The sequence below is a fragment of the Achromobacter sp. 1011811831 genome (assembly GCF_059760905.1).
Genome location: NZ_JCBANG010000031.1, coordinates 1 through 53,939 on the forward strand (window position 1 = coordinate 1; position 53,939 = coordinate 53,939).

Sequence of the window (53,939 nt, forward strand, 5' to 3'; positions counted from 1 at the left end):
GCCCCGGAATGACGGATAATTCCGCCTGTGCGCCGCCGCCCGCCGGGCGGCGGCTTTTCGCGGGCCTGTCGCCCGCGCCCGTAATCCGGAGTCAGCTATGCATCGCGGCATCGAGGCGATCGAACATTTCATGGAATCCATCGGCCTCGTCTGGCGGCCCGGCGCCACCGCAAGCGCGGAGCTGCGCGCCAGCTACCGCATCGGCAACACGCGCCCGCTGGGGATTGACTGCACGCTGGTGGAATTCCACTGCGACGCCAAGCGGCCGAAGATCTGGGTACCCGAGTTCTCGCGCACCAGTTTCCACCAGTGGTTCGAAGTGCCCTACCAGGATTTCGAGTTCACGCCCGGCGGCTCGATGCTGAAGATCAAGGCCGCCGCGCGCGGCAACGCGCCCCCGTACAGCGTGGGCCTCAAGCCGCTGGCCTGACGCCCGCGCGAGGGCGGCTACCGCCTACAGCTGCTTGTACATGATGGTGGTGCCGTCCAGCCGGTCCACGTCATGTGAATCGCGGCTGAATCCCGGGATGACGCCCACCGTCACATACCCCAGCGAAGCGTACAAGGGCTCGGCGCGGTCGCCGGTGCGCGTGTCCAGCGTGATCAGGCTGCGCCCGGCCGCCACGGCCAGCGCCTCGACCTTTCCCATCAAGGCCCGCGCGATGCCCTGGCGCCGGAAATCCGGATGCACCAGCAGCTTGCGCACCTCGGCGCGGTGCGGTTGATTGGGCGGGGTGTCGCAATCGAGCTGCACCGCGCCGGCCAGCCTGCCGTCCTGCCAGGCGGCCGCCAACAGCAGGCCGCCCCCGGCCACGCCGGGCAGCACCTTGTCGCGCCAGAACGCCAGCGCGTCCTCCGGGCTGTACGGCAGGACGAAGCTGACGCTGGCGCCCGCGTGCACGCTGGCGTGCAGCAGCTCCGCCAGTTCCGGCAGCAGGGTTTCGGTCTCGGCGGCCGAGAGCGTGGCCAGGCGCAGGGGGGCAAGATGGTCGGGCATGTAACACCTGTGGATGTTGCGGTTCAGACGATGAAAAGCAGGTAGCGCGCGCCGCTGTCCGGCGGCGTCTCGAAAAGGCTGGCTCCGGCCAGCTGGTAGCGCAGGCAGTCGCCCGGACGCAGCGCATGGCGGCGGCCGTCCACGGTGATGTGCAGCGCGCCCTCCAGCATCAGCAGATGGTGTTCCAGATTCGGGCGCGGCGGCTGCGGGTATTCGATGCGGGCGCCGGCGTCCAGCTCGCAAGCCAGCACTTCCCCGGCCAGCGCGGCCGCCGGCGGCGACACCGAGCGGCGCCGGAAGCCCGCGCTCGCGTCGACCCAGACCGGCTGCGCGCTTTCGGGCACCAGCGGCGCGAAATCGTCTTCCACCATCAACATCAGCCGCGACATGGTCAGCCCGTAGGCGGCGCACAGCCGCCCCAGCACGCTGGCCGTGGGGCTGACCTCGGCGTTTTCCAGGCGCGACAGCGTGGCGCGGCTGACGCCGGCCCGGCCGGCCAGCTCGTCCAGGGACCAGCCGCGTTCCTGGCGCAGGCCTTTCAGGCGCGAAGCGATGCGCATGTCCAGGCCTTGATCGAATTCGGGAGCATTTTCCATATTTGGGATTTTTTCTCAAATCAGAAATTCCGTCAAGCAGGCCGGCGTCCGCTCCCCGCGTCGGCCCCGACCCGTCGAATTGGGCACAATAGGGCCCATGTTCCTGGCTCGACACCTGATCATGCCGATTCTCTGCCTGGGCCTGCTGGCCGGCTGCGCCCTGCCCTCGCAGGAACAGCGCAGCCAGTCGCAGGCGCTCGATCCCGACGCGGCCGCCGCCACGCCGCTGGGCCGCGCCATCGCGCCCGCCGCCGCCAGCCACGCCGGCCTGTCCGGCATCCACCCGCTGGCCGATGCCCACGACGCCTTCGCCGCGCGCATGATGCTGGCCCGCGCCGCCGCGCGCAGCCTGGACGTGCAGTACTACATCTGGCGCGGCGACATGACGGGCGTGATGCTGCTCGAAGCGCTGCACGAGGCCGCAGACCGCGGCGTGCGCGTGCGCCTGCTGCTGGACGACAACGGCACCTCGGGCCTGGACCGCGAACTGGCCGCGCTGGACGGACATCCCAACATCGAAGTGCGGCTGTACAACCCCTTCGCGCTGCGCTGGCCCAAGACGCTGGGCTACCTGACCGACTTCAGCCGGCTCAACCGGCGCATGCACAACAAGTCCTTCACCGCCGACAACCAGGCCACCATCATCGGCGGCCGCAACGTCGGCGACGAGTACTTCGGCGCCGCCAACGGCGTGCTGTTCACCGACCTGGACGTGCTGGCCATCGGCGCGGCGGTGCAGGACGTGTCCGCCGATTTCGACCGCTATTGGGCCAGCGACTCGGCCTATCCGGTGGCGCGCCTGGTCAAGCCGGCCGAGGCGGGCGCGCTGGACGTGCTCAAGCGACGCGCCGACGACATGGAACGCTCGTCCGACGCCGCCGCCTATGCCGAGGCCATGCGCGCCCTGCCCTTCATCCGCCAGTTGCTCAAGGGCGAGCTGGAACTGGAATGGGCGCCCACGCGCATGGTCAGCGACGATCCGCGCAAGACCCTGGGCACCGCGCCGCCCGAGGCCATGCTGCCGCATCAGCTGCACGAGATCATCGGCAAGCCCGCCCAGTCGCTGGACCTGGTGTCGCCCTACTTCGTGCCCGGCGAATCCGGCACGCGCGCCTTCACCGACATGGCCCGCGCCGGCGTGCGGGTGCGGGTGCTGACCAACTCGCTGGAAGCCACCGACGTGGCGGCCGTGCACTCCGGCTACGCCAGGCGCCGCGCCGACCTGCTGGCGGGCGGGGTGGAACTGTTCGAGATGAAGCGCGCCGCCGGCGGCGGGCGCAACCGGAACCTGGGCCCGCTGGGCAGCTCCGGCTCCAGCCTGCACGCCAAGACCTTCGCGGTGGACGGCCAGCGCATCTTCGTCGGCTCGTTCAATTTCGATCCGCGCTCGGCCAGGCTCAACACCGAACTCGGCTTCATCATCGACAGTCCCAGGCTGGCCGGCCAGATATCGACGGCTTTCGCGCGCGACGTGCCCGCCACGGCCTATCGCGCGCTGCTGGACGAGTGCGGCAAGGTCTACTGGCTGGAACTGCGCGAGGACGGCCAGACCGTGCGCTACGACAGCGAACCCGGCGCCAGCGTCTGGCAGCGCCTGTCGGTCTGGTTCATCTCGCTGCTGCCGGTGGAGTCCTTGCTGTAGCCGCGCCACGGCGCGACGCAACAAGCGGAGCGCGGCCCCGCCCGCGCGGCGGCATACTGAGCATCATGAGCATGAACCTGGACCTTTTCGACGACGCCGCCCCCCAGCCCGCGCGCAGCGAATCCATCGGCCCGCGATCCGTGGTGCTGCGCGGCTACGCCCTGCCCGCCGCCGACGCCCTGCTCCAGTCCCTGGACGAAGTGATCCGGCAGTCGCCGTTCCGGCGCATGGAAACCCCGGGCGGCCATCTGATGTCCGTCGCGCTGAGCAATTGCGGCCGGCTGGGCTGGACCACGGACCGCGACGGCTACCGCTACACACCGGCCGACCCGCTGTCAGGCCAGCCCTGGCCCGACATGCCGCCGGCCTTCGCCGCCCTGGGGCGCGAGGCCGCCGCCGCGGCCGGCTTTGCCGGCTTCGAACCGGACGCCTGCCTGCTCAACCGCTACGAGCCCGGCACGCGCATGTCCTTGCACCAGGACCGCAACGAGCGCGATTTCAGCGCACCCATCGTGTCGGTGTCGCTGGGCATGCCGGCCATGTTCCTTTTCGGCGGCCTGGCGCGCTCGGACCCCGCCGCCCGCGTGCCGCTGTTTCACGGCGACGTGGTGGTCTGGGGCGGCGCGGACCGGCTGCGCTTCCACGGCGTGCTGCCGTTGAAAGACCGGCCGCATCCGCGCCTGGGCAGCCTGCGCCTGAACCTCACGCTGCGCAAGGCGGGTTGAGACGGCAGGCCCGATCCGGCCTGCCGGAACAAGGCGGGCGGAACCGGTTAGCATAGGCGCACGCTTTCCCTACACCCTCAAGAGAACAACGATATGCACGCGCTGGGCCGACTCGTCATCCTGGTCAACGACTACGACACCGCGATCGCCTTCTACCAGGACAAGCTGGGCATGGAGGTCTTCGTCGACACGGCGGTGGGCACGCAACGCTACGTGCATCTGCGCCTGCACGAACAACCCTCCGTGGGCGTGTGGCTGCTGCAGGCGCAAACGCAGGCCCAGCGCGACCGCGTCGGCGACCAGACGGGCGGACAGCCCGTGGGGGTGTTCTACACCAGCGACACGCGCCGCGACCACGCGCGCTTCGCCGCGCAGGGCGTGCGTTTCACGCGCGAGCCCGTCGAGGACGCCGTCGCGGTGTACGCGCATTTCATCGATCTGTACGGCAACGAATTCGTACTCGTGCAACTGAAGTGAGCCGCGCGGCTCACGCGAAGGAATCCGCCATGGACCTGCAGCTTGAAGGCAAACGCGTGCTCATCACAGGCGCATCCAAGGGCATCGGCCTGGCGGCGGCGCTGGCATTCGCCCGCGAGGGCGCCAGCCCCACGCTGGTCGGCCGCGACCCGGTCACGCTGCGCGCGGCCGCCGACGCCGTCTCCGCCCAGACCGGCATGCCCGCCGCCTGCGTGGCGCTGGACCTGGGACATGCCGACGCGCCCCGTGAACTGCTGAGCCAGGCCGGCCCCGTCGACATCCTGGTCAACAATGCCGGCGCCGTGCCCGGCGGCGCATTGGATCAGGTGGACGACGAACGCTGGCTCGCGGGCTGGGAGCTGAAGGTGCACGGCTATATCCGGCTGGCGCGCCTGTACTACCCGCTGATGCGCGAGGCCGGCGCCGGCGTGATCGCCAACGTGATCGGCATGGCCGGCTCGGCGCCGCGCGCCGACTATATCTGCGGCGCCGCGGCCAATGCCTCGCTGATCGCCTTCACCCGCGCGCTGGGTGGCGAGGCTCCGCGCCACGGCGTGCGCGTCTTCGGCCTGAATCCCTCGCGCACGCGCACCGACCGCGTGCTCACGCTGGCGCGCCAGCGCGCCCAGGCACGCTGGGGCGACGAATCGCGCTGGCAGGAAACGCTGTCGGGCCTGCCGTTCGGCCGCCTGATGGAACCCGGCGAAGTGGCCGACATGCTGGCGTTCTGCGCCTCGCCGCGCGCCGGCTACCTGAGCGGCACGGTCATCGACCTGGACGGCGGCGAGCAATACGCCGGTTGAACCCGGCGCGGCCCGGCCGCGACGGATCCGGGCTCAGCCCAGATGGTGGCCGGTCCAGTCAGCCAGCAGGCCGGGCAGGTCGCGCATGTCGGTGAAGACGCGCGCCACGCCCACCGAGCGCAGCGCGTCGGCGCCGCTGTGGCCCAGGCCGCCCGGACTGTAGCCGAACACCGTGGCGCCCGCCGCCACGCCGGCGGTGGCGCCGGTGACGGTGTCCTCGACCACCGCGCAGCGGCGCGGATCCGCGCCCAGCGACTCGGCCGCTGCCAGGTACACATCCGGGAAGGGCTTGCTGCGCGGCATTTCGTGACCGCTGAACACGCGGCCGTCGAAGCAGTCGGCGATGCCGACCTTTGCCAGCTGGAATTCGACCTTGCGGCGGTCGGCGCCGGACGCCACTGCGATGCGCCCGTCCAGGAGGCCGTGCAACGCGCGCACCGCGTCGGGCGCGCCGGGAATCTCGACCAGGTCGCGGTCCAGCGCCTGGTTGCGGCGCTCGCGGAATTCGGCCAGCCATTCTTCGCTGAGGCGCGCCCCGGTGCGCTCCTCGATCAGCGCCACTTCATCGCGAACCGCCTTTCCGGTAAAAATGCGCATGGTCTCTTCGGTGCTGATGGTCCAGCCCAGCTCGGTCAGCATGCCCGCCAGCACGCGGCTGGTGATGGGTTCGGAATCGACCAGCACGCCGTCGCAGTCGAACAGCACGGCGTCAAAAGGGAAGTCTGTCATTGCTTCGCGAAGGATACGGATGAACAAGGTGTCAAGCATACTGCACGACCACCCGCGCACTTATTTCCACGACCTGCTCGCTCCCGACGAACTGTCCGCCCTGCTGGAACGCGGCGACTCCTTCCATCTGGAACAAGTCGCCGATCCGGACGCCGTGGCGCTACGCATCCAGGAATACCTGCTGCGCCTGGGGCGCTCCAGCCGGGTGGAAGACCAACGCACATCTCTGATCGACGACCTTGCCAGCCTGCTGCCGTTCGGTCTGGGCATGCTGTTGCTGCTGCCCTTGCTGGGCAGGCAAGCCGACGCCATGCTGTCGCCGCGCACGGACGTGGTGATCGCCATCACCCGGCAGGCCCTGGCCGTGCGCTGCCGGCAGGCCACCGGGGATGCGTCCGCCTAGACCGCTTGCGGCGCGGTTTCGAAAGCGGCGCGCAGCGCGCCGCCCGCCAGCTCGAACAGATGCCGCGCCGCCGGCGTCAAGCCCAGCATGTGGATGCACGCATGGACCATGCCCGGCAGGCGATGGTCGCGCGCATCGACGCCGGCCTCGCGCAGTCGGCGCGCATAGGCTTCCCCCTCGTCGCGCAGCGGGTCGTACTCGCATACCAGCACGGTCGCTGGCGGCAGGCCCGTCAGATCCGACGCGCGCAACGGCGATGCATAAGGCGAGGCGCCGTCCTGCTCGTTGAGCAGGTAGGTGAACCAGCAGTAGCGCATCGTCTCTTCCGTCAGGAAGAAGTTTTGCCCATAGGCGCGGTACGAATCGGTGCTGAAGGAATAGTCCAGCACGGGATAGCACAGCAGCTGGTGCGCGATCCTGGGGCCGCCACGGTCGCGCGCCATGATGGCGGCCGCCGCCGCCAGGTTGCCGCCGGCGCTGTCGCCGCCCACCGCGATGCGCGCCGGGTCCACGCCCAGCATGCTGGCCTGCTCGCTGACCCAGCGCAGCGCGCAATAGAAGTCCTCGACCGGCACCGGGAACTTGTGTTCCGGCGCCAGCCGGTAGTCCACGGACAGCACCATGCAACCGGTGGCATTGGCCAGCGCGCGGCAGGGGTTGTCATAGAGCTCCAGCGAGCACAGGAACCAGCCGCCGCCATGCGCATATACCAGCGCCGGCAGCACGGCGCCGGGCGGCGCGCCCGCCGGCGTGTAGGCGCGCACGCGCAGGGGCGCGCCGTCGTGGCCCGACGCCAGGTAGGTGCGCACGTCCGCCACGTCTTCCAGCGGGCCGTGCAGCGCGCCCAGGCTGGTCTCGGTGGCCGCGCGCATTTCCGCCAGGGACATGGGCGTGGCTGCCGAGGACAGCCGCGCCAGATAGGCATCGATCTTCGGATCCAGCGCCATGCTCAGCCCTCCCGCGACAGAAACGGCAACAGCTGCGCCAGGAACTCGTCCGGGCATTCTTCCGTGACGAAGTGGCCGCAGTCGGGAATGATGGCGCCGCGCACATCCACCGCGTTCTCGCGCATGGTGATCAGCGGCGCGTCGCGGGTGGCATGCTCGGCGCCGATGGCCAGCACCGGCATGGCCAGCTTGCGCCGGGCGCGCTCGACGTTCTGCCGCACCGTTTCCGGAATCGCCCGGTAGTACGAGAAGCCCGCGCGCAGTCCGCCCGGCGCCGCGTAGGCGTCGATATAGACCTGCGCCGCCACGCGGTCGCGGCGGTGCGACCACTTGTCGAACATATAGGTCAGATAGGCTTGCTCGCGGCCGGCGATCAGCGCTTCCGGCAGGTCGGGCAGCCGGTTGAACATGAAGTGCCACAGGAAAATGTTCTGGTCCGGCGGCGCGAAGATCGTGGGTTCGGGCGCCAGGCCCGGGATCACCGCCTCGGTCAGCGCCAGCCGCGAGACGGCGTCCGGAAAGTCGCTGGCCAGCGCATAGGCCACCCACATGCCGATATCGTGGCCCACGACCTGATAGCGCGCATGGCCCAGCTGCCGCATCAGCTGATGCAGCGTGGCCGCCACGGCGCCCGTGTCATAGCCGGCGGCAGGACGGTCCGAATCGCCCGTGCCCGGCGGGTCCACGGCGATGGCCATGTAGCCCTGCTCCGCCAGCGCGCGCATGACGTGGCGCCAGGTGAACCACGTTTGCGGCCAGCCGGGCAACAGCAGCACCGGCGCGCCGTCGCCGGCGATGGCGCAATGCAGCCGCGCGCCGTTCACCATCACGTAGCGATGGGCGAACTCCGCGCCGGCGGAGGGGATGTCTTGATGGAGTTTCGTCATGGTCTGTGTTCCTGTCCGCTCAGGCGATGCCCAGCAGCGCGTTGATCTGGGCCTGGCTGATGGCGGCGCCGGCGAAATCGTCGAACACCTTGTCCGTGACCGGAATGATGTGTTGCTTGATGAACGCCGCGCCTTCACGCGCGCCGGCCTCCTGGTCCTTCAGGCAGCATTCCCACTCCAGCGCGGCCCAGCCTCGATAGCCGTGCTGCGCGAGCTTGGAGAAGATGGCCTTGAAATCCACCTGGCCGTCGCCCAGCGAGCGGAAGCGGCCGGCGCGGTCGACCCAGGATTGATAGCCGCCATAGATGCCCTGGCGTCCGGTGGGATTGAACTCGGCGTCCTTCACATGGAACATGCGGATGTGGTCCTTGTAGATGTCCAGGTAGTCCAGGTAGTTGAGCTGCTGCAGCACGAAATGGCTGGGATCGAACAGGATGCCGCAGCGCGCGTGCCCGGCCACGCGCTCGTGGAACATCTCGAAGCTGATGCCGTCGTGCAGGTCTTCGCTGGGATGGATTTCGAAGCACAGATTCACGTCCTGCTCGTCGCAGGCATCCAGCACCGGCAGCCAGCGCCGCGCCAGTTCGTCGAACGCGGTCTCGATCAATCCCTCCGGCCGCTGCGGGAATGGGAACAGGTAGGGCCAGGCGAAGGAGCCCGAGAACGTGCCCATCTCGGTCAGGCCCAGCCGGCGCGACGCGCGCGCCGCCAGCAACAGGTTGCGCCTGGCCCATTCGGTGCGCGCCGCCGGATTGCCGCGGACCTGGGCCGGCGCGAAGTTGTCGAACATCGCGTCGTAGGCCGGATGCACGGCCAGCAGCTGGCCGAAGATATGCGTGGTCAGTTCGCTGATGACCAGGCCGTGGCCGGCCAGCATGCCGGTGATCTCGTCGCAATAGTCCTGGCTGGACGCGGCCAGTTCCACGTCGAAAAAGCGCTGGTCCCAGGCCGGCACCTGCAGGGCCTTGAAGCCCAGGCCCGCCGCCCATTCGGCGACGGCGGGCAGGCTGTTGAACGGCGCGTCGGCGCCGCTGAATTGCGCGAGATGGATGCTGGGGCCTTTGAGAGCTTGCATGATGAATCTACCTTTGGCTCGCCGTCACCCGGCTCGCCCTAATTGTTTGTCGAACGACAAAGAATAGACGAAAATTGATCCGCGACGCAAGCGCGCCGAAATCGGCCATGCCGCCGGACGCGGCGGTACACTGCGTGGAATTTCAATCAGGACGAAAGCGCGATGGCAGGCAGACCCAGGGAATTCGACCGCGATCTCGCGCTGCAGCAGGCGATGCTCGCCTTCTGGCAGCACGGCTATGAAGGCACTTCCATGGCCGACCTGGTCGCGGCCACCGGGCTCGCGTCGGCGCGGCTGTACGCGGCGTTCGGATCCAAGGAAGACCTGTTCCGCGAAGCCGTGGCGCGCTATGAGGAAGGCGATGGCGCCTTTGCCGAAAAGGCGCTGCAGGCAGGCGACGTGCGCAGCGCGGTCGAGCACATGCTGCGCGATGCCGTGCTGACCTATACGCGGCGCGGCCGTCCCCAGGGTTGCATGGTGGTGTCCGCCGCGACCAACTACGCGGCGGCCAACGAGCCGGTGATGAGCTGGCTGGCAACGCATCGCAAGGCGCGCACGCAGTCCATCGTCGACCGCATCGCCGCCGCCGCGCAGGACGGCGAGCTCGCTCCCGGGACGGACATACAGGCCCTGGGCGATTACTACGCCGCCGTGTTGCACGGCCTGTCGGTGCAAGCGCGCGATGGCGTGGGCAAGGCCAGGCTGCTCGCCCTGATCGGGCCCGCCCTCGCGCCGCTGGACGCCGTATTGCGCTAGCAGCAGTGTTGCCGCGCCGTCATGGCTGGGCGCTCCGGCCCCGGCCTGGGCGTCATGCCCACCGGCGCCCCGACCGACGGGCGCGACCGGCGCGGCTCTCGGACCCGTCCTAGTCATCCATCGGCATGTGCGCCTGTGCGGTACGCAATTCCTGCAGGTGCCGCTCGGCCTCTTCCTTCTCGGCCCCCGGCGGCAGCGGCCGCCAGCCGACCATGTTCCCCGGCGTGCGGGTCGGCAGCCAGCCCAGCACGCTGTACAACGTCACGGCGACCAGCCCCGTGTCATACCGCGCTTCGTAGTATCCCTGTCGTTCCGGCGCGGTATCGCCTGACATCCAATTGCCTTGAGACATCCGTGTCTCCTCCCGCTTCAAGCCTATCGTGCCTGCGCCGCGGCCCGCGAGCCGCGGCGGGGCATGGTCCGATGGTATCGCTCGGTCCAGGCCCCGCCACTGCAAGATGCGCCTGCTTTGCAATTCTTGACAGAGGGGAATCCCCTAGTGCCTACATTTTCGGGCCGGATTGCTAAAGCCCGACCGCAGGCGCTAGGATTCGACAAGGATTCTTACAAAGCGCGGGGAGGCTCTGCCCCAAAGACCTTGGGCAATCTGGGCATACCGACAATGCTGAAAGCAATCCTCTCGCTCTACCAGAAAGATCGACTGGCCTTGCTCGCGAGCGCCAACGCCCTGCGCGCCATCCGCGAAGGGCTGCTGTGGACCCTGCCCTGCCTGCTCGTGTCGGCGCTGTTCCTGGTCCTGTCCGTGCTGGCGCGCCAGGCCGGCCTGCCCGAACCCGCCACCGAACTGCTGACCTCGGTCCACCAGAAGCTCACCGGCATCATGCCCATGCTGGTGGCCGCGGCCATCGGCTACATGCTGTCGATCCGGCATCGCGTGCCGCACCTGCCCACCGCCTTCCTGTGCCTGTCCTACGTAGCCGTGGCCGAAACGCTGCTGGCCGCCCATCCGCTGGCGGCCTCCACGCTGACGCTGTTCGTGGCCATCATCTTGCCGCTTGCCGCGGTGCCGCTGCTGTCCTGGCTGCACCGGTTCCGCTGGACGCGGCTCGCGCCCGATGGCCTCACCGGCGAGAATGTGCGCGAGACGCTGAACATGGTCGTGCCCGGCATCCTCACCGCGGCAGTACTCATCGGCGCGCTGTCCGCCCTGCTCAGCATTCCGGGCGTGGCGCAGTTCAGCATTCCCGTCAGCCTGACCTCGCTGCAGAACCCCTATGCCACCGGCGCGCTGATCTCGGCGCTGAACTCGCTGCTCTGGTTCTTTGGCATACACGGCTACCACGCGCTGGCGCCGATCATGGACGTGCTGGACGAGGCTGCCTACCTGAACGCCGCCATCAACGCCGCCGGCTACGAAGGCGTGTACGCGCTGAACAGCAGCCTGATGGGCGCGTTCACCTTCATCGGCGGCGCCGGCGCGACGCTGTCGCTGGCCGTTTCCATCCTGTTTTTCTCGCGCACGGAATCGCTGCGCATGCTGGCCGTCGCCAGTATCCCGGCCTCGCTCCTGAACGTGAACGAGATCCTGCTGTTCGGCCTGCCCCTGATCCTCAACCCCCGGCTGCTGATCCCCTTCATGCTGGCGCCGGTCTGCAATACGCTGATCGCGCTGGCGGTGGTGCAGATGGACTGGCTGCCGCCCGCCGCCGTGACCTTGCCGCTGACCTCTCCCGTGCTGGTCAATGCCTACCTGAGCACCGGCGGCCACCTGGGCGGCATCGTGCTGCAACTGGGACTGCTGGCGCTGGGCGTATGCCTGTACACGCCCTTCGTGCTGGCGCTGGAGCGCCGGCAGCTGGCCGACGCCACCGTGTATTTCAAATCGCTGGACACCACCTTCCCGCGCCTGCAGGACGAATCGCTGCTCTACGTGCATGATCCGCTGATCAACACGTACGCGGACCGCGCGCGCCGCAGCGCCGAGATCACCCGTATCCGCGCCATCAGCGAATATGACTTCTATCTGGAATACCAGCCCCAGGTCTCGCTGCGCAGCGGACGCTGCACCGGCTGCGAAGCGCTGTTGCGCGCCACCGGCCCCGAAGGCCGGCAACAGGCGCCGCTGGAGTTCCTGCGCGGCCTGGCCCAGGCCGGCCTGATGCGCGACGTCGACCTCTGGGTGGCCCGGCAGGCGGTGGTACAGTGCCAGAGCTGGCGCGCGCAGGGCTTCGCGCTGCCCATGACGATCAACGTCACCAGCGGCACGCTGACGTCCGCCATCCATCTGGAAAAGCTGATCGGCGTCCTGGCGCAAGCCGACGGGCAGGTATCGGTGGAATTGACCGAGGATGCGCTGGTCGAGGATGCCGCGGCGCTGCATGTCGCCTTCGACCGCCTGCGCGACATCGGCTCGCGCATCTACATCGATGATTTCGGCACCGGCTACTCGGCCCTCAGCTACCTGCACCAGTTCCGCATCGACGCGGTCAAGATCGACCGCAGCTTCGTGCAGGCGCAGAGCAGCGAGCGCGGCGCGCTGGTCATGAGCGGCCTGCTGCGATTCTGCGAGGCGCTGAACCTGCAGATCGTGGTGGAGGGCGTGGAGACTGACAAGGAAATTTCGGCGCTCGAATCGAGCGCCGAAATCATTGTGCAAGGCTGGTACTTCAGCAAGGCGCTGCCCGGCCCCGGGCTGATGGACTACGCGCGGCGGCGCGAGGCCGCCAACAGCGCGCTTACTTGATGCCGATGAAGGGCAGCGCCGCGCCCGGCACCTGCGTGGTGGGCAACACGCCATCCCATTTCTCGACGGCGTTCAGGCTGACCAGATTGGTGTTGGCGGCCAGGGCCTCGGCCTTGGCGCGGATCGCCGCGGCCTCGGCCTCGCCGCGCAGGCGGATGCCGTCGGCCTCGGCGGTGAATTGCTGGCGCCGCGCGTCGGCCTCGGCCTTGGCCTTGACCACCTGGATCTCGGCGTTGATGACGGCCGTTTCCTTCTGCTGGCGCGTGGTTTCGATCTGCACCTGGGCCAGCATGCGCTGCTCGATCGAATGCTCGTAGGCCTTGGAGAAGCCGACTTCCTCGATCTGCACGCCCACCACCTGCACCGGCGCGCCGTCCATGGCGTCCACCACGGCGGTGTTCACGTCCAGGCCCAGCTTCTGGCGTTCCTGGATGGCGCGCACGGCGGTGAAGCGACCGAACACGTTCTTGACCGCGTCGGGCGTCTTGCGCTCCAGCACGCGTCCCTGCAGATTGTTGATGGTGCCGTACTCGGAATAGAGTTCCGCCACGCGCTCGGCAGGCACGCGGTACGTGACCGACACGCGCAGCGTCGCGGGCTGCTGGTCGTAGCTGTAGGCTTCCAGGTTCTCGAACACGAAGGTATGGTCGCGCACCGACACCACCGACACGTTGTCGATGAAGGGCGTCTTGAAATCCAGGCCGGGCTCGGCCACGCGCACCAGCTTGCCGTTGCGCAGCACCACGCCGCGCTCGCCCTGGTCCACCTGGAACCATGAGCCGAAGGCCAGGAACAGGATCAGCACGAACAACAGTCCGGTGCCGATGGCCACTGCCAGGCTGCGCGGCTTGGCCGCCTTGACGATCTGCAGATCCGCAGGCTTCATTTCAATCCCTCTCTTTCTTGGAACGTTTGCGGTCGGAAAGGACCGCGGCGATGCCCCGCGCGAGCAGGTAGGCGACTACGGCGGCCCCTACCAGGATCAGGAAATACCTCATCGTGCGTCCTCCCGGAAAAAAGCAAGGCATTCTAGCCTGCTCATCCGCCAAAACGGGCCGGGACGTTGCAAGGACACGGATTGTCGCCATTTTTACGAGTAATCCGAGACGAGCTGTGGCATGGTTGGCCGCGCGGCGCTACGCTGAGCGCAGCATGTCACCCCAAAGGACCACCGCCATGTTCCGTTCCACCTCTTTGTCCTGTGCCATATTGGCCGCCGCCTTGGCGCTCGCCGCCCCGGCGCATGCCGCGCCTCCCGAAGGCAAGGGCAAGCCCGATCACGCCGGACAGGGTCACGGCAAGAACAAGGACAACCGCGATTCGAACGGCTCGGTCAGCGTCACGCTGAGCACGGCGGGCATCAGCATCTCCACGGCGCGCGGCTACGCCGTGCAGGCAGGCGCGACCGGCTACGGTTCGCTGCCGCCCGGCATCCGCAAGAACCTGGCTCGCGGCAAGCCGATGCCTCCCGGCATCGCCAAGAAAATGGTGCCGGGCGCCATGCTGGCGCGCCTGCCCGTGCACCCCGGCTATGAATGGCGCGTAGCCGGCAGCGACCTGATTCTGGTGGCCATCGCCACCTCGGTGGTCGCCGACGTGCTGTCCGGCGTGTTCGACTGAGCGGCCTCAGGCCGGCGCCAGGCCGAAGCGCTCGCGCAACGCCTGCGCCACGGCGCCGTCGTCCAGCTCGGACTCGACCGTGCCGGTCTCGTCGACCAGCTTGAGCGTGTTGCCGACCAGGATCGCGCGGCCACGCTCACTGTGCAGCACCACCACGCGCTTCTGCACGAAGATCGCGTCGGGATGGTTCGAATTCAGGTAGTTCGCGGGCGCGAAATCGATCCATTCCTGCGGCGACAGGTCGAAACCGTACTGGTTCTGCCAGCCGCCGTCGCGCCAGGCCTTGAGCACGTAGGCCCCGTCCGCCTCGCGGCTCAACATGAAGCGGTCCATGTCCTGGCGGATGTCGGTGTCCAACGCCGCCAGGCTCATGGGCGCGCGGATGCCGTAGCTGCCGAAGCCCAGGTCGCACAGCCAGTCCTGGCCGTCCAGCCGCAGCACCAGCGCCATGTGGGTGCGGGGACGACGGGCGGGATAGAACATCGGCCGGGCCGACACATAGCGGTGCGGCACGCCCAGCGCCTGCATGGCCATGCAGAACAGGCCGTTGACCTCGTAGCAGTAGCCGCCCCTGCCGCGCGCCAGGATCTTGTCGGCGATGTCCTCCGGCGCCAGCGACACGCCCAGCCCGGCCTGCACGTCCAGATTCTCGAACGGCACGGTGTACAGCTGGCGCCGCATCAGTTCGGACACCGTGGCAAGGTCGGCGCGGGCTGGACCGGCGTAGCCGATGCGGTCGAAGTAGCGGGTCAGGGAAAAATTGTCTGCGTGCATGGCGAGGAAGTTCCTGAAAAGGGTTGCGCGAACTGCATGATGCGCCGTTGCCATGCGCCCGGGCGCGACAGTCCGCGCGTGGGCTATGCTGCACAGATCATTCATTTTCGGATCTGTCATGCAGCACAGTTATGCCGTACTGGCCGACCAGATCAAGGCCGCCATCCGCGCCCACGAGTACCGCGTGGGCGGCCGCCTGCCCTCCGTGCGCGAGCTGGCCGCCGCGCAAAGCGTCAGCGTCTCCACCGCCACGCGCTGCTACCGTCAGCTTGAACACGAGGGCTATGCGCAGGCGCGCTACAAGTCCGGCATGTACGTCGCGGACTGGAAGGCGCTGCGGCAGGCGCGCGCCGCGCCCGAGGCCGCGCCGCCGCCCGCGCCCACCGGCGTCGAGTACGACATGCTGGCCTCGCTGCAGCACCGCATGACCCAGCTCTACGCGCTGACGGCCCAGCCGCTGCCGCTGGCCCTGCACCTGGCCAGCGCCGCGCCCGAGTGGTATCCCTGCGAGACCCTGGCGCGCATCGCGCAGCGCCTGCTGCGCGTGGATCCGCGGCTGCTGGGCGCCTATCCGTCCGGCACCGGCCTGCCCGCGTTCAAGCATGAAGTGCTGCGCCATCTGGCAGCCTGCGGCATCGACGCGGATCCGCGGGACCTGCTCGTCACCAACGGCGCCACCGAGGCCATGCAGATCGCGCTGCGGGCCGTGGCCCGGCCCGGCGATACCGTCATCGTCGAATCGCCCGTGTACTTCGGCCTGCTCCAGGCCATCGAACACCTGGGCCTGCGCGCGCTGGAAGTCCCTTGCGTGCCCGGCCAGGGAATGAGCCTGGAAGCCCTGGAATATGCGCTGGAACATCACGGCGGCGTGCGCGCCGTGGTGGCCATGCCGTCGTTCCAGAATCCGCTGGGGGCCTGCATGCCCGAGGCGGCCAAGCGCCGCCTGCTGAAGATCGTGCAGCGCCACGGCATCGCCTTGATTGAGGACGACGTCTTCGGCGACCTGGGCAGCGCGGCGGAACGGCCGCCGGCCGTGAAGGCCTGGGACCGCGACGGCCAGGTCATCTATTGCGGATCGTGCAGCAAGAGCATGGCGCCGGGCTTTCGCCTGGGTTGGGTGCTGGGCGGACGCCACCAGCGCCAGCTGGAATCCCTGAAGATCGGCAGCTCGCTGGCCGCGCCGCTGCTGGAACAACAGGTGTTGGCCGACTACATGAAGTCGGGCCGCCTGCCGGCGCACCTGCGCCGGCTGCGGACGCAGCTGGCGCAGGCCGCCGCCTCGGCGCGCGCCTGTGCGCAACGGCATTTTCCCCAGGGCACGCGGGTGCTGGGTCCCGAAGGCGGCTGGTGGCTGTGGCTGGAACTGCCCGAGCCGGCCGACACCCTGGCGCTGCTGCGCGACGCGGTGTCACAAGGCATCGCCTACACGCCCGGCGCCCTGTTCTCGGCCGCGGGCAAGCACGGTCATTGCCTGCGCCTGAACGTCGCGCGGCCCTGGTCCGCCGAGATGGCGGCAGGGCTGGAACGGCTGGGCCAGGCCGCGCGGCTGGCGGCGACCCGAAACCAGGCCGCCCCCGCGCGTCGCGCCTAGAAGCGATGCCGGATACCCATGGCCACGGCGGTGTCCGTCACGTCGCGACGGAACGAGAAATTGTCCGCGTAGGCGACATAGGCGTACAGGTTGGTGCGCTTGGTGAAGTCATAGGTATAGGCGGCGCTGACCACCTGCGTGTTCGCATCGTCGCCGGTCAGGGCGCTGCCGTTGGGGCGGGCCATCTGCCATGACACCATCAGCTTGCTCTTGCCCAGCGGCACGGTCGCGTTGACCGTATACGAATCAGCGCGAAAACCGTGGGCCAGCTTGAACGTATCGGCGTTGCGGTAGCCCTTGGTGTCGGGCGACACGCCCATCGTCGCGCCTTGCAGCCAGCCGCCGCGGGTCTGTCCGATGGCAGCGCCCAGCTTCACGACCTCGAAATCGTAGGCGCCGCCGATGATGGTTTCCTGGATGCGCGTGGGCGATTTCCCGCCTTCCGCGGCATTGGTCGGATTGAAGCGATCATAGGTGGCGACCAGCGCGAGCGGGCCGTTGGCGTAGCGCAGGCCGGTGGTCAGCGCGCGATTGTTGTCGCCGGTGGCGAAGCCCGTCTTCTGGCCCGTGGCCGGCGCACGGGTGTCGTCGGCATTGAACGAATAGCCCACGCCGAACTGGAAGCCCGACCAATCCGGCGATTGGTACAGCACCAGGTTGTCATAGCGCAGGGTGTTCGTCGCGCTGAACGTGGTGCCCATGTTGGCCAGGTTGAACGAGCCGCTGAACGGATCGATCGGACCGCTGAAGTACTTGGACGCCAGGTTGGCCTGGCGGCCGAATTCGAGTTGTCCCCAGCTGTCGTCCGCCAGGCCCACGGTGGCCTGGCGCCCGAACAGGCGGCCGCTCTGGCCGGACTTGCCGTTCAGGGGCGTGATGCCGCCTTCCAGGGTGAAGATCGCGCGCAGGCCATCGCCCAGGTCCTCGGCGCCGCGCAGGCCGAAACGCGAGCCGCTGTTCACGCCCTGCACGGTGCCTATGCGGTTTTGCTTGAAGCCGGGCGCGCGCACGCGCTCATAACCCAGGCCCATGTCGAGCAAGCCGTACAGCGTGACGCTCGTGTCGGCGGCCAGCGCGGATCCGGCCAGGCCCGCCCCGATGGCGGCGAAAGCGATTTTCTTCATCATGGTGTGTGTATGCCTATGGAAGTCTGGCGGTGAAAACCATCAATGGCCGGTGGGCGGATAGTCGAGTTCGCCCGACTTCATCAGGCCCTGGGCGCGGGCCTGGCGCATTTCGGCGATGACCTGTTCGCGGGTCTTGCCGGCGGCTTCCCGGGCGACGGGCGGATAGTCCAGTTCGCCGCGGGTGATCTGGCCGGCGGCGCGGGCGGCGTCGCGTTCTTCCAGCACCTGCTGGCGCGTCTTGACGGCGTTGTCGGGCACGTCGACGGGATATTGCTGTTCGCCATAGGTGACCAGTCCGGCGGCCTTGGCTTCCATCAGCTCGGCGCGCACTTGCTCGCGGGTCTTGCCCTCGGCGTGGGCGGCGCCGGCGACGAAGGCCAGGCATAGGGTCAGGGCGGAGAGTCTTAGGGTTTGCATGGAAATCCTCTGCGTTGGTTTGCGTGCCGCCATATTGGCGCGAGGCCGCCGGCCGATAAATCCCGCCACGCGCAAGCCAGGATTGCACGCGACGCAACTGCCGCCCGGCGCATGGCGGAAATCCGCCCACACTTGCACGGCGCGCAAGCCAGGGCTGCGCCGCGACCGGTTTTTCCGAAACGCGAGCCTGCCTAGACTTGGGGCTGTTTTCTGCAAGTACGCGATACCCATGTCTTCATTCCCTACTCCTGGCGCGAGGCAAGCATGACCGCCGCGACCGCTCCCTTCCCGCCCCAAGCGCCTGCGGCCGCCGCTCCCCCGGCCGCCGCATTCGGCGCGCGCATCCTGACCGGCCTGGTCGGCGTGCTGCTGGCCGTGATCCTGGCCGGCCTGAACGAAAACGTCACCAAGATGGCGCTGGCCGACATCCGCGGCGCCCTCGGCATCGGCTACGACCAGGGCACCTGGTTCGTCGCCGTCTACGCGGCAGCCTCGGTCTGCGCCATGGCGTTCGCCCCGTGGTGCTCGGTGACGTTCTCGCTGCGTCGCTTCACCACCGCGATGCTGGTCGCCTTCGCCGTCTTCGGCGCGCTCAGCCCGTTCGCGCGCGACTATCCGACCCTGCTCGCATTGCGCACGCTGCAAGGCCTGGCCGGCGGCGCCCTGCCGCCGATGCTGATGACGGTGGCGCTGCGCTTCCTGCCCGCCAACATCAAGCTCTACGGCCTGGGCGGCTATGCCCTGACCGCCACCTTCGCGCCCAGCCTGGGCATTCCGCTGGCCGCGTTCTGCACCGAGACGCTGGGCTGGCGCTGGACCTTCTGGCTGGTGATCCCGCCCGCCGCCGTGGCGGCTGTCATGGTCTGGCGCGGCCTGCCGCAGGACCCGCTCAAGCTGGAGCGCTTGCGCGTGTTCGACTGGCGCGGCCTGCTGCTGGGCGCCCCCGCGCTGGCCATGCTGGTCATCGGCCTGCTGCAGGGCGAGCGCCTGGACTGGCTCAACTCGCCGCTGATCCGCATGCTGCTGGGCGGCGGCGGCGCGCTGATGGCCCTGTTCCTGCTGAACGAGTGGTTCCACCCGCTGCCGTTCTTCAAGATCCAGCTGCTGCGCAACCGCAACCTCAGCCACTCGCTGCTCACGCTGGGCGGCGTGCTGGTGGTGCTGCTGGGCGTGATCCTGATCCCTTCGAGCTTCCTGGCGCAGCTGCGCGGCTACCGGCCGCTGGAAACCGCGCCGGTGCTGCTGGCCATGGGCCTGCCCCAGCTGATCGCGCTGCCACTGGTGGCCGCGCTGTGCAACCTGCGCCGGGTCGACTGCCGCTGGGTGCTGGCCGCCGGCCTGGGCCTGCTGGCGCTGTCATGCGCGCTGGGCTCGCAGCTGACGCCGGCCTGGTCGCGCGAGCAGTTCTACGCGCTGGAGGCCGTGCAGATCTTCGCCCAGCCCATGGCGGTCATTCCGCTGCTGATGCTGGCCACCGGCGGCCTGGCGCCGCAAGACGGGCCGTTCGCCTCGGCCTGGTTCAACACCATCAAGGGTTTCGCCGCGGTGGCGGCCACCGGCCTGCTGGACGCGCTGACGACCTGGCGCCGCCATCACCACAGCCACATGCTGGCCGACCAGCTCGGCAGCTTTCCGCTGAGCGCGGATGGAGAAAGCGCGGCCACGCTGGCGCGCCGCGTGCAGGAGCAGGCCACGGCGCTCACGTCCGCCGACCTGTACCTGTGCATGGCCGCCGTGGCCCTGCTGCTCATCCTGCTCATCCCCTTCGTCGCGACGCGCATCTATCCTCCGCGCGCGGCGGCCTGATCATCGAGAACATCATGACTTATTCCACAATCCGTCCTCATCTTCCCCGCGCCGCGCTGGCCGGCGCGCTCGGCCTGCTCGCCTACACCGGCTGGGCCTGGTCGGGCACGTCGCCGACCGAATCCACCGACGACGCCGCCGTCGTCGCCGACCACACCGTGGTCGCGCCCCAGGTATCCGGCTTCATCCAGGAAGTGCTGGCGGAAGACAACCAGAGCGTCGCCGCCGGCCAGCTGCTGGCCCGCATCGACGACCGCGAGTACGTGGCCGCCCTGGCCGCGGCCCGCGCCGACCTGGCCGTGGCCTCGGCCCAGCTCGTCAACGCCAGCGCCACGCTGGAACGCCATCAGGCGGTGATCAGCCAGGCGCTGGCGGTCACGCGGGCCGACGCCGCCGACCTGCGCTTCGCCGAGAGCGAAGTCCAGCGCCACCGCAACCTGGCGAGCGAGGGCGCCGGCACGCGCCAGGCCTATGAGCAGGCCCGCAGCCGCCTGGACATGACCCAGGCGCGCCAGGCCGAGCACCAGGCCACCCTCCAGGCCACGCGCAAGCAGCAGGACGTGCTGGCCGCGCAGCACGAGGCGGCCCGGGCCGGCGTGCTGCGCGCGCAGGCGCTGGTCGACCGCGCCGAACTCAACCTGTCCCACACCCGCATCATTTCGCCGGTCGACGGCGTGGTCGGACGCCGCGCGCTGCGCGTGGGCGCCTACGTCGCCCCCGGCACGCCGATCCTGGCCGTGGTGCCGCTGCAGCAGGCCTACGTAGTGGCGAACTTCCGCGAAAAGCAGCTGACCCACATGCGACCCGGCCAGCCCGCGACCGTCACCGTGGATGCCTATCCCGACCTGCGGCTTCGCGGCACCGTGCAGAGCATCGCGCCCGCCACCGGCCTGAGCCTGTCGCCGGTCGCGCCCAGCAACGCCACGGGCAACTTCACCAAGATCGCGCAGCGCCTGCCGGTCAAGATCGTGCTCGACGCCACGCCTGCCGGCGCGCCGCCGCTGCGCGCCGGCATGTCGGTCGAGGCCGTGGTCGAGACCATGCCCCTGCTCGCGGAGGCCACGAAATGAGCCTGTTGAAAATACCGCGCCTGGTCCTGACCTCGGCGCTGTTGAGCCTGGGCGGCTGCGCCGTGGGACCGGACTTCCAGGCGCCTCAGGCGCAACTGCCGACGCAATGGCGCGATGCCGGCACGGGCGGCCCGGCCAGCGCGCCGGTGGCCCAGCCGGTCAATGACGCCTGGTGGGACAGCTTCGGCGACCCTGAACTCAGCGCGCTGGTGGCCGAGGCCAGCGCCGCCAATCCCGACATCCTGATCGCCTACGAGCGGCTGCGGCAAAGCCGCGCGGCGCTGCGCGTGACCGAGGCCGACGGCTTGCCCAAGCTGGGCGCGAACGCCTCCTACCGGCGCGGCCAGAACAGCGAGGCCGGGCTGTCCGATCCGTCCGGACGCGGCGGCAAGTCCTCGTTCAACCTGTGGCAAACCGGCGTCGATGCCAGCTGGGAACTGGACCTGTGGGGCCGCGTGCGGCGCGAGGTCGAACAGGCCGGCGCGCTGTCGCAGGCCGCGCTGGAAGCGCAGCGCGGCGTCATGCTGTCGGTGCGCGCGGAAACCGCCAGCCACTACATCCGGCTGCGCGGCGCCCAGAACCAGCTGGCGGTGCTGCGCCAGACGCTGGACAACGCCAATCGCAATCTCGCGCTCACGCGGCTGCGGCAACGCGAAGGCGTGGCGACCGAGCTGGATGTGTCCCAGGCGGATGCCCAGGCCGCCGCCATCGAGGCGGCCGTGCCGCCGCTGGCGCTGCGCGTGGACCAGCTGATGAACGCCCTGGCGCTGTTGCTGGACCAGCCGCCGCACGCGCTGCACGCGCGGCTGGAAACGCTGGCGCCCATCCCTGGCGGTCCGGTGCGGGTGCCGGTGGGCCTGCCCAGCGAGCTGGCCGAGCGGCGTCCTGACATCCGCCAGGCTCAGGCCCGCCTGCATGCCGCGGTGGCCGCGATCGGCGTGGCCGAGGGCGATTTCTATCCGCGCATCACCCTGTCGGGCAACATCGGGCTGCAGGCGCTGCAACTGGGCAAGCTGGACACCGACCGCGCCGGCATCTTCGGCGTGGGCCCGGCGCTGCAGATCCCTCTCTTCGAGGGCGGCAGGCTGCGCGGCCGGCTGCGGCTGCGCGAGGCGCAGGCCCAAGAGGCAGCGCTGGCATTCCAGAAAACCGTGCTCGGCGCCTGGCACGATGTCGACAACGCCATGACGGCCTATCGTAGCCAGCAGCAGGCGCGGACCAGCCTGGAACGCGCGTCGGCCAGCGCGCGCCAGGCGCTGCTGCATGCCCAGCGCCGCTATGCCGAGGGCGCGTCGGACTTCGTCAATGTGCTCAGCGCGCAGAACGCGGTGCTGGCGAACGACCAGTCACGCGTGGCCACCGAGGCAGCGGTATCGCTGGCGCTGGTGGACCTGTATCGGGCGCTGGGCGGCGGCTGGCAATAGGCTCAGCGAGACGCCCGCGCCGGCGCGGCATGCGCGCCGGCCGAGAACGAGCCGATCTGGATGGCGCGGCCGGCGTACAGTCCGGCGGCGGCCATCGCCCCGCAGGCCGCCGCGCACAGCGCCAGCGCCGCGCTCCAGCCGCCCAGCGCGTCATGGAGCGCGCCGATCAGCAGCGGCCCCGAGGCGGCCAGCAGATAGCCCACGAACTGCGCCATGCCCGACAGCGACGCCGCCTGCTGCGCATGGCGCGCCCGCAACCCGACGAAGGCCAGTCCCAGGATGATGCCCGCGCCCATGCCCAGGCCCATCAGCACGATCCACAGGCTGGCCCAGCCCGGCGCGACGATCAGGCCGATCATCGCCACGCAGGACGCGCCCGCCGCGCCGGCCGCCACGGCGCGCTGGTCCTTCATCCTGTGCACGGCCGGCGCCAGGAACAGCGCCGGCCCCGCCGACATCAGCTGCAGCAGGCCATGCAGCGAGCCGGCCTGCTCCGCCGTGTAGCCGGCATCCTGCAGGATCGCCGGCAGCCAGCTCACCATCACATAGAACACGAAGGAATTGATGCCCAGGAACAGCGTCACCTGCCAGGCCAGCGCGCTGCCCCACAGCCGCTCGCCGTGCGGCGCGTGCGCCGTGACGGACGCGGGCCGGGTGCGGCGGGACAACTGCGGCAGCCACAGCAATGCGCCCAGCGCCGGCACCGCCAGCAGGCACAGCGCCGAAAAGCGCCACGTCGCGTCGGACAGCGCGGCCAGCGGAATCGCCACGGCCGAGGCCGCGCCCGCGATCACGCTCATGGTCAGCACATAGGCCGAGGTCAGCCCGGCCACGCGCCGCGGAAAATCGCGCTTGACCAGGCTGGGCAGCAGCACATTGCCCAGCGCGATGCCCGCGCCGATGACGACGGTGCCGGCGTAGAGCGCGGCCTCGGATCCGAGGGAACGGCCGACGATGCCGGCGGCGATCAGCAGCAGCGCGCCGAACAGCGTGCGCTCCAGCCCGTAGCGGCGCGCCAGGCCGGCGGCGGCCAGCGAGCCGGCGGCGAAGGCCAGCAGGGGCAAGGTGATCAGCATGCCGGCGGCGGTGGAGCTGAGACCCAGCTGCGCGCGGATCATGCCGATCAGCGGCGCCACGCCGGTCACGGGCGCGCGCAGCGCCATGGCGATGCAGAGAATGCCGGCGACCAGCAGCACGGGACGGCTGAGGACGCGGGCGTCGGAAGAGGAAACAGACATCGGACACCTGGAAGTTGCGGCGGGCGCCGGCGATTGGCCGGCAGGCCCGGAATCCACAGCTTAGCGACGCGGCCGCTTGCTGAATTTCGAGACAATGACAAAATATACGCAAATCCGGCCAAACCAGCCCGCAGCCTTCTTCCGCCAGCCGCTTGCACGCCATGTACCCGCCCGTCTCCGATCCTTCAGGCCTGGACGCCGACCGGCCCGGCCAATGGACCTACGCCATGCGCGTGGACACCGCCGCCCGGGCCCACGAATCGCCCACGCACCAGCACCGCATGAGCCAACTGGTGCTGTGCCTGGAAGGCGGCGTGACCTGCACGGTGCCGCAGGGCATCTGGATGGTGCCGCCGCGCTGCGCCGTCTGGATTCCCGGCGGCGTGCCGCATTGCAATCACGTCACGCGCAACGGCCAGGTCAACTTCCTGTTCGTGCCCGCCGAGGCGCCCGGCATGCCGGCCACCTGCCAGACGCTGGGCGTGACGCCGCTGGTGCGCGAAATGGTGGTCCATCTGGCGGCGCTGTCGGCCGAGGACAGCGCGGCGCCCGGCAACCGCCGGCTGGCCGATGTGCTGGTCGAACAGCTGGCGCGGCTGGAACCGGAACCGCTGCACCTGCCCCTGCCCGCCCACCCGCGCCTGCGCGAGATCGCCGACGCGCTGGCGGCGCGGCCCGACGACCGCGCCACCCTGGCCGACTGGGGCCGGCGCGTGGCGATGAGCGAACGCACGCTGGCGCGGCTGGTGCGCCAGGAAGTCGGCATGAGCTTCGGCCGCTGGCGCCAGCGCCTGCATATCATCCTGGCGCTGCAATGGTTGTCGGAGGGCTTGTCCGTGCAACGCAGCGCCGACCAGCTGGGCTATGAATCGGTGAGCGCCTTCATCACCATGTTCCGCAAGGCGCTGGGCACCACGCCCGCCCGCTACTTCGCCCCGGCGACGATGAACAGGCGCGGGAACGGCAGCAGCACGGTGCCGTCCGACATGGCCGGATAGGCGCGTTCGATGCGCGCCTGGTATTCGGCCAGGAAGGCCTGTTGCTCCGCCGGGTCCAGCGGCCCCAGGTAGGGCCTGAGCGCCGTGCTGGTGAACCATTGCACCACCGCCGCCGCGCCGGCCAGGGGATGGTGATAGATGGTGCGCCACACATCGAGCCGGCCGCAGACCGGCTTGAGCAATTCGTAGTACCAGGCGGCGCTGTGGCGCGGCGGGTGCTTGACCGCGCCGATCCTGGCGGCCCAGGGACCGTCCGCCGCGACCTCGCGCGCCAGCCGGTGCGCCGGCTCTTCCATGTTGTCCGGGGTCTGCACCGCCAGGCTGCCGCCCGGCGCCAGCTTGCCCACCAGGCGCGGATAGAGTTCCTCGTGCCCCGGCACCCATTGCAGGGAGGCGTTCGCCAGGATCACGTCGTAGCCTCCCGGCGGATTCCAGGCGGCGATGTCCGACAGCTCGAAGGCCAGGCCGGGCAGGCGCTTGCGCGCCGCGTCGATCATGTCCTGCGAATTGTCCGTGCCGCTGATCGCGGCGTCCGGATAGCGCGCGGCCAGCACCTCGGTGGAGTTGCCCGGGCCGCAGCCCAGGTCCACGGCCCGCGCCACGCGCTCATTGGGCAGGGCGGCGACCAGGTCGCGCACCGGGCGGGTGCGTTCGTTCTCGAAGGCGGAATACTGCTTGGCTGACCAGTTCATGGCGGCTCCGGAATGGTGTCTGCGTGCCCTGCGCACTCTACGCCCGCAACGCCCGCGCCACAAATACCCGGATCGCGCCTCATCCATATCAGCCGCGTATGGCGCGCCCGCCATGCCACAATGCGCCCACGCCCACACCGGAATCCCGCATGACCGCGCTGGTACTCCTGCCCGGCATGGACGGCACGGGCGATCTGTTCGCGCCCTTGCTGCCCGCGCTGCCTCCCGCCTTGCGGACCATTGTCGTCCGCTACCCCTGCGACCGGCCGCTAGGCTATGCCGAGCTGGAGGCGCACGCGCGGCGCGCGCTACCCAGGGACCAGCCTTTCGTGCTGCTGGGCGAATCGTTCTCCGGCCCCATCGCCGCGGCCATCGCCGCCGATCCGCCGCCCGGCTTGCGCGGGCTGATCCTGTGCGCGACCTTCCTGCGCAATCCCCGGCCGGAACTGGGCTACGCCCGATTCCTGGCCGGCCTGCTCCCGGTATCGCTGCTGCCCGGCGCCCTGCTCGTCCGCATGCTGCTGGGACCGCGCGCCGATCCCGGCCTGCGGACCCAGCTGCTGGACGCGGTGTCGCGGGTCGAGTATCGGGTCATGCGCGCGCGGCTGCGGGCCGTGATGGACGTGGATGCCGGCCCCCGCATGAGCGGCGTGACGCTGCCGGTGCTGTACCTGCGCGCGCGCGACGATCGCGTAGTGCCGCGCCGGGCGGGGGACCATGTCATGGCCATGATCCCGCAGGCGCGACGGGTCGAGATCGCCGCGCCGCACTGCCTGCTGCAAACCGCGCCGCAAGAAGCGGCGCGGGCCATCATGGACTTCATCGGGCCGACGGCCCCTTGAGGGGCCGCCGGTCCTCGCGGCATCAGCCCGCCTGCAACGCCGCCTTGCGCGTCTTCCACAGCGAGAACAGCACGCCGCCCAGGATCAGGCCGAAGGTCACGCTCAGCGACAGGGCCGCCGGCACCTTGCCGACGAAGCCGACCAGGAAAATCTTGCCGCCGATGAACACCAGCACCAGGGCCAGCGCGTACTTCAGGTAGTGGAAGCGGTGGATCATCGCCGCCAGCGCGAAGTACAGCGCGCGCAGGCCCAGGATCGCAAAGATGTTGCTGGTGTAGACGATGAACGGATCGGTGGTGATGGCGAAGATCGCCGGCACCGAATCCACCGCGAACAGCAGGTCCACGAATTCGATCAGCACCAGGGCCAGCAGCAGCGGGGTGGCCCAGCGCACCTTGCGCGACGTGGCCGGATCGTTCTCGTAGACCCAGAACGCATTGCCGCGCAGGCCGTCCGTCACGCGCATGCGGCGCTTGAGGAACTTCAGGATCGGATTGCTGGCGATGTCCGGCTCCTGGTCGGCGATCAGCCACATCTTGATGCCGGTGAACACCAGGAACGCGCCGAACAGGTACAGCAGCCAGCCGAAGTTGCTGACCAGGGCCGCGCCCAGGCCGATCATGATGGCGCGCAGCACGATCACGCCCAGGATGCCCCAGAACAGCACGCGGTGCTGATACTGGCGCGGGATCGCGAAGAAGCTGAAGATCAGCGCGATAACGAAGACGTTGTCCATGGACAGCGACTTCTCGATCATGAAGCCGGTGTAGTAGGCCATGCCGCTGGCCGCGCCCATCTGCCACCACACCCAGGCGCCGAAGATCAGCGCGGCGGTGATGTAGCCGGCCGAGAGCAGCAGGCTTTCGCGCACGCCGATCTCGCGTTCGTCACGGTGCAGCACGCCCAGGTCGAAGGCCAGCAGCGTCACGACGATGCCCAGGAAGAGCAGCCAGCTCCAGGCTGGCGTGCCGAGGAAGTCGGCATTGAAGAAGGTCAGCAGGGTTTCCATGTGTATTCCGCTTGGGTCTGAAATCTAAGATCCGAAGGCGCTCATGATCCGGATTCGGGCCTGCTTGAGAAATCAGCCGGAAATTGAGTTAAGGTTCGGAAAAATCGAAGTATCGAAAGACCGGATCCGTCCCCATGCTGAACTACCGCCACCTGTACTACTTCTGGATGGTCGCCAAGGAAGGCGGCTTTTCCCGCGCCGCCGAACGGCTGGACATGGCCATCCAGACCATCAGCGCCCAGGTGCGCGAGCTGGAGCGCAACCTGGGGCACCAGCTGCTCAAGCCGGCCGGACGCGGCGTGGCCCTGACCGACGCCGGCCAGGCGGCCTTCGCCCGCGCCGAGGAAATTTTCCAGATCGGCCAGGGCCTGGCGCAGGAAGTGCGCACCGCCGCCACCAAGCCGGTGATCCGGCTGTCCGTGGGCCTGTCCGACGGCATTTCCAAGCTGGCCGCGCACGCGCTGCTCGGCCCGGTGCTGGACACGCCAGACCTGCGGCTGACCTGCCACGAAGGCGAGTTCGAGGAACTGCTGGGCGAACTGGCGCAGCATCACCTGGATCTGGTGCTGGCCGGCCAGGGCGCGCCGGCCAACCCCAACCTGCGCCTGACCAGCGACCGGCTGGTGTCCTCGCCGGTGGACTGGTATGGCCCCTCGCGCCTGCTGCGGCGCGCCGACGTACAGGCCTTTCCGCAATCGCTGGAGCGCCTGCCCGTGCTGCTGCCCACCGGCCACTCGGTGCTGCGCCAGACCCTGGACCGCTGGTTCCGCGAGCAGGGTATCCATCCCAACGTGGTCGGGGAATTCGAGGACAGCGCGCTGATGTCGGTGTTCGCCGCGCGCGGCCTGGGCGTGTTTCCGCTCAGCCGGCTGGGCGGCGACGACATCGGCCTGCTGCGCGGCCTGCGGCCGCTGGCCCGCTGCGACGCGGTCCACGAGGAGATCCACGCCATCCGCAATCGCCGGGGACAGAACCATCCCCTGGTGCGACGCATCCTGGAACAGGCCAAGACTTCGGTTTTTTCTTAACGTTTGTCACATTGTCGCTGGTTTTTCAGAAATAGAATCGGCTCTATCCTGGTGGCTTTTCCGCACTCTGGAGTACCGCTTTCATGAAGAAAATCATCTGGATCGCTTTCGCCGCGCTGGCCGCGCTGTGGACCGGATTCGTCGCCCTGACCCTGCAGCTGGCCAACTGGGTGCTGTCGCTGATCGCCGGCTCGCAGGTGCCGGGCGCCGCCGCGCTGGGCACCGCGCAATGGAATCCACCGGCCTGGGCCGCGCCCTGGGTCGATCCGTCCTGGCTGAAGGGCCTGCAGGAATCGCTGGTGTGGGCCGTGCAGGGCCTGAACCAGATCCTGCCCGCGGCCGGCGGCCTGGGCACCTGGATCTCGGTGCTGGGCTGGATCTTCTGGGGCTTCATCATGGCCGCGCTGCTGGTGCTGGCGCTGATCCTGCACTGGCTGGCCGGCAAGCGCCAGCAGGCCGACCAGGCCGGCGGCCAGGTGGTGGGATAATGCCCTGGCTTGCGGTCGCCCTCCGCCGGCGCGGGCACGCGCTGGCAGCGGGCCGCAAGCGCTGAATTCAGCCACACGGGGAACGGATCATGGATGCGGAAGATGCCATCAGGAATTTTGTCGAAGGCAGGATCGACCTGGGCGCAGCGCTGACCATCACCCAAGTCGCCTGAGGAGGAGCCCGTGAACACGACACCCGCCCGCCTATGCCTGCTGGCCACGGCGCTGGCCGCCGGTCCCGCGTCGGCCCTGAGCATCGCCCCCGCCTATGGCGTCATCGTCTGCACCGTGGCCGGCACCTCCGGCCAATACAGCGTGCGCGTGCAAAATACCGGCGCCGTGCCGCTGGCGCGCGCCGACGTGACCGGCGTGCGCCTGGACGCCGGCGGGCATGCGGCCGGCGAGATCGAGGTCAGCCTCACCGACATCGCTCCCGGGAAATATGAAACCGCCGTCCTGGCCCGCCACGGCGAATCGGCCGCGCTGGTCAGCATCGCCACATACCAATCGATGAACGACCAGCTGGTCCGCGAAGAGGAGCTGTACGCCGGCAAGGTGGCGCACGTGTCGCCCGGATCGGCGCTGCAATACACGCTGGCGCCGCTGGCGACGCGCGGCTGGACGGTCGCCTATGGCACCGCGCAATCGCCGACGCTGAAAACCGGCGCCGCCGTGCTGCTGGCCTACCCGGCGCGCAGCGGCAAGAAGATGGAATCCAGCCCGCAGGCGGGGCGCACGCCGACCCGCGTGGAGCCGCTGAACCCCTGCCCGGGACCGCGCCGTCGCTGAATCGGCCCGCTCAGGCGCCAGCCAGCAGGTCGCGCTCGTTCAGCAGCGCATAGACGATTTCAGGGCGGGTATCGAAGCTGCGGCGGATCGCCGCTGGAATCGCCGAGCGCGTCTTGCGGCACAGGCCAGGCTGCTCGTCCAGCTGGATGAAGATGCCGCGCGTGGTGCGCACCTCGTTGTCGCTGGGCAGGATCCGGACCACGATACCCAGCTGCGCCCGCAAGCGTTCCTGCATGCCGCGCAGGTCGGCCAGGCTGGCCAGGTTTTCCAGCCGCGTGATCAGGCGCTTTTCCTCTTCCCTGGTGAGCCGCAGCACGCGGATGTCGGCGGCGGGATCGGCCAATAGCCTGTCGCGGTCGCACACACAGGCGCCCGGCGGGCATTCTTGGCGGATCGGAAACGGGAGATTCATGGCGGGCGCGGGCGGTCTGGCCGGTATCGGCCATTCTACTCACGATCGTCGCGTCGGCCCGGCGGCGCGGCCCCGGTAATACCCGTAAGGCCGGCGCGCCGCTGCTGCATAATGCAGGCCATCCGACCGACACGGGAGCAAGACCTTGAAGCGCACCCTTCTGGCCACCGCCATCCTCGTCCTGCTCCTGCCCGGCGCATACGCCGGCGCGCGCGATCACGCGTACCAGATCAAGCCCGGCCTGACGGCGGTCGTCACCGTGTCGGGGCAGGACCGGCACACAGTCTCGGCGCGCGTGGGCAAGGGCCCCGTCCAGCAACTGGCCGTCATGGACGACGAAGCAGTGGATGTGTTCGAAACGCCCGACATCGACCACGATGGTTACGCCGACCTGGCCATCGGCCAATCCGGCGGCGGCACGCAGGCACGCATGCGCCTGTTCCTGTATCGCCCGAACGAGGGACGCTACCAGGAGATCCGCCATCCCGCTCCCGAGGCCAGCCCCTGCCACGGCTTCGTCAACCCGGTCTTCGACGCCGGCAAGCCCGCCTTCTCCACGGGTTGCCGATACAGCGCCGACAGCCAGGGAGAGGAAAGCTACACCGTGCGCCCCGACGGCACGGCCGTTCCCGTGTCCTGGAGCACGCAGGTCTGGTTCCCGCAGGCTAGCGCGAAGGTCGACGCCCAGTACGAGTTCCACGGCGACGGCACGGTGGCCCGAATCCTGCTGGAAGGCGAAGGCTCGCCGTTCGACGGCGGCGACAACGTGGCGCCCTTCGACCGCGTCGATCTCTATGACGCGCCCGATATCAAGAACGGCCCTTCGACGCAGCTGCGCTCAGGCGAGCGGTATAACGTGGTGGCGCTGCGACCGGCGGGCTGGCTGCAGGTGCGCCTGCCCGGGCAGAAGGACGCCGCGACGCTCAAGTGGCTGCGCTACGTCGATCTGGTCATCGACAGGCACGGTCGCGCGGCGCCCGCGCAGGAAGCCGCCCCGGCGCCGGATCGGCAGGCACGCTGAGTTGAAATCCTTCCGACGACGCCTCGCGCGCGGCCTGGCTGTCCTGGCCGCGTTCGTCGTGCTGGCCGCCTCGATCCTGGCCGCCGTCGGCCTGCTGGCGCCAGCCGGTCCCGCAGACGTGGCCGTGGTGCTGGGCAATACGGTCGCGCCCGACGGCCGGCCCTCGCCACGCCTGGCCGCGCGCCTGGACCGCGCCTATGACTGCTACGCCGCCGCGCAATGCCGCATCCTGTTCGTCAGCGGCGGCGTGGACGCGGCCGGCGCCGACGAAGCCGCCGTGATGCGCGACTACCTGATCGGCCGCGGCGTGCCCGCCGACCGCATTGTGGCGGACAGCGCCGGAGTCGATACCTGGGCCACGGCCCGCCACGCCAGCGCCTACATGCGCGAGCATGGCTATGTCCGCGCGCTGGCCGTGACGCAGTATTTCCATGTGCCGCGCACCATGCTGGCGCTCAGGCGCCACGGCATCCTGCAAGTGGGCGGCGCGCATCCGGCCTATGCCGAGCCGCGCGACCTGTATTCGCTGCTGCGCGAGCTGGCCGCCGTCGCCTTCTATGCCGCGCGGCCGCTATAGTGGCGCATTCCCCAACGACAGAGCGCTGCCGTGCTGATCTTCCACAACCCCGTCCATCACCGCCACGCCGGCCGCCAGGAAATGTTCCGAGGCAAGCTGGTGCCCTGCCATGAATCGCCCGCGCGTCTGGAGTACGTGCTGCAGGCCCTGCGCCAGCGCGGCATCGGCGAACTGCGCGCGCCCGCACCCGCCGACATGGCGCTGCTGGGGCGCGTGCACAGCCCTCGCTACCTGGATTTCCTGCAAGGCGCGTGGCAGGAGTGGATCGCGCTGGATCCGGCCAACGCCGAGCTCGACGTGCTGCCGTCCGTCTGGCCGGTGCGGGGTTTCCGCCATGACGTGACGCCCGCCAACTTCGCCGCGCGCGCCGGCCTGTATTCGTTCGACAGCGGCTCGCCGCTGACGGCCGGCACCTGGGACGCCGCGCTGGCCGGCGCGGCCTGCGCCATCGACGCGGCGCGTGCCGTGGGCGGCGCGGGCGGCCCGCGCGCGGCCATGGCGCTAACGCGTCCGCCCGGCCATCACGCCGGCCCGGACTTCTTCGGCGGCTACTGCTTCCTGAACAACGCGGCCCTGGCCGCGCAGGCGCTGCGCGAGGCCGGCGCCGCGCGCGTCGCCGTGCTGGACATCGATTACCACCACGGCAACGGCACCCAGACCATCTTCTATGAGCGCGGCGACGTGCTGACCGTGTCGGTGCACGGCGATCCGCTCACCGAGTATCCGTTCTTCCTGGGACACGCCGACGAACGCGGCGCGGGCGCCGGCGACGGCTGCAACCTGAACCTGCCGCTGGCCGCCGGCACCGGCTACGCCGGCTGGCGCGAGGCGCTGCGCGCCGGCATGCGCGCGGTACAGGACTTCCGCGCCGACGCGCTGGTGATCGCGCTGGGCGTGGACACCTTCGAAGGCGATCCGATCTCGAAGTTCAAGCTGGCCAGCGCCGACTACCTGCAGGTCGGCCGCGACCTGGCGAGCCTGGGGCTGCCGGCCGTCTTCACGATGGAGGGCGGCTATGCGGTGGAAGCAGTCGGCACCAACGTCGCCAACGTCCTGGAAGGCTACGGGGGATAGTTCCCCCATAGCGCCGCGCGCGGCATGCGACAAGCCATTCAGTCGCGCGTGTCTTCCAGCGCCTTGTTGACGCGCAGCGCCAGCAGGGTGCAAGCCACGCCGGACAGCAGATACACGCTGACCGCCACCAGCCCGAAGCGCGCCGACAGGCCCAGCGCGACCAGCGGCGCGAAAGCCGCGCCGAACAGCCAGGCCATGTCGGACGTCAGCGCCGCGCCGGTGTAGCGGAAGCGGCGCGTGAAGTTCGCCGTGACCGTGCCCGAGGCCTGCCCATAGGACAGGCCCAGCAGCGCGAAACCGATCAGGATGAAGGCGTCCTGCGACTTCGGACCGCCGCCCAGCAGCCAGGGCGATACCAGCGCGAACACGCCGATGGCCGCGGCGAACAGGCCCAACGTGGTGCGCCGGCCGATGCGGTCGGCGATCCAGCCGGACACCATCGTGCCCAGGATGGCAACCGCCGCGCCCACGATCTGCACGATCAGCACATCGGATATCTGCTGCGTGCCGCTGACCGCGATCCACGACAGCGGGAACACCGTGACCAGATGGAACAGCGCGTAGCTGGCCAGGGCCGCGAAGGCGCCTAGGAACAGGTTGTAGCCCTGGTCGCGCACGATCTCGACGATGGCGATGGGTTCGAGCTCGCCCTCTTCGAGCAACTGCGTGTATTCCTCGGTCACGACCAGGCGCAACCGCGCGAACAGCGCCACCACGTTGATGGCGAAGGCCACGAAGAAGGGATAGCGCCAGCCCCATTCCAGGAAGTCGGCCTGCGTCAGCGTCAGGTGCAGGAACAGGAACAGCGCGCTGGCGACCATGAAGCCGATGGGCGCGCCCAGCTGGCCCAGCATCGCGTACCAGCCGCGGCGCTGCGGCGGCGCGTTCAACGCCAGCAGCGACGGCAGGCCGTCCCAGGAGCCGCCCAGCGCCAGGCCCTGCAGGCATCGGAACACCGCCAGCAGCGTGATGGCGTGCATGCCGATCACGTCGTAGCCCGGCAGGAAGGCCATGCCCACGGTGGCCGTGCCCAGCAGGAACAGCGCGGCGGTGAGCTTGGTCGCGCGCCCCCAGCGGCGCTGGATGGCCATGGACAGCGCGGTGCCGATGGGCCGCGCGATGAAGGCGAAGCTGAAGATGACGAAGGACCAGAGCGTGCCCTCGAGCGCCGGCTCGAACGGGAAGAACACGCTGGGAAAGACCAGCACGCAGGCGATGCCGAAGACGAAGAAGTCGAAGTATTCGGAGGTGCGCCCGACGATGACCCCTACCGCGATCTCGCCTGGCGCCACCTTGGCGTGGCCGCCGTGTCCGGCCGCGCCCGGCTCGGGAACGGCGGGGGCATGACCGGGATATCGCGTGGTGGTCGCCATGTGATTGCTCGCTGAAAGGAGGGTTGTAATACGCCTGGCCTACGCTCTTGCAACACATCCGCATGCGGCACCCCCTATGCCCGGCAAGCCGCGCCCGCAAAGGGCCTTGGCGCGGCGCGGCATGTTGGGTCCCGCATACTTTTGCTCTTTTTACCCTAGATTTTTGGCGGCTTCCAGCGTAGTGTTCGGTTTAGCTCCCACGGTTACGTTTCGGGGTATGGCCATGCTGTCTCTCCCAAGGCTTTGCGGATGGATGTTGATTGCCGCCCTGCCATTGCTCTCCGGATGCAATGCGGTACTGCTCTCGCCCTCCGGCGACGTGGCCCTGCAGCAGCGCAACCTGATCATCATCTCCACCGTGCTGATGCTGCTGATCATCGTGCCGGTGATCCTGCTCACCTTCCTGTTCGCGTGGCGCTACCGCGCCAACAACAAGGCCGCGCACTACGATCCCGAATGGAACCACTCCACCGTGCTGGAGCTGCTGATCTGGGCCGCGCCGCTGCTCATCATCATCGCGCTGGGCGCGCTGACCTGGGTCAGCACCCACCAGCTCGATCCCTACCGTCCGCTGGCGCGCCTGTCCGAGGGCCGCGAAGTGCCGCCCGGCACCAAGCCGCTGGTGGTGGAAGTGGTGGCGCTGGACTGGAAGTGGCTGTTCCTCTATCCCGAGCAGGGCGTCGCCGCCGTCAATGAAATGGCCGCGCCGGTGGATCGCCCGATCCAGTTCAAGATCACCTCGTCATCGGTGATGAATTCCTTCTTCGTGCCGGCGCTGGCCGGCCAGATCTACGCCATGCCCGGCATGCAGACCACGCTGCACGCGGTCATCAACCATCCCGGCGAATACGAGGGCCTGTCGGCCAACTACAGCGGCGCGGGATTCTCCGGCATGCGCTTCCGCTTCCACGGCGTGGACCAGGCCGGCTTCGACCGCTGGATCGCCGGCGCGCGCGCCTCGGGCGCCACGCTGGACCGCGCGGCCTACCTTAAGCTCGAACAGCCCAGCGAGCGCAACCCCGTCCAGCAATACGCCAGCGTCGCGCCCGGCCTGTTCGACGCCATCGTCAATCGTTGCGTGGAAACCAACCGCATGTGCATGAAGGACGCCATGGCCATCGACGCCCGAGGCGGCATGGGCCTGCCCGGCGCGCGCAACCTGGCCAGCCTGGACGCCGCCACGCGCGAGCGCATCGGGCTGGACGGGCCGCCCAGGCAGTACGTGGGCGCCATGTGCACCTCGGCCTCGGAACTGGCCATGTAGCCGCCCGCGCGCCCGCCGCCAGGCACGGCGGCGCGGCGCAACCCCGGTCTTCTATCCAGGAATCAAGATGACGGATCAAACAGACCTCGCCAAGCTGATCTTCGGCCGCCTGACCTGGGACGCCATTCCCCTGCACGAGCCCATCCTGATCGCCACCTTCGCCATGGTGGCGCTGGGCGGCATCGCGCTGCTGGGCGCGATCACCTACTACGGCAAATGGGGCTACCTGTGGCGCGAGTGGTTCACCAGCATCGACCACAAGAAGATCGGGATCATGTACATGATCCTGGGCATCATCATGCTGCTGCGCGGCTTCGCCGACGCCATCATGATGCGGCTGCAGCAGGCCATCGCCTTCGGCGATTCCACCGGCTACCTGCCGCCGCACCACTATGACCAGATCTTCACCGCTCACGGCGTGATCATGATCTTCTTCGTGGCCATGCCGCTGGTCACGGGCCTGATGAACTACATCGTGCCGCTGCAGATCGGCGCGCGCGACGTGGCCTTTCCTTTCCTGAACAACTTCAGCTTCTGGATGACCACCGGCGGCGCCGTGCTGGTGATGATGTCGCTGTTCGTGGGCGAATTCGCGCGCACCGGCTGGCTGGCGTATCCGCCGCTGTCCGGCATCCTGCACAGTCCGGACGCGGGGGTGGACTATTACATCTGGGCCTTGCAGATCGCGGGGGTGGGAACATTGCTGTCCGGCGTGAACCTGCTGGTGACCATCGTGAAGATGCGCGCGCCCGGCATGTCCATGATGCGCATGCCGGTGTTCACCTGGACGTCGCTGTGCACCAACGTGCTGATCGTGGCGGCCTTCCCCGTGCTGACCGCGGTGCTGGCGCTGCTGTCGATGGACCGCTACGTGGGCACCAACTTCTTCACGGCGGACTTCGGCGGCAACCCGATGATGTACGTGAACCTGATCTGGATCTGGGGCCACCCCGAGGTCTACATCCTGATCCTGCCTGCCTTCGGCATCTTTTCCGAGGTCGTGTCCACCTACTGCGGCAAGCGCCTGTTCGGCTATGCGTCCATGGTGTACGCCACGGTCGTGATCACGGTGCTGTCCTACCTGGTCTGGCTGCACCACTTCTTCACCATGGGGTCCGGGGCGAGCGTGAACTCGTTCTTCGGGATCACCACGATGATCATCTCGATCCCGACGGGCGCCAAGATCTTCAACTGGCTGTTCACCATGTACCGCGGCCGCATCCGCTTCGAGGTGCCGATGCTGTGGACCATGGGCTTCATCGTCACCTTCGTGATCGGCGGCATGACCGGCGTGCTGCTGGCGGTGCCGCCAGCCGACTTCGTGCTGCACAACAGCCTGTTCCTGATCGCGCACTTCCACAACGTCATCATCGGCGGCGTACTGTTCGGGCTGATGGCCGGCATCACCTACTGGTTCCCCAAGGCCTTCGGCTACAAGCTCGATCCGTTCTGGGGCAAATGCTCGTTCTGGTTCTGGCTGGTGGGCTTCTACTTCGCCTTCATGCCGCTGTACGTGCTGGGGCTGATGGGCGTGACGCGGCGCGTCAGCCACTTCGAGGACGCCTCGCTGCAGATCTGGTTCCAGGTCGCCGCCTTCGGAGCGCTGCTGATCGCGCTGGGCATCGCCAGCTTCCTGATCCAGCTGGTGGTCAGCTACCGCCGCCGCGACGCGCTGCGCGACGACAGCGGCGATCCCTGGGACGGCCGCACGCTGGAATGGTCCACGTCCTCGCCGCCGCCCGTCTACAACTTCGCCTTCACGCCGCGCGTGCACGACCAGGACGCCTGGTGGCAGATGAAGCAGCACGGTTACCAGCGGCCGACGTCCGGCTTCATTCCGATCCACATGCCGAAGAACACCTGGGCCGGCATCGTGCTGGCGGGGTTGAGCGTGGTGATGGGCTTCGCGCTGATCTGGCACATGTGGCCGCTGACGGTGCTGAGCTTCGCCGCGCTGATCATCGTGGCCATCGTCCATACCTTCAACTACAAGCGCGACTACTACGTGCCGGCCGATGAGGTCGTGCGCAGCGAAGACGCCCGTACCCGACTGCTGAGCAACCATGGCTGAAACCCTGTCCCCGCCCCTGCCCGGCCATCATGTGCCGCCCCCGCAGCCGGAGCGACTGAGCTTCCACGTGCCCGGCGAGCACCACCCGAAGAACGGCACGCTGCTGGGCTTCTGGGTGTACCTGATGAGCGACTGCCTCATCTTCGCCTGCCTGTTCGCCACCTACGGGGTGCTGGGCCGCAACTATGCGGCGGGCCCGTCCGGCGCCGACCTGTTCGACCTGCCGCTGGTGGCGGTGAACACGGCGCTGCTGCTGCTCTCGTCCATCACCTACGGCTTCGCCATGCTGGAGATGCGCCGCAACCGGGTCGGCGCCACCCAGGGCTGGCTGGCCATCACCGGACTGCTGGGCCTGGGCTTCCTGTCGCTGGAAATCTATGAGTTCGCCCACCTGATCCACATCGGCGCCGGGCCGCAGCGCAGCGCCTTCCTGTCTTCCTTCTTCACGCTGGTCGGCACCCACGGGCTGCACGTCACCTTCGGCATCGTCTGGCTGGTGACGCTGATGCTGCAAGTGCGCCGGCACGGCCTGATCCCCGAGAACCGCCGCCGGCTGATGTGCCTGTCGATGTTCTGGCACTTCCTGGACCTGATCTGGGTGGGCGTGTTCACCTTCGTGTACCTGATGGGAGTGCTGCCATGAACGCGCACAGCGGCCACGCCGGCCACGATCACGACCACGGCCATCACGACGAGGACGAGGGCGGCCACGGCACCTTGAAGGGCTACGTCACCGGCTTCGTGCTGGCGGCCATCCTGACCGCGATCCCGTTCTGGCTGGTCATGGGCAAGGTGTTCCCCAGCTCGCGCACGACGGCGCTGGTGATACTGGCCTTCGCGGCGGTGCAGATCGTGGTCCACATCGTCTACTTCCTGCACCTGGACGCCCGCTCGGAAAGCGGCTGGAACATGTTGGCGTTAATATTCACGCTGGTCCTGGTGGTGATCACGCTCAGCGGATCCATCTGGATCATGTACCACCTGAATTCCAACATGATGCCCGTGTCGACCCACGACATGCGGAATATGCCCTGATGGCGGCTAGAAGTTGATGGCGGCAGTAAAAAATCCCACCGGCGATACCCCCCGAAATCCCCGCAGCGCGACGACCCTGGTCATCCTGGGCCTGGTCGCGCTCGCCCTGTTCCTGGGCCTGTTGCGCCTGGGCACCTGGCAGGTCGAGCGCCTGGCCTGGAAGCGCGACCTGATCTCCAAGGTCGACGCGCGGGCCCATGCTGCGCCCGTGCCCGCGCCGCGAGCGGCAGAATGGCCGGCGCTGACCCCGGACAACGCCGAGTACCGGCGCGTGTCGGCGTCGGGCAGCTACCTGTACGACAAGCAGACGCTGGTGCAGGCGGCCACGGAGCTGGGCAGCGGCTACTGGGTCATGACCCCGCTGCGGCTGGACAGCGGCGACATCGTGCTGGTCAACCGGGGCTTCGTGCTGCCCGAGTGGCGCAAGACGGCGGCGGCCTCGGCGCCGCCCGCCCCGGCAACGGCCAGCGTGACCGGCCTGCTGCGCATGGGCGAGTCCGGCAAGGGCTTCCTGCGCAACAACGACCCGGCCGCCAACCTCTGGTATGGCCGCGACCTGCCGGCCATCGCCGCCGCGCGCGGCCTGGACAAGATCGCTCCTTACTTCATCGACGCCGACCCGGACGGCGCCGCGCGCGATCCCAAGACCGCGCCGGTGGGCGGGCTGACGGTGCTGAGCTTCCCCAACAATCACCTGGTCTATGCCATCACCTGGTACGGGCTGGCGCTGATGCTGCTGGTGGGCGTGGCCCTGGTCGTGCGCGAAGAGCGGCGGGCGCGCCAGCGGCGCTGATCCCTGCCTTTTCCGCGCTTTCCTCAGGGGCAATAGGGCTGCGCCGGCGGCAACCGGCGCGGCGTGCCGGCCGCAGCGGCCTCGGCCTGCTCCGTCGACTGGCGCCACAGCCGCGCCGGCGATTCGCCGTAGACCCGCCTGTGCATGGCAATGAAGGCGCTGTCGCTGGCATAGCCCATTGCATGCGCCACCGAGGTCACCGATTCCCCTTCGGCCAGCCGGGCGCGGGCCAACAGCAGCCGGCATTGCGTGCGCCAGCGCGTGAACGACAGCCCTGTTTCGGCGATGAACAGACGCGCCAGCGTCCGTCCGCTGGCGCCGACCCGGTTGCCCCATTCCTCTATCGACAGGCCGCAGGCCGGATTCTTCAGCAGTTCGGCCGCGATGGGGCGCAGCCTGCGGTCGGACGGCATCGGCAAGGGCATGGGCCGTGACGGCGCCGCCGCGAACTCGTCAAGCAGCGTGTCCACGATACGCGCCCGGGCGGCGTCCAGCGACGCGTCGGCGGGCCAGGCCACGATGCGCAGGATCAGCTCGCGCCACAGCGGATTGACGTCCAGCACGCAGGGCTGCGCCGGCAGGCCCGGATAGGCGTTCGGATCGAAAAACAGGCTGCGAAAAGCGTAGCCGCCCGGAATCGTCACGCGGTGCGCACAGCCGCCGGGCAGCCAGGCCGCCTGCAACGGCGCCAGCTCGCCGACACGGTCGGCCAGGAACAAGGTCATGCTGCCCCGCGCCTGGAACAACAACTGTCCGCGCCGGTGGCTGTGCCAGTCCGAGGCATGCGCGCGGCCGTCCACGCCCAGCCCGACCACCGGGCAGGCGGCCTGGTCGGGATCGATCACGGCATCGTAGGCGTAAATCGGCATTGTCCGATTCCCTATGTTTTTTGACTCAACATCGTGATTTTGCGTGCGGCGGGCTGACTACGCTAGGGGCTTTTTGAGTTGCGCATCATGAAGGCCCCTCTTTCCCTCCGCCCCGACGGCCTGCCGCCGGCCGCCCTGCTCATCGCCCTGCTGGCCCTGCCACAAGCGGCGGAAACCATCCTCGCGCCCGCGCTGCCCGACCTGGCGCGCCACTGGCGGCTGGACGCGGCCCTGACGCAGTCCGTCATGGGCATCTACTTCCTGGGCTTCGCCGTCGGCGTGCTGCTGTGGGGCTGGCTGTGCGACGCCTGGGGCCGGCGGCCGGCGCTGCTGGCCGGCCTGTGCACGGGACTGGCGGGCACGCTGTGCGCCGCCTGGGCGCCGGGATTCGAGGCGCTGCTGGCCGGGCGCTTCATCCAGGCGCTGGGACTGGCCACCTGCTCCATCACCACGCAGACCATGCTGCGCGACCGCCTGCAGGGCGAGGCGCTGACCCGCTGCTTCATCATGCTGGGCGCCTTGCTGTCCTGGTCGCCAGCGCTGGGGCCGCTGGCGGGCCAGCTGCTGGCGGACCAGGCGGGCTTTCGCGGCGTGCTGGGTGGCATCGCGGCGCTGGCCGGCCTGCTGCTGGCAGCCGGATGGGCCCGGGTCGGCGAAACGCGGACCGCGCCGGCGGCGCCCCAGCCCATGCGCCGGCTGGCGGGCCGCATGCTGCGCGACGGCGAACTGCTCTGCACGGCCGTGCTGGTGGCCGGCCTGAACCTGCTGGCCTTCTCGTTCTATGCGGCCGGCCCCTTCATGACGGGGCCGCTGCCGTGGCTGGGGTTCGGCTGGATCGGCATGGCCGTGGCGCTGGCCGGCACCCTCGGTGCACTGTGGAACCGGCGCCTGCCGGCCTCGCAAGGCCCCGCGCGGCGGGTGGCGCTGGGCCTGCGCTGCGTGGCGGCCGGCGTGGCGGCGCAAGGACTGGCGATCTGGCTCGCGCCCATGCCCGGCGTCTGGTGGGCCATGGCCGCGCTGCCCATCTTCGCGGGCTACGGCCTGGCCATCCCCAACCTGCTGGGGCCGGCGCTACGGCGCTACGGCGACTGCCTGGGCCGGGCCGGCGCGCTGTTCAGCCTGGGCTACTACAGCCTGCTTGGGTTGCTGCTGGCGGCGACGTCGTGGCTGCCGTTCGGCTCGCCCGTGCCGCTGGCGCTGGCCTGGGCGGGCGTGGCGCTGGCCCTGGCGGGCCTGCACCGGCTGCGCGGCAAATTGTCGTGAGTCCGCTTCGCGCCGACACGCTCGCCGTCGGCGCGCCCAGTCCGCGCAATCCCTTCAGCGCGCCCCGACGGCGCGCAGCATGTCGACGATGGCGTCCTGGCCGCGCTCGCGGGCATGCCACAGGGGGCTGCGCCCGTCCGCGTCCGCCACGTCCGCATCGGTTCCGAAGGACAGCAGTTCCAGCACGGTCGCCTGGTATTTCGGCCCGCCGTCGCCCAGGATGATGGCCTCCAGCAGCGCGGTCCAGCCCAGCTTGTTGACGTGGTTGGGATCGACGCCGGCGCGCAGCAGCAGGCGCGCGGTTTCGGCCAGGCCGCGCTCGCAGGCGGGGATCAGCGCGGTGCCGCCATAACGGTTGGTGCTGCGGATATCGGCGCCATGGCGCAGTGTCAGCGTCAGGATCTCGTTGTAGCCCCGCGCGCCGGCGTACAGGTAGGCGCTGTCCTCGATGCGGTTCTTGGCGTTGACGTCGGCGCCCGCTTTCATCAGGACCGAGGCCGCCACTTCGTGGTTGCCCAGCGTGGCGCGCAGCAGGGGCGTATTGCCGTCCTCGTCGCGCGCTTCCAGCGGCGCGCCGTCGGCCAGCAGGGCCTTGATCCGCAGCACGTCGCCCTCGCCGGCGGCCTTCAACAGTTCGGCGCCGGCGTCGCCCTGCGCGGCGGCGACGCCTTCGGCGACCACGAGCAGCGCGGCGGCCAGGAATGTACGCCAGGAACGAATGATGGACATGCGCGGAATCTCCTTTCTGGTGTTGCGTCGTCCCGCGATTATGCCGTGCACGACGGCGCCAGCCCCGCCGGGCTGCCCGCGCCGCGTTTGGCGAATGGCGCGGATCGCTGCAGAATCGCGGGATCCGCTTTTATCCGCCCCCCGCCATGGACACTTTCAACTACATGCGCGCCTTCCGGCGCATCGTGGAACTGGGCAGCCTTGCCAAGGCTGCCGAGGACCTGGACATGTCGTCCGCGGGCCTCAGCAAGCAGCTGCGGGCCCTGGAATCCCATCTGGGCGCGGTGCTGATCCAGCGCACCACCCGCAAGATGAGCCTGACCGATACCGGCACGGCCTACTACGCGGAGTGCTGCCGGCTGCTGGACGAGCTGGACGCGCTGGAAAAATCCGTGCGCCGGCAGTCCCAGCGCGTCTCGGGCAGGCTGCGCGTGAACGCGCCGCTGTCCTTCGCGCTGAGCGTGCTGTCGCCGCTGCTGGCGCGCTTCCTGCGGCAGTACCCGGAGCTGCGTCTGGACCTGTCGATGGAAGACCGTCTGGTCGATGCCGTGGGCCAGGGCTTCGACGTATCGATCCGGCTGCGCGCGCAGCTGGACGATTCCACCCTGATCGCGCGCCGGCTGGTATCGCTGACGCAGGTGCTGTGCGCCGCGCCGTCCTATCTGCAAGCGCACGGCCATCCTCGCGACGCGGACGCGTTGCGCGGGCATGCGATCCTGAGCTACAGCCTGGCGGACGGCGCCGCCTCGGTCGAGGAATCCGGACAGGCCCCGGACGCGGCGGCCGGCCAGAACCTCGTCCAGGTCAACAACAGCCTGATGCTGCGCGACCTGCTGGTCGCCGGTCTGGGCATCGGCGCGCTGCCCTCGTTCCTGGCCGACCCGGCCATCGCCGAGGGCCGCCTGGCGCGCGTGCTGCCGGACCTGCCGGCCGCGCCCCGGCACGTCTACGCGGTCTATCCCACCAGCCGCCACCTGCAGCCCAAGGTCAAGGCCTTCGTGGACTTCCTGGCCGAGCACCTGCCCGCCACCCTGTCCGGCGATTCTTGACGCCCAGCGAATAGAGTCGCAACCGCCATGGGCTTACTGCCGCGCCTGGCGGTCCGTAAGCTGGCGTCCATTGAAACCGCAAGGACGCCAACATGAATCCCACCCCCGCTTCCGCCCCGCTGACCGTGGACTTCTTCCACGACGTGGTCTGCAGCTGGTGCTATGTGATGTCTCCCCGGCTGCGCCAGGTGGCCGCCGAACTGGGTATCCAGGTGCGCCAGCGCAGCTTCGTGCTGCAGGACAACCGCGAGCAGATGATCCAGGTCTTCGGCTCGATGGCGCGCGCCAAGAGCGTGATCCTGGGCCATTGGGAAACCTGCCTCGGCCATGAGGACCGGCCCCGCATCGATGTCGAAGGCATGCGCGCCGAGAACTTCGAATACCCCAGCGGCCTGGCCGCCACGCTGGCCTGCCAGGCCGCCCATCTGGTCGCGGGCGACGCCGGCCACTGGGACATGTTCGACGCGATCCAGGATGCGCATCTGAGCCAGCACCGCAACATCGGCGATATCGACGTGCTGCTGGACATCGCGGTGGCCCTGGGCCATGACCGCGCCGCCTTCGCCGAACGCATGCAGGGCCCGGAAGCGCGCCAGCGCGTGCAGGCCGACCGCGACGCCGCCATGCGCCTGGGCATCCGTTCCATTCCCACGCTGATCGTCGGCGCCGACCTGGCCCGGCTGCAGACCACGCCGCTGGCCGCGCTGCGCCAGCGCCTGCAACCGCTGGCCTCGGCCCAGGCCTGAGCCCGATCCTCCCGCCCCGGAACCCCCGGCGGCTACCCATTTCATCGTTGTCCGCGCACGCGGACCATCACTGACACAGGTACATCATGAACGCACACTTTACCCGCAATCTGCTCGGCCTGGCGCTCGGCGCCGCCCTCAGCCTGAACGCCCATGCGCACGGCGCGCCGTCGCGCGCGCCCGCTCCCGGCCAGGAGGTCGGCATCAGCCCCTGGGGCCCGGAGGACGAGATTGGCCGTCTGAACCTGATCACGCCCGAATCGCGCGCCGCCGTCATGTCGCGCGTGTCCGGCGGCAAGGTCTATGATCTGGCCACCGAGTACTACATGGGCATGCCCAGCTGGCAGGACGCCGGCGATCCCCGCTATCAATTCTGGATGACCCACACGCCGCGCGGCACCGAGGTCGACGATCCCATGGGCGTGGGCAAGGACATGAACGCAGTGCGCAGCTACACCGGCACGGCCTTTTCCATGTACAGCCACACCGGCACGCACATCGACGCGCTCAACCACTTCGGCATCCACGGCAAGATCTGGAACGGCTTTCGCGCCGACGAACACCTGGGCGACCGCGGCTGGAAGCGCACCGGCATCGAGAAATTCCCGCCGCTGGTGGCGCGCGGCGTGCTGATCGACGTAGCCGCGCTCAAGGGCGTGGACATGCTGCCGGACCAGTACCGCATCACCCGCCAGGACCTGAAGGCCGCGCTGGCGCGGCAGAAGACCGAGCTGCAGCAGGGCGACATCGTGCTGATCCGCACCGGCCGCATGAAGCTGTACAACGACCCGGCCGCCTACATGGCCAAGCCGCCCGGCATGGGCCTGGACGCCGCCCGCTACCTGGTCGAGGAAGGCGGCGCCATGATCCTGGGCGCCGACAACCTCAGCTTCGAGACCTTCCCGTCCGAGGTGGCCGACGACTACGTGCCGCTGCACACCTACCTGCTGGCGCAGCAAGGCGTGCCCATCATCGAGCTGGCCGCGCTGGACGAGCTTTCGCGCGACCAGGTCTACGAGTTCGCCTTCATCGGCGGCCCGCTGAAGATCCGCGGCGGCGACGCGGCGCCGCTGCGGCCGGTGGCGATGCCGCTACGCTGACCCGGCGGGCTGGAACCTGCGGCCCGCGCCGCCGGCGCTCAGCCCTGTTCCAGCTGCATGGCCGGGCGCGCCGTCACCTTGTCCAGCCAGGCCTGCACGCGCGGATGGGAGGCGACGGGCGCGCCCAGGAACACGCTGTAGCGCAGCACGGAGCCGACCACCAGGTCCGCCAGCGAATAGGATGCGCCCAGCATCCAGGGACGCCCGGCCAGATGGCCGTCCAGCACCGTCAGCAATTGATCCAGGCGCGCCAGCGATTGCCGCGCCAGCGCCTCATTGTGGGCGCCGCTTTCACCCCGGATGGCCAGGTTCAGGCTCCAGAATGCCGCGCCATAGGTGACATACGCCCAGGTGCACCACGACATGGCCTGCAAGCGCTCGGGCGTACCCGCCGCCGGCCACAGCCCGCGGTCCACGCCGTGGCGTTCCGCCAACCACAGATGAATGGCCAGGGCCTCGAACATCGGCGCGCCGTCCACCGTCAGCGTCGGCACCACGCCGTTGGGATTGAGGGCCAGGAATTCCGGACGGCGCTGCTCGCCGGCCTTGATGTCGATCCTGACGCGCTCGTGCGGCACGTCCAACTCGGCCAGGGCGCTGGCGATGGGGGAGGCGCTGGAATTGGGGTGCCAATAGAAAACGATGGACATGGACGATGCTCCGTTGAGACGGGCCGGGACAGGAAACGCCCGGGCCAACGCAGCGCACTGTAGAATCCATTGCGGACATATTCCGCCCTCAATCGCCATCCGGCATGCCGCGATCCGGCCCTCCCCCTTTCGCCGCCCCTACGCCAGCCACCCCATGCTCACCGCCACCAACCGCCTGTTGCGCCTGCTGTCGCTGCTGCAGACCCGCAATCACTGGAGCGGCCCGGAACTGGCCACGACGCTTGAGGTGCATCCGCGCACGCTGCGACGCGATATCGACAAGCTGCGCGAGCTGGGTTACCCCATCCACGCCAGCAGCGGCATCGCCGGCGGTTATGCCTTCCGTCCCGGCAAGGCGCTGCCGCCGCTATTGCTGGACGATGAGGAAGCGCTGGCGGTGGCCATCACGCTGCGCACGGCGGCAGCCGGCTCGGTGGCCGGCATCGAGGAAACCGCGCTGCGCGCGCTGATCAAGCTGGAACAGGTCATGCCGGCGCGCCTGCGCCGGCGCACCGACGCGCTGCGCGTCGCCGTCGTGCCGCTGGAGCCGCATGGCCCCACGGTGGACGCGGCATTGCTGGCCACGCTGGCGGCGGCCTGCCGCGATCAATTGCGGGTGGCGTTTGATTATCAGGATGGGCGCGGCCGGGCCAGCTCGCGCACGGTGGAACCACAAGGCGTGGCGCATGCCAGCCAGCGCTGGTACCTGGTGGCCTGGGATCCGGCGCGCGACGACTGGCGCATCTTCCGCCTGGACCGCATTGCCGGGCCGGCGACCGTGGGCGCGCATTTCACGCCGCGCCCCTCGCCCGGCGGGGGAGACCTGCGCGAGTATGTCTCGCGCACGCTGCGACTCGGCGCCTATCCGGCGCAGGCGCGCATCCTGCTGCATGCGCCGCGGGCGGCCATGGCCGCCCGCATCCCGTCCGCCGCCGGCGAGATCGATGAGGTCGACGACGCCCGCTGCCTGCTGCGTTGCAGCGCGACCTCGCTGGACAGCCTGACGTACTGGTTGATGGCGCTGGACGTGGAATTCCAGGTCCTGGAACCCGCCGCGCTCGTCGAGCGGCTGCGAGTCGCCGGCGAACGGCTGGCTTGCGGCCTGGCGCGCAGCGCCTGAAAAGGCTCAGACCGACTTGCGGCCTTCGGTTTCGGCGCGCGTCATCTGCTCCATGAGCAGCGCGACCTTCTTCAGCACTTCCTGCTTCTCGGCCGGCGACATGGCGTCGAACTTCTGCTTGGAAATGCCCAGCGAGGCCAGGGCCGAATAGAGCATCTTGTCTTGCAGGGACATGCCGGCGAATTCCATGAACTCCCGTTCGGCGTCCGAAGGCGCGGCCCGGACCGCGCCCGACACGCCGCCGGCGAATGCCGGCGCGGCGCGCAGCTGCGCATCCTGGAAAGCCGTGCGGAACGCTCCGCCCGCAACGCCGCCACGCACGGCCGAGGACGCGATCCCCGCGTCGGCCGACATTCCCAATCCATCCATGCGAGTCATGATGATCCCTGTGCAGAATTCGGAAAAGACGAGGCCCGATGCCGGTGCGGCGGGGCCCAGGCCGCGGGCAAAAGAGCCCGCAGCCTGACAAGATAAGCCACCGGCCGGCAAGCGAAAGCGCGAAGCTGCGGCGCTTCTGTCGCCTTGATCCCTGATTTGGATATGTGTCATGGATTTTTGCGCCGGCCTTCGGGTATCTTGTGAGTCCCGCGCGCGGCTGATCCGCGCGCCCACACCTGTCTTCAGAATCCCGATGAGCTCTGACATCCTCCCCGACGACGCCCCCGTTTCCGCCCAAGTCCCCCAGGCCGACGCGTTCCTGCAGTTCCTCGTGAACCTGGTGAACAACGGCGGACAGCTCAAGAGCATCGGCGTCACGCTGCAAATGGGCGGCATGCTGGTGTCGGGCTCGATCGTGTCGGGCGCCGAATACTTCGACACCTTCGCGTCGGGCTTCGCTGACGCGCTGGACGGCCAGGCGAACGATACTCGCCAGGCGGTGCGCGCCTCGCTGGCGGAACTGGGCGACGTCTTCCGCCAGCCCCAGCCGGCCGAACCGCTGCCCAACTACATCCATCTGGCCGATGCCTTGTTCTTCAGCGCCGACGGCGCGCCCATCGCGGGCCAGCCCACCCTGTGGCGCGGCCGGATCTCCGCCGTGGACGGCTTCATCCTGGGACGCCTGCAATCCGACGCCAACGCCTGAACGCGCCGACAGGCGGCGCGCCCAGGCAGTGACAAGCGCTGGATGAAGGCTCAGGCCGCCAGGCTGCAGGCCTGGCTCCAGCGCGTGGTGGCGGCGCTGAAGCTGCGCCACGCGTTGCCATCGGCGCGCAGCCAGGCGTCCAGACATTCCGGGCTGAGCGCCGTGGACAAGGCCGAGCCCTGGAACAGCAGGTCGCCATGCCGGCGCAACCAGGCGAAGTCGCGCATGGCGTCCAGGCGGTGCACGGCCAGTTGCAGATTGGCGCTCCAGGCGCGCTCCATCAGGCTGAAGAAGCGCCACTGCAAGGCCTGGTTCTCGGAAAAACCGTCAGGAATGTCGACGCGCACGCCAAGCGCCCGCAGCACCCCATGCGTGGACGGCACGCCGCCGATGGCGGTCGGCAAAAGACGCGCGCGCAATTTCGCATTGAACTCGGGATAGCAACGAAACAGCTCGGCCTGCCGGCAGAGCTGGATGTTCATGGGCAACAGGAACGTCACGCGGCGGGCGGGAACGGAAAGCGGGCCGTCCTGGTCATGGTCGGCCTGCCTGTTCACCCAGAGCGCGTCGCCGGTCAAGGCGATGCCCAGATCGCCGCACAGGCGCGCGGCAAGATCACCTTCGGCGTCCATGTCCAGGGCATGCTCGACGGACAGGTCTATGGGCAGCTCGTACTTGTTGAAGAACGCCACGCCGGCCAACAGGCTGGCGCCCATGTCCGACGGCGCCAGGCCCTGCCAGGGCGAAGCGCGGCTGCGTCCCTGCACGGCGTATTCATGGACCTGGCCCTGCGCGGTGAACACGGGCTGGAATCTCAACAGCACCGAGTCTTCATAGAGCGCCCAGGCGCGCGACTCGTCATGCATGGCGGCTCCGGGCAGCGGGAAGTCGGCGCATGCCGGGCACCGGAACTCGCCACGTGCGAAATGGGGAAGGGACGCGCTCGATTGGGGCGGGCCGACAGCCCGGTGAGAAGATCATGCTGGCCTCGAATACCGATAGTGGCGGGGCCTGCCGTGGCCCCAGCCCGCCTGAGCTGCCGCGCCAGGAAACGGCGGCGAGCTGCCACCGGCCTCTGCCATGGCTGGATATCGTGCCGATGGTGCCCAACAGGCACCGCCCCTTGAACAAGAAAATTCTGAATCATTGTTGTTTTCTGAACTTTCCTAGAGACCACGCCACCATGGCCATAAGACCTCGCCGGCGGCGGAAGCCCCCCGCCCACCGACGGCCACCGACGATCCCCCTCAAAAGCCTCGCCAGTTTTTAAGATTCTTCTCATATCCGGACCCGGCCCGGCTTCCTACCATGCAGGAAATGCCGGTAAACGATCTGAGCCCCCCCGCCACCGCCCCCGAAGACGCACCCCGAGCGGCGTCCGTACTGCTGCAATTTTTCGCCGTAGCCGCGCTCTTTTGCGTCGTGGTAGGCGCCACCCTGTACCTGTACTGGACCTTCAGCAACGCCGTCTCCGGCTACCGCCGCCAGATGAACGCGGCGGCCTATGACGCGCAACTGTTCTTCGACCAGCGCGAATCGCTACTGCGCTCGATCCTCGCCTCGGCGGTGCGCAACACCGACAAGGCCCCCATCTCCGAAACCCCCAGCTACTTCGGCAACACCCGCCAGATCGAAGTCCTGCCCCTGCCCGAGGAACCCGGTCAATACGACTGGGCGCTGGTGCTGACGCCCCGCGACCTGCTGAACGTCGGCCTGGCCAACGCCACCATGGTCCACACGTCCCTGCGGCGCAACGCCACCATGCGCATCGACTCGCACGGCACGCGCGCGGCGCCTGGCATGTCTCCCCGCATCCAGGAATGGCTGACACAGACGCTGCTGCGCCACACTGACATCCCGCCGCGACAGGACGGGCATCCGCCCATCATCTGGCTGCACCCGCCGATGGATACCGCGCAGCGCCTCTTCCTGTATACGCCGCTTGATATCGGCGATCCGCAGTCCGGCTGGATCGGCCTGGAAGTCGCCGGCGTGGACGCGGCGGTCAATCCCGCGAATCTCGGCGGCAGCACGTACTCGCTGTTCGACGAGCGCAATCGGCCCGTGATGCACAGCCCCGGCGCCCCCATGTTCGAAGGCGAGGTCACCGACCAGCGCGAGGACTCCTTCCGCCTGCTGGGCGACGGCTGGCCGCCCACCCACCTGGCCCTGAGCAAGCAGGTCGGCGAGGACGGCTGGCGGCTGGTCTACTACATCTCGCTGCGGCAGGTGCTGCGCGACCACGCCGCCACCCTCAAGACGGCGGCGGTCGTCACGACGTTGATCCTGGCCCTGGTGCTGCTGCGGGTCCGCTACATCCGCCGGCACATGGTCCAGCCGGCGCTGCGTCAATACGAAGCGCTGGCCGACAGCGTGTCGCTGAACCGCAAGCTGATCGAGGTCGCGCCAGTGGGCCTGTGCCTGCTGCGACGCAGCGACGGCACGCTGGTCATGTCCAATGAAATGGCGCGCCACTGGTTCCAGGACACCCCGGGCTGGCGCGCGGAAATCCTCGCCCACCAAGGCGAGAAAGCCGGCCGTGAATACACGCTGGACGACGGCCGCAGCGCGTACCTGACATTCGCTCCCACCACTTATCAGGGCGAGGACGTGGTGCTCTGCGGCATCAGCGACATTTCCGAACTGAAGAAGTTCGAAAGATCGCTGCTCCAGGCCAAGTGCGATGCCGAGGCCGCCAATCACGCCAAGACCGTATTCCTCACCACCATGAGCCACGAGATCCGCACGCCGCTGTACGGCATTCTCGGCACGCTGGAACTGTTTTCACTGACCAAGGTGAACGGACAGCAGGAGCAGTACCTGGAGACCATCCAGCAATCCTCGTCGACGCTGCTGCGCACGGTCAACGATACGCTGGACCTTTCCCGCATCGAGGCCGGTCATGTCGCGCTCGAGGAAGCGCCGTTCTCGGCCGTGGAACTGCTCAACAACGTCGCGGCAAGCTATGCCGCGCGCGCCCATGGCAAGGGCCTGCGCACCTATGCCATCTCCGACCCGGCGACGCCGGCCGCGCTGCATGGCGACAGCACGCGCATCCGCCAGATCCTGGACAACCTGATGAGCAACGCCATCAAGTTCACGGAAGCCGGCCAGATCGTGCTGAGGCTGCGCCTGATACGGCGTGAACGCGGTCTGTCGACCCTGGCCTTCCAGGTCGCCGACACCGGCTCCGGCATCGCGCCCCAGCATCAGACCCGCCTGTTCGAACCCTACTACCAGGTCGACACGGACAAGAACGTGCGCCTGCCCGGCACCGGCCTGGGCCTGTCCATCTGCAGCCGGCTTTCCGACATGATGGGCGGCTCGCTCACCGCGGTCAGCGAGCTCGGGCTGGGCACCAGCATCACCTTCGAAATCACGCTGCCAACCGCGGAAGACCCCGCCGAAGCGCCGGTATCCTTGTCCGGCAACGCCATGATCTACGTGCAGAGCTCGGTGCCCGAGATCGTCTCGAACCTGTGCGGCTGGCTCCGGCGCTGGGGCGCGGCGGCGGTACCCTATCCGCCCGCCGGCAGCCCGCGCGTCGACGCCGCCGTGCTGCTGCAGGCCTGGCCATACGCGCCGGAACCCGCCCTATGGACCGGCCCCACCGTGATCACGCATCCGCCCGGCATGAAGCCGCGCGTGGAGGATGGCAGGCGGACCTGGTTCGCCAGCTGCTACAGCCTGTCCAACATCGCGCATGCACTACGGCTGGCCCTGGGCCGTTCCGCGCACGCCACGAACTACGGCCAGCCGGCCAAGCACGAACTTGTCGACCTGCGAGTTCTGGTGGTCGAAGACAACCCCATCAGCCAACTGATCCTGCGCGAGCAACTGGAACACCTGGGCTGCACCGTCGTCACGGCCAGCAACGGCCAGGAAGCGCTGGCGCTGCCAGACGCCCTGTCGTTCGATTCCGTGCTGACCGACCTGAACATGCCCCTGGTCGACGGCTACGAGCTGACCCGGATGCTGCGCGAACGCGGCTATCAGCAGCCGATCCTGGGCATCACGGCGAATGCCTTCCCCGACGAACAACGCCGGGGCATGAACGCGGGCATGACCAGCCTGCTGGTGAAACCCCTGCCTCTGAATGTCTTGCGCCAGACACTGCAAGCGGTGAAAGTCCCTCGGAGTTGAAATGCTATCCGAATACAAGGTCCTGGTACTGGACGATCATGAATTCCAATGCGCCCAGATGTCCGGCCTGCTGGAAGATGCCGGCTTCACCCAGGTGGACACGGCCCATACCGCCGAACAGGCTCTGACGCTGGCCCGGCACCATGCATACCACCTCATCCTCATGGATCTCAGCATGCCGGGCATGGACGGCGTGCAGCTCATCAGCGAACTGGCGCAACTGCGCCTGAACCCCATGCTGGCCATCACGACCGCGTGCTCGCGCCGCATCATGAACAGCGTCAGCCTCATGGCCAAGGAAAAAGGCCTGGCGGTGATCGGCGCCTACACCAAGCCGCTGACCCGGGAACACGCTCAAGGACTGGCGCAACATCTGCGGCAGGACCGGCATGCGGCGTCCGAGCCCGTCACCGGCCATGAACAGGACGCGCTGTTCGATCGCAAGACCCTGGAGCAGGCGTTGCGCACCGGCCAGATCCAGGCCTGGTTCCAACCCAAGAAAGCCCTGACCACCGGCAACATCGTCGGCGCCGAAGCGCTGGCGCGCTGGCATCACACGGAATTCGGCTTCATGCTGCCGGCGTCATTCCTGGGCGCGGTGCACAGGCACGGCCTGAATCAGGCCCTGCTGACCCGCATGCTCGAAGACGCGCTGTCCGCCTACCGGCGCTGGCGCAAACTGGGTTTCAAGGTGCCGGTGTCGGTCAACCTGCCTACCCGACTGCTCGACAATCCCCTGCTGCCGGATGAGCTTTACAATACCGTCGCCGCCAGCGGCGTGCCGGCTGAAGATGTGACGTTCGAACTGCTCGAGGACGAAACCACTTCCGTGCCGGGGCAGTACTACATGGGAGCCAGCCGGCTGCGCCTGAAAGGCTTCGGATTGGCTCAGGACGATTTCGGCAAAGGCTATAGTTCCATGTACACCCTGATATCCACGCCGTTCACCGAACTCAAGATCGACCGGGCTTTCGTCAGCGGCGCGGCCCACGACAGCGTCCGCGCCGCCGCGCTGCTGTCTTCCGTGCAGCTGGGCCGGCAACTGGGCCTGCAGGTCACCGCCGAAGGCGTCGAAACCGCCAGCGACCTGGAATACCTGCGCAAGATAGGATGTGACTGTGCCCAGGGATTTCTCATATCGGCCGCCGTCAACGTCATGGACTTCACCACGCTGCTGGCGGACGAACCCCGCCTCTACGCAGACATGGACCTATAGGAACGCCCAACCCGGTATGCAGGACTCGCCCTTCAGCAGAATTACCCGCACATCGCGCCGGCTCAACCTGGCGCTGTTCGGCGTGTTGCCGATAGCGCTGGTCCTGATAAGCGCCATCCTCTGGAGCTGGCAGCGGCTGATCAAGCAGGAAGAAGAAAAGCTGCTGCTGGACTTCACGGTGTTCATGGGCTACATCGAGGCCGAGGAGCGCTTCCTGCAAGGCTTTCGCACCCAGAACGCCCTGCTGCAGGGTCCGCCGTCGACGCCGGACGTGTCCCTGCACGAGACCCCGCCGTCCGAGCGCCAGGGCACGGCGTTCTACGAGGGCCGCCGGCCGCTGTTTTCCACGCCCTTCACCGTATCCTGCCTGACGGCCGACTGCACGCGCGACCAGGTGCAACTATCGGCCATGGGCAGCTACCTGTCGGCCTACTACTCCACCTATTGGCCAACCACCTACTATCCCGCGGCGGCGGCCTTCCTGGTCAATGCCAGCGACAGCGTCAGCATCAGCGTGCCGGCGCTCAACATGCCCTCCAGCTTCCGCCCGCTCAGCCAGAGCACCTACCTGACCTCGGTCGACGCCATCCGCGAGCAGATCGAACTGAACCACATCGTCGAACAGCGCCTGATCGACCTGCATGCGCCCGCCGACGTGCACGAACGCACGCAGGTCCAGTGGTTCACCGCGCCGGC

At 68.8% G+C, this 53,939-nt stretch carries 56 protein-coding genes (1 of these 56 running past the window's edge); 35 read left to right on the top strand and 21 right to left on the bottom strand.

All coding sequences use genetic code 11. From position 1 onward, the window contains the following. The first annotated feature begins 97 nt into the window (after positions 1–97). On the top strand, positions 98–430 hold the full coding sequence (locus tag AC6LJ9_RS13860) for a hypothetical protein (protein WP_212316120.1): 333 nt from the start codon (positions 98–100) through the stop codon (positions 428–430). Positions 431–454: 24 nt separating this feature from the next. On the opposite strand, the gene AC6LJ9_RS13865 is transcribed toward AC6LJ9_RS13860, so the two are convergent. Next, a complete protein-coding gene (locus AC6LJ9_RS13865; protein ID WP_498147996.1) occupies positions 455–997 on the bottom strand; it encodes a GNAT family N-acetyltransferase in 543 nt (180 codons plus the stop codon). 23 nt (positions 998–1,020) lie between these two features. Continuing rightward, complete coding sequence (locus tag AC6LJ9_RS13870; RefSeq protein ID WP_498147997.1) at positions 1,021–1,593, bottom strand: helix-turn-helix domain-containing protein; 573 nt, start codon at positions 1,591–1,593, stop codon at positions 1,021–1,023. 97 nt (positions 1,594–1,690) lie between these two features. Here AC6LJ9_RS13870 and AC6LJ9_RS13875 point away from each other — a divergent pair, with 97 nt between their 5' ends. The 4 genes from AC6LJ9_RS13875 to AC6LJ9_RS13890 all read left to right on the top strand — a co-directional run bounded on the left by AC6LJ9_RS13875 (position 1,691) and on the right by AC6LJ9_RS13890 (position 5,240). Beyond that, positions 1,691–3,235, top strand: a complete 1,545-nt coding sequence (locus AC6LJ9_RS13875; protein WP_498147998.1) for a phospholipase D family protein — start codon at positions 1,691–1,693, stop codon at positions 3,233–3,235. A 71-nt stretch (positions 3,236–3,306) separates the two neighbouring features. Next, positions 3,307–3,960, top strand: coding sequence for a DNA oxidative demethylase AlkB (alkB, locus tag AC6LJ9_RS13880; protein WP_498147999.1), 654 nt, complete (start codon positions 3,307–3,309; stop codon positions 3,958–3,960). 93 nt (positions 3,961–4,053) lie between these two features. Then, complete coding sequence (locus AC6LJ9_RS13885; protein ID WP_498148000.1) at positions 4,054–4,437, top strand: VOC family protein; 384 nt, start codon at positions 4,054–4,056, stop codon at positions 4,435–4,437. A 29-nt stretch (positions 4,438–4,466) separates the two neighbouring features. Beyond that, complete coding sequence (locus AC6LJ9_RS13890; RefSeq protein WP_498148001.1) at positions 4,467–5,240, top strand: SDR family oxidoreductase; 774 nt, start codon at positions 4,467–4,469, stop codon at positions 5,238–5,240. Between the two features lie 33 nt (positions 5,241–5,273). Here the strand turns inward: AC6LJ9_RS13890 and AC6LJ9_RS13895 are convergent, their stop codons facing one another. Beyond that, the gene (locus AC6LJ9_RS13895; protein WP_498148002.1) at positions 5,274–5,969 is read right to left on the bottom strand and encodes an HAD family hydrolase; all 696 of its coding nucleotides are present in this window, start codon (positions 5,967–5,969) and stop codon (positions 5,274–5,276) included. Positions 5,970–5,988: 19 nt separating this feature from the next. Here AC6LJ9_RS13895 and AC6LJ9_RS13900 point away from each other — a divergent pair, with 19 nt between their 5' ends. Beyond that, a complete protein-coding gene (locus tag AC6LJ9_RS13900; RefSeq protein WP_498148003.1) occupies positions 5,989–6,372 on the top strand; it encodes a hypothetical protein in 384 nt (127 codons plus the stop codon). Here AC6LJ9_RS13900 and lipP1 read toward each other — a convergent pair. Genes lipP1 through AC6LJ9_RS13915 form a run of 3 tightly spaced genes read right to left on the bottom strand, consistent with a single transcriptional unit; the run spans position 6,369 to position 9,281 of the window. Continuing rightward, positions 6,369–7,319 carry a LipP1 family hormone-sensitive lipase gene (gene lipP1, locus AC6LJ9_RS13905; protein WP_498148004.1) on the bottom strand — a complete coding sequence of 317 codons (951 nt, stop codon included), beginning with the start codon at positions 7,317–7,319 and terminating at the stop codon, positions 6,369–6,371. The genes AC6LJ9_RS13900 and lipP1 overlap by 4 nt on opposite strands. Before the next feature lie 2 nt (positions 7,320–7,321). Then, positions 7,322–8,206 (bottom strand): alpha/beta fold hydrolase, encoded by an 885-nt coding sequence (locus tag AC6LJ9_RS13910; protein ID WP_498148005.1) that lies wholly within the window; start codon positions 8,204–8,206, stop codon positions 7,322–7,324. A 19-nt stretch (positions 8,207–8,225) separates the two neighbouring features. Further along, complete coding sequence (locus AC6LJ9_RS13915; protein ID WP_498148006.1) at positions 8,226–9,281, bottom strand: sugar phosphate isomerase/epimerase family protein; 1,056 nt, start codon at positions 9,279–9,281, stop codon at positions 8,226–8,228. 162 nt (positions 9,282–9,443) lie between these two features. Between AC6LJ9_RS13915 and AC6LJ9_RS13920 the strand changes: the two genes are divergently transcribed. Then, on the top strand, positions 9,444–10,037 hold the full coding sequence (locus tag AC6LJ9_RS13920) for a TetR/AcrR family transcriptional regulator (RefSeq protein ID WP_212316144.1): 594 nt from the start codon (positions 9,444–9,446) through the stop codon (positions 10,035–10,037). Positions 10,038–10,146: 109 nt separating this feature from the next. Here the strand turns inward: AC6LJ9_RS13920 and AC6LJ9_RS13925 are convergent, their stop codons facing one another. After that, positions 10,147–10,389, bottom strand: a complete 243-nt coding sequence (locus AC6LJ9_RS13925) for a hypothetical protein (RefSeq protein ID WP_212316146.1) — start codon at positions 10,387–10,389, stop codon at positions 10,147–10,149. Positions 10,390–10,659: 270 nt separating this feature from the next. Between AC6LJ9_RS13925 and AC6LJ9_RS13930 the strand changes: the two genes are divergently transcribed. Then, complete coding sequence (locus AC6LJ9_RS13930; protein WP_498148007.1) at positions 10,660–12,741, top strand: PTS sugar transporter subunit IIC/EAL domain-containing protein; 2,082 nt, start codon at positions 10,660–10,662, stop codon at positions 12,739–12,741. Here the strand turns inward: AC6LJ9_RS13930 and AC6LJ9_RS13935 are convergent. Then, positions 12,734–13,627 (bottom strand): prohibitin family protein, encoded by an 894-nt coding sequence (locus AC6LJ9_RS13935; RefSeq protein WP_498148008.1) that lies wholly within the window; start codon positions 13,625–13,627, stop codon positions 12,734–12,736. The genes AC6LJ9_RS13930 and AC6LJ9_RS13935 overlap by 8 nt on opposite strands. Before the next feature lie 266 nt (positions 13,628–13,893). Between AC6LJ9_RS13935 and AC6LJ9_RS13940 the strand changes: the two genes are divergently transcribed. Further along, positions 13,894–14,361 (top strand): anti-virulence regulator CigR family protein, encoded by a 468-nt coding sequence (locus AC6LJ9_RS13940; protein ID WP_498148009.1) that lies wholly within the window; start codon positions 13,894–13,896, stop codon positions 14,359–14,361. A 6-nt stretch (positions 14,362–14,367) separates the two neighbouring features. Here AC6LJ9_RS13940 and AC6LJ9_RS13945 read toward each other — a convergent pair whose 3' ends face one another. Beyond that, positions 14,368–15,135 (bottom strand): arylamine N-acetyltransferase family protein, encoded by a 768-nt coding sequence (locus AC6LJ9_RS13945; protein WP_498148010.1) that lies wholly within the window; start codon positions 15,133–15,135, stop codon positions 14,368–14,370. 118 nt (positions 15,136–15,253) lie between these two features. Between AC6LJ9_RS13945 and AC6LJ9_RS13950 the strand changes: the two genes are divergently transcribed. Next, a complete protein-coding gene (locus AC6LJ9_RS13950) occupies positions 15,254–16,726 on the top strand; it encodes an aminotransferase-like domain-containing protein (protein WP_498148011.1) in 1,473 nt (490 codons plus the stop codon). Here the strand turns inward: AC6LJ9_RS13950 and AC6LJ9_RS13955 are convergent. Beyond that, positions 16,723–17,853 carry a porin gene (locus AC6LJ9_RS13955; protein ID WP_498148012.1) on the bottom strand — a complete coding sequence of 377 codons (1,131 nt, stop codon included), beginning with the start codon at positions 17,851–17,853 and terminating at the stop codon, positions 16,723–16,725. The genes AC6LJ9_RS13950 and AC6LJ9_RS13955 overlap by 4 nt on opposite strands. A gap of 39 nt (positions 17,854–17,892) precedes the next feature. Beyond that, positions 17,893–18,270, bottom strand: coding sequence for a DUF4148 domain-containing protein (locus tag AC6LJ9_RS13960; protein ID WP_103276021.1), 378 nt, complete (start codon positions 18,268–18,270; stop codon positions 17,893–17,895). A gap of 264 nt (positions 18,271–18,534) precedes the next feature. Here AC6LJ9_RS13960 and AC6LJ9_RS13965 point away from each other — a divergent pair, with 264 nt between their 5' ends. Genes AC6LJ9_RS13965 through AC6LJ9_RS13975 form a run of 3 tightly spaced genes read left to right on the top strand, consistent with a single transcriptional unit; the run spans position 18,535 to position 22,570 of the window. Continuing rightward, positions 18,535–20,076, top strand: coding sequence for an MFS transporter (locus tag AC6LJ9_RS13965; protein ID WP_392410956.1), 1,542 nt, complete (start codon positions 18,535–18,537; stop codon positions 20,074–20,076). A gap of 14 nt (positions 20,077–20,090) precedes the next feature. Beyond that, on the top strand, positions 20,091–21,146 hold the full coding sequence (locus AC6LJ9_RS13970; RefSeq protein WP_498148013.1) for an HlyD family secretion protein: 1,056 nt from the start codon (positions 20,091–20,093) through the stop codon (positions 21,144–21,146). After that, positions 21,143–22,570, top strand: a complete 1,428-nt coding sequence (locus AC6LJ9_RS13975; RefSeq protein WP_498148014.1) for an efflux transporter outer membrane subunit — start codon at positions 21,143–21,145, stop codon at positions 22,568–22,570. The genes AC6LJ9_RS13970 and AC6LJ9_RS13975 overlap by 4 nt, the downstream gene beginning before the upstream one ends. A gap of 2 nt (positions 22,571–22,572) precedes the next feature. Here AC6LJ9_RS13975 and AC6LJ9_RS13980 read toward each other — a convergent pair whose 3' ends face one another. After that, positions 22,573–23,808 (bottom strand): MFS transporter, encoded by a 1,236-nt coding sequence (locus AC6LJ9_RS13980; protein ID WP_498148015.1) that lies wholly within the window; start codon positions 23,806–23,808, stop codon positions 22,573–22,575. Between the two features lie 161 nt (positions 23,809–23,969). Here AC6LJ9_RS13980 and AC6LJ9_RS13985 point away from each other — a divergent pair, with 161 nt between their 5' ends. Beyond that, the gene (locus tag AC6LJ9_RS13985; protein WP_498148016.1) at positions 23,970–24,806 is read left to right on the top strand and encodes an AraC family transcriptional regulator; all 837 of its coding nucleotides are present in this window, start codon (positions 23,970–23,972) and stop codon (positions 24,804–24,806) included. Here AC6LJ9_RS13985 and tam read toward each other — a convergent pair. Further along, entirely contained in the window at positions 24,734–25,498 is a 765-nt protein-coding gene (gene tam / locus AC6LJ9_RS13990) for a trans-aconitate 2-methyltransferase (RefSeq protein WP_498148017.1), read from the bottom strand. The two genes, AC6LJ9_RS13985 and tam, sit on opposite strands and share 73 nt — an antisense overlap. Positions 25,499–25,647: 149 nt before the next feature. Here tam and AC6LJ9_RS13995 point away from each other — a divergent pair, with 149 nt between their 5' ends. Further along, entirely contained in the window at positions 25,648–26,340 is a 693-nt protein-coding gene (locus tag AC6LJ9_RS13995; protein WP_498148018.1) for an alpha/beta fold hydrolase, read from the top strand. A gap of 22 nt (positions 26,341–26,362) precedes the next feature. Here AC6LJ9_RS13995 and AC6LJ9_RS14000 read toward each other — a convergent pair whose 3' ends face one another. Continuing rightward, complete coding sequence (locus tag AC6LJ9_RS14000) at positions 26,363–27,349, bottom strand: TerC family protein (RefSeq protein ID WP_498148019.1); 987 nt, start codon at positions 27,347–27,349, stop codon at positions 26,363–26,365. Between the two features lie 134 nt (positions 27,350–27,483). Here AC6LJ9_RS14000 and AC6LJ9_RS14005 point away from each other — a divergent pair, with 134 nt between their 5' ends. From AC6LJ9_RS14005 to AC6LJ9_RS14015, 3 genes are all read left to right on the top strand, one after another. Further along, on the top strand, positions 27,484–28,377 hold the full coding sequence (locus AC6LJ9_RS14005) for a LysR substrate-binding domain-containing protein (RefSeq protein ID WP_103276029.1): 894 nt from the start codon (positions 27,484–27,486) through the stop codon (positions 28,375–28,377). Positions 28,378–28,460: 83 nt separating this feature from the next. Continuing rightward, positions 28,461–28,865 (top strand): hypothetical protein, encoded by a 405-nt coding sequence (locus tag AC6LJ9_RS14010; protein WP_498148020.1) that lies wholly within the window; start codon positions 28,461–28,463, stop codon positions 28,863–28,865. Between the two features lie 183 nt (positions 28,866–29,048). Beyond that, positions 29,049–29,654, top strand: a complete 606-nt coding sequence (locus tag AC6LJ9_RS14015) for a hypothetical protein (RefSeq protein ID WP_498148021.1) — start codon at positions 29,049–29,051, stop codon at positions 29,652–29,654. Between the two features lie 10 nt (positions 29,655–29,664). Here the strand turns inward: AC6LJ9_RS14015 and AC6LJ9_RS14020 are convergent, their stop codons facing one another. Then, a complete protein-coding gene (locus AC6LJ9_RS14020) occupies positions 29,665–30,066 on the bottom strand; it encodes a hypothetical protein (protein ID WP_498148022.1) in 402 nt (133 codons plus the stop codon). Positions 30,067–30,211: 145 nt separating this feature from the next. On the opposite strand from AC6LJ9_RS14020, the gene AC6LJ9_RS14025 reads away from it, so the two are divergent. From AC6LJ9_RS14025 to AC6LJ9_RS14035, 3 genes are read left to right on the top strand one after another with little or no spacing between them, the layout of a single operon-like run. Continuing rightward, complete coding sequence (locus tag AC6LJ9_RS14025) at positions 30,212–31,087, top strand: hypothetical protein (protein WP_498148023.1); 876 nt, start codon at positions 30,212–30,214, stop codon at positions 31,085–31,087. Position 31,088: 1 nt separating this feature from the next. Next, positions 31,089–31,664 carry a SanA/YdcF family protein gene (locus tag AC6LJ9_RS14030; protein WP_498148024.1) on the top strand — a complete coding sequence of 192 codons (576 nt, stop codon included), beginning with the start codon at positions 31,089–31,091 and terminating at the stop codon, positions 31,662–31,664. Between the two features lie 30 nt (positions 31,665–31,694). Continuing rightward, positions 31,695–32,738, top strand: a complete 1,044-nt coding sequence (locus tag AC6LJ9_RS14035) for a histone deacetylase family protein (RefSeq protein WP_498148025.1) — start codon at positions 31,695–31,697, stop codon at positions 32,736–32,738. Between the two features lie 38 nt (positions 32,739–32,776). Here AC6LJ9_RS14035 and AC6LJ9_RS14040 read toward each other — a convergent pair whose 3' ends face one another. Beyond that, positions 32,777–34,111, bottom strand: coding sequence for an MFS transporter (locus AC6LJ9_RS14040; RefSeq protein ID WP_212316758.1), 1,335 nt, complete (start codon positions 34,109–34,111; stop codon positions 32,777–32,779). A gap of 253 nt (positions 34,112–34,364) precedes the next feature. Here AC6LJ9_RS14040 and cyoA point away from each other — a divergent pair, with 253 nt between their 5' ends. The 5 genes from cyoA (at position 34,365) to AC6LJ9_RS14065 (ending at position 39,274) form a co-directional block, all read left to right on the top strand. Then, the gene (gene cyoA / locus AC6LJ9_RS14045; RefSeq protein ID WP_498148026.1) at positions 34,365–35,375 is read left to right on the top strand and encodes a ubiquinol oxidase subunit II; all 1,011 of its coding nucleotides are present in this window, start codon (positions 34,365–34,367) and stop codon (positions 35,373–35,375) included. Positions 35,376–35,442: 67 nt separating this feature from the next. After that, positions 35,443–37,446 (top strand): cytochrome o ubiquinol oxidase subunit I, encoded by a 2,004-nt coding sequence (gene cyoB, locus AC6LJ9_RS14050; RefSeq protein ID WP_498148027.1) that lies wholly within the window; start codon positions 35,443–35,445, stop codon positions 37,444–37,446. Continuing rightward, on the top strand, positions 37,439–38,089 hold the full coding sequence (gene cyoC / locus AC6LJ9_RS14055) for a cytochrome o ubiquinol oxidase subunit III (RefSeq protein ID WP_498148028.1): 651 nt from the start codon (positions 37,439–37,441) through the stop codon (positions 38,087–38,089). Before cyoB ends, cyoC begins: the two co-directional genes overlap by 8 nt. Beyond that, positions 38,086–38,481 carry a cytochrome o ubiquinol oxidase subunit IV gene (gene cyoD, locus AC6LJ9_RS14060; protein WP_103276038.1) on the top strand — a complete coding sequence of 132 codons (396 nt, stop codon included), beginning with the start codon at positions 38,086–38,088 and terminating at the stop codon, positions 38,479–38,481. Before cyoC ends, cyoD begins: the two co-directional genes overlap by 4 nt. A gap of 16 nt (positions 38,482–38,497) precedes the next feature. Further along, complete coding sequence (locus AC6LJ9_RS14065; RefSeq protein ID WP_498148029.1) at positions 38,498–39,274, top strand: SURF1 family protein; 777 nt, start codon at positions 38,498–38,500, stop codon at positions 39,272–39,274. Between the two features lie 23 nt (positions 39,275–39,297). Here the strand turns inward: AC6LJ9_RS14065 and AC6LJ9_RS14070 are convergent, their stop codons facing one another. Beyond that, on the bottom strand, positions 39,298–40,143 hold the full coding sequence (locus tag AC6LJ9_RS14070; protein WP_498148030.1) for an AraC family transcriptional regulator: 846 nt from the start codon (positions 40,141–40,143) through the stop codon (positions 39,298–39,300). A gap of 87 nt (positions 40,144–40,230) precedes the next feature. Here AC6LJ9_RS14070 and AC6LJ9_RS14075 point away from each other — a divergent pair, with 87 nt between their 5' ends. Further along, the gene (locus AC6LJ9_RS14075; protein ID WP_498148031.1) at positions 40,231–41,406 is read left to right on the top strand and encodes an MFS transporter; all 1,176 of its coding nucleotides are present in this window, start codon (positions 40,231–40,233) and stop codon (positions 41,404–41,406) included. A gap of 54 nt (positions 41,407–41,460) precedes the next feature. Here the strand turns inward: AC6LJ9_RS14075 and AC6LJ9_RS14080 are convergent, their stop codons facing one another. Next, positions 41,461–42,135, bottom strand: coding sequence for an ankyrin repeat domain-containing protein (locus tag AC6LJ9_RS14080; protein ID WP_498148032.1), 675 nt, complete (start codon positions 42,133–42,135; stop codon positions 41,461–41,463). A 146-nt stretch (positions 42,136–42,281) separates the two neighbouring features. Here AC6LJ9_RS14080 and AC6LJ9_RS14085 point away from each other — a divergent pair, with 146 nt between their 5' ends. The 3 genes from AC6LJ9_RS14085 (at position 42,282) to AC6LJ9_RS14095 (ending at position 45,030) form a co-directional block, all read left to right on the top strand. Further along, positions 42,282–43,184 carry a LysR family transcriptional regulator gene (locus AC6LJ9_RS14085; protein ID WP_498148033.1) on the top strand — a complete coding sequence of 301 codons (903 nt, stop codon included), beginning with the start codon at positions 42,282–42,284 and terminating at the stop codon, positions 43,182–43,184. Between the two features lie 92 nt (positions 43,185–43,276). After that, positions 43,277–43,930: a DsbA family oxidoreductase gene (locus AC6LJ9_RS14090; protein ID WP_498148034.1), complete on the top strand. Its 654-nt coding sequence runs from the start codon at positions 43,277–43,279 to the stop codon at positions 43,928–43,930. Between the two features lie 86 nt (positions 43,931–44,016). Further along, positions 44,017–45,030 (top strand): cyclase family protein, encoded by a 1,014-nt coding sequence (locus tag AC6LJ9_RS14095; protein WP_498148035.1) that lies wholly within the window; start codon positions 44,017–44,019, stop codon positions 45,028–45,030. Between the two features lie 38 nt (positions 45,031–45,068). Here AC6LJ9_RS14095 and AC6LJ9_RS14100 read toward each other — a convergent pair whose 3' ends face one another. Then, positions 45,069–45,680 carry a glutathione S-transferase family protein gene (locus tag AC6LJ9_RS14100; RefSeq protein ID WP_498148036.1) on the bottom strand — a complete coding sequence of 204 codons (612 nt, stop codon included), beginning with the start codon at positions 45,678–45,680 and terminating at the stop codon, positions 45,069–45,071. Positions 45,681–45,834: 154 nt separating this feature from the next. On the opposite strand from AC6LJ9_RS14100, the gene AC6LJ9_RS14105 reads away from it, so the two are divergent. Continuing rightward, positions 45,835–46,800, top strand: coding sequence for a helix-turn-helix transcriptional regulator (locus AC6LJ9_RS14105; RefSeq protein WP_498148037.1), 966 nt, complete (start codon positions 45,835–45,837; stop codon positions 46,798–46,800). A 6-nt stretch (positions 46,801–46,806) separates the two neighbouring features. Here the strand turns inward: AC6LJ9_RS14105 and AC6LJ9_RS14110 are convergent, their stop codons facing one another. Then, on the bottom strand, positions 46,807–47,178 hold the full coding sequence (locus AC6LJ9_RS14110) for a hypothetical protein (RefSeq protein ID WP_498148038.1): 372 nt from the start codon (positions 47,176–47,178) through the stop codon (positions 46,807–46,809). A 253-nt stretch (positions 47,179–47,431) separates the two neighbouring features. Here AC6LJ9_RS14110 and gvpU point away from each other — a divergent pair, with 253 nt between their 5' ends. Beyond that, positions 47,432–47,884 (top strand): gas vesicle accessory protein GvpU, encoded by a 453-nt coding sequence (gvpU, locus tag AC6LJ9_RS14115; protein WP_498148039.1) that lies wholly within the window; start codon positions 47,432–47,434, stop codon positions 47,882–47,884. 50 nt (positions 47,885–47,934) lie between these two features. On the opposite strand, the gene AC6LJ9_RS14120 is transcribed toward gvpU, so the two are convergent. Further along, a complete protein-coding gene (locus AC6LJ9_RS14120; RefSeq protein WP_498148040.1) occupies positions 47,935–48,750 on the bottom strand; it encodes a hypothetical protein in 816 nt (271 codons plus the stop codon). A gap of 556 nt (positions 48,751–49,306) precedes the next feature. On the opposite strand from AC6LJ9_RS14120, the gene AC6LJ9_RS14125 reads away from it, so the two are divergent. The 3 genes in view from AC6LJ9_RS14125 to AC6LJ9_RS14135 are tightly spaced (at most 16 nt apart) and all read left to right on the top strand, a layout consistent with a single transcriptional unit that may run on beyond the window. Beyond that, positions 49,307–52,027 carry an ATP-binding protein gene (locus AC6LJ9_RS14125; protein ID WP_498148041.1) on the top strand — a complete coding sequence of 907 codons (2,721 nt, stop codon included), beginning with the start codon at positions 49,307–49,309 and terminating at the stop codon, positions 52,025–52,027. A gap of 1 nt (position 52,028) precedes the next feature. Next, positions 52,029–53,243: an EAL domain-containing response regulator gene (locus AC6LJ9_RS14130; protein WP_498148042.1), complete on the top strand. Its 1,215-nt coding sequence runs from the start codon at positions 52,029–52,031 to the stop codon at positions 53,241–53,243. Between the two features lie 16 nt (positions 53,244–53,259). Next, positions 53,260–53,939, top strand: the start of a protein-coding gene (locus tag AC6LJ9_RS14135; RefSeq protein WP_498148043.1) for a hybrid sensor histidine kinase/response regulator. Its footprint extends 2,638 nt past the window's final position; the window shows 680 of its 3,318 coding nt (coding positions 1–680); it begins with the start codon at positions 53,260–53,262; its stop codon lies off the right edge, out of view.

Excerpts from the sequence above, each read along its gene's own strand:
- AC6LJ9_RS14070 (WP_498148030.1), bottom strand. The coding sequence starts at position 40,143 with ATGCCGATTTACGCCTACGATGCCGTGATCGATCCCGACCAGGCCGCC.
- AC6LJ9_RS13940 (WP_498148009.1), top strand. The coding sequence starts at position 13,894 with ATGTCACCCCAAAGGACCACCGCCATGTTCCGTTCCACCTCTTTGTCC.
- cyoB (WP_498148027.1), top strand. The coding sequence starts at position 35,443 with ATGACGGATCAAACAGACCTCGCCAAGCTGATCTTCGGCCGCCTGACC.
- AC6LJ9_RS13960 (WP_103276021.1), bottom strand. The coding sequence starts at position 18,270 with ATGCAAACCCTAAGACTCTCCGCCCTGACCCTATGCCTGGCCTTCGTC.
- tam (WP_498148017.1), bottom strand. The coding sequence starts at position 25,498 with ATGAACTGGTCAGCCAAGCAGTATTCCGCCTTCGAGAACGAACGCACC.
- AC6LJ9_RS14020 (WP_498148022.1), bottom strand. The coding sequence starts at position 30,066 with ATGAATCTCCCGTTTCCGATCCGCCAAGAATGCCCGCCGGGCGCCTGT.
- AC6LJ9_RS13890 (WP_498148001.1), top strand. The coding sequence starts at position 4,467 with ATGGACCTGCAGCTTGAAGGCAAACGCGTGCTCATCACAGGCGCATCC.
- AC6LJ9_RS13945 (WP_498148010.1), bottom strand. The coding sequence starts at position 15,135 with ATGCACGCAGACAATTTTTCCCTGACCCGCTACTTCGACCGCATCGGC.
- AC6LJ9_RS14005 (WP_103276029.1), top strand. The coding sequence starts at position 27,484 with ATGCTGAACTACCGCCACCTGTACTACTTCTGGATGGTCGCCAAGGAA.
- AC6LJ9_RS13920 (WP_212316144.1), top strand. The coding sequence starts at position 9,444 with ATGGCAGGCAGACCCAGGGAATTCGACCGCGATCTCGCGCTGCAGCAG.
- AC6LJ9_RS14080 (WP_498148032.1), bottom strand. The coding sequence starts at position 42,135 with ATGTCCATCATTCGTTCCTGGCGTACATTCCTGGCCGCCGCGCTGCTC.
- AC6LJ9_RS13970 (WP_498148013.1), top strand. The coding sequence starts at position 20,091 with ATGACTTATTCCACAATCCGTCCTCATCTTCCCCGCGCCGCGCTGGCC.
- AC6LJ9_RS13950 (WP_498148011.1), top strand. The coding sequence starts at position 15,254 with ATGCAGCACAGTTATGCCGTACTGGCCGACCAGATCAAGGCCGCCATC.
- AC6LJ9_RS13915 (WP_498148006.1), bottom strand. The coding sequence starts at position 9,281 with ATGCAAGCTCTCAAAGGCCCCAGCATCCATCTCGCGCAATTCAGCGGC.
- cyoA (WP_498148026.1), top strand. The coding sequence starts at position 34,365 with ATGTTGATTGCCGCCCTGCCATTGCTCTCCGGATGCAATGCGGTACTG.
- AC6LJ9_RS13930 (WP_498148007.1), top strand. The coding sequence starts at position 10,660 with ATGCTGAAAGCAATCCTCTCGCTCTACCAGAAAGATCGACTGGCCTTG.
- AC6LJ9_RS13975 (WP_498148014.1), top strand. The coding sequence starts at position 21,143 with ATGAGCCTGTTGAAAATACCGCGCCTGGTCCTGACCTCGGCGCTGTTG.
- AC6LJ9_RS13860 (WP_212316120.1), top strand. The coding sequence starts at position 98 with ATGCATCGCGGCATCGAGGCGATCGAACATTTCATGGAATCCATCGGC.
- AC6LJ9_RS14010 (WP_498148020.1), top strand. The coding sequence starts at position 28,461 with ATGAAGAAAATCATCTGGATCGCTTTCGCCGCGCTGGCCGCGCTGTGG.
- AC6LJ9_RS14100 (WP_498148036.1), bottom strand. The coding sequence starts at position 45,680 with ATGTCCATCGTTTTCTATTGGCACCCCAATTCCAGCGCCTCCCCCATC.
- AC6LJ9_RS13995 (WP_498148018.1), top strand. The coding sequence starts at position 25,648 with ATGACCGCGCTGGTACTCCTGCCCGGCATGGACGGCACGGGCGATCTG.
- AC6LJ9_RS14065 (WP_498148029.1), top strand. The coding sequence starts at position 38,498 with ATGGCGGCAGTAAAAAATCCCACCGGCGATACCCCCCGAAATCCCCGC.
- AC6LJ9_RS13910 (WP_498148005.1), bottom strand. The coding sequence starts at position 8,206 with ATGACGAAACTCCATCAAGACATCCCCTCCGCCGGCGCGGAGTTCGCC.
- cyoC (WP_498148028.1), top strand. The coding sequence starts at position 37,439 with ATGGCTGAAACCCTGTCCCCGCCCCTGCCCGGCCATCATGTGCCGCCC.
- AC6LJ9_RS13875 (WP_498147998.1), top strand. The coding sequence starts at position 1,691 with ATGTTCCTGGCTCGACACCTGATCATGCCGATTCTCTGCCTGGGCCTG.
- alkB (WP_498147999.1), top strand. The coding sequence starts at position 3,307 with ATGAACCTGGACCTTTTCGACGACGCCGCCCCCCAGCCCGCGCGCAGC.
- AC6LJ9_RS14090 (WP_498148034.1), top strand. The coding sequence starts at position 43,277 with ATGAATCCCACCCCCGCTTCCGCCCCGCTGACCGTGGACTTCTTCCAC.
- AC6LJ9_RS13900 (WP_498148003.1), top strand. The coding sequence starts at position 5,989 with ATGAACAAGGTGTCAAGCATACTGCACGACCACCCGCGCACTTATTTC.
- AC6LJ9_RS14130 (WP_498148042.1), top strand. The coding sequence starts at position 52,029 with ATGCTATCCGAATACAAGGTCCTGGTACTGGACGATCATGAATTCCAA.
- AC6LJ9_RS13925 (WP_212316146.1), bottom strand. The coding sequence starts at position 10,389 with ATGTCTCAAGGCAATTGGATGTCAGGCGATACCGCGCCGGAACGACAG.
- gvpU (WP_498148039.1), top strand. The coding sequence starts at position 47,432 with ATGAGCTCTGACATCCTCCCCGACGACGCCCCCGTTTCCGCCCAAGTC.
- AC6LJ9_RS13955 (WP_498148012.1), bottom strand. The coding sequence starts at position 17,853 with ATGATGAAGAAAATCGCTTTCGCCGCCATCGGGGCGGGCCTGGCCGGA.
- AC6LJ9_RS14085 (WP_498148033.1), top strand. The coding sequence starts at position 42,282 with ATGGACACTTTCAACTACATGCGCGCCTTCCGGCGCATCGTGGAACTG.
- AC6LJ9_RS14105 (WP_498148037.1), top strand. The coding sequence starts at position 45,835 with ATGCTCACCGCCACCAACCGCCTGTTGCGCCTGCTGTCGCTGCTGCAG.
- AC6LJ9_RS13935 (WP_498148008.1), bottom strand. The coding sequence starts at position 13,627 with ATGAAGCCTGCGGATCTGCAGATCGTCAAGGCGGCCAAGCCGCGCAGC.
- AC6LJ9_RS13985 (WP_498148016.1), top strand. The coding sequence starts at position 23,970 with ATGTACCCGCCCGTCTCCGATCCTTCAGGCCTGGACGCCGACCGGCCC.
- AC6LJ9_RS14095 (WP_498148035.1), top strand. The coding sequence starts at position 44,017 with ATGAACGCACACTTTACCCGCAATCTGCTCGGCCTGGCGCTCGGCGCC.
- AC6LJ9_RS14040 (WP_212316758.1), bottom strand. The coding sequence starts at position 34,111 with ATGGCGACCACCACGCGATATCCCGGTCATGCCCCCGCCGTTCCCGAG.
- AC6LJ9_RS13865 (WP_498147996.1), bottom strand. The coding sequence starts at position 997 with ATGCCCGACCATCTTGCCCCCCTGCGCCTGGCCACGCTCTCGGCCGCC.
- AC6LJ9_RS13980 (WP_498148015.1), bottom strand. The coding sequence starts at position 23,808 with ATGTCTGTTTCCTCTTCCGACGCCCGCGTCCTCAGCCGTCCCGTGCTG.
- AC6LJ9_RS13870 (WP_498147997.1), bottom strand. The coding sequence starts at position 1,593 with ATGGAAAATGCTCCCGAATTCGATCAAGGCCTGGACATGCGCATCGCT.
- AC6LJ9_RS14075 (WP_498148031.1), top strand. The coding sequence starts at position 40,231 with ATGAAGGCCCCTCTTTCCCTCCGCCCCGACGGCCTGCCGCCGGCCGCC.
- AC6LJ9_RS14120 (WP_498148040.1), bottom strand. The coding sequence starts at position 48,750 with ATGCATGACGAGTCGCGCGCCTGGGCGCTCTATGAAGACTCGGTGCTG.
- AC6LJ9_RS13895 (WP_498148002.1), bottom strand. The coding sequence starts at position 5,969 with ATGACAGACTTCCCTTTTGACGCCGTGCTGTTCGACTGCGACGGCGTG.
- AC6LJ9_RS13885 (WP_498148000.1), top strand. The coding sequence starts at position 4,054 with ATGCACGCGCTGGGCCGACTCGTCATCCTGGTCAACGACTACGACACC.
- AC6LJ9_RS14110 (WP_498148038.1), bottom strand. The coding sequence starts at position 47,178 with ATGACTCGCATGGATGGATTGGGAATGTCGGCCGACGCGGGGATCGCG.
- AC6LJ9_RS13965 (WP_392410956.1), top strand. The coding sequence starts at position 18,535 with ATGACCGCCGCGACCGCTCCCTTCCCGCCCCAAGCGCCTGCGGCCGCC.
- AC6LJ9_RS14000 (WP_498148019.1), bottom strand. The coding sequence starts at position 27,349 with ATGGAAACCCTGCTGACCTTCTTCAATGCCGACTTCCTCGGCACGCCA.
- lipP1 (WP_498148004.1), bottom strand. The coding sequence starts at position 7,319 with ATGGCGCTGGATCCGAAGATCGATGCCTATCTGGCGCGGCTGTCCTCG.
- cyoD (WP_103276038.1), top strand. The coding sequence starts at position 38,086 with ATGAACGCGCACAGCGGCCACGCCGGCCACGATCACGACCACGGCCAT.